This window comes from Alcanivorax limicola (assembly GCF_019931215.1).
Classification (GTDB): domain Bacteria; phylum Pseudomonadota; class Gammaproteobacteria; order Pseudomonadales; family Alcanivoracaceae; genus Isoalcanivorax; species Isoalcanivorax limicola.
This window is the reverse complement of record NZ_JAIOUB010000004.1, coordinates 1-57671: the sequence shown is the minus strand read 5'-3', so window position 1 is coordinate 57671 and position 57671 is coordinate 1. Positions and strand designations below refer to the sequence as shown.

Sequence of the window (57671 nt, the reverse complement as noted above, 5' to 3'; positions counted from 1 at the left end):
CATAGTTGGCCGGGTAGAACATGGGCGTTGCCATGAACCGGTCAACCACGATGGCGTTGCTGTCCTTGTCGATCTCGTACTTGATCGGTGAGGCGTTGGCGGGAATCTCGATGACGACGTTGATGTCGCCCGGAAGGTCCTTGCCGGCGGGAATCTTTGCGAAATCCATGATAGCTGTGGCCCGATGCAGTTACTGATGGCGCAGGATTATAGCAACCCTGCGCCATATGTGGCCACCCGACCTTTTGGGGGGCTCTGTTGTGTCAGTCCCTGCCGCCAGGCGTCAGCGCTCCCGCTGGCCCGGCGCGGCGGCACCGCTACCGGCGCGGGCTTCATGCCGTGCCGTCTGGGCGGCCAGCTGCTCGGACACCTTGTTCACCGACCCGGCGAAGCGCGCCAGCAGGTTGTACAGGACCGGGATGATGAACAGTGTCAGCACGGAGGCAAACAGCAGCCCCCCGAGAATCACCATGCCGATTGCCGCGCGGCTTTCGGCACCCGCGCCGGTGGCCAGCACCAGCGGCACGGCGCCGAAGATAGTGGAGATGGTGGTCATCAACACCGGGCGGAAGCGCAGGGTGGCGCCCTCGATGATGGCATCACGCACGTTCAGGCCGCTGTCGCGCATCTGATTGGCGAACTCCACGATCAGAATACCGTTCTTGGCCATCAGCCCCAGCAACATGATCATGCCGATCTGGCTGTAGGTGTTGAGGGTGATGCCCGACATATACAGCGCCAGCAGTGCGCCGGTAATGGCGAGCGGCACGGACAGCATGATGATCATCGGGTGGATCCAGCTCTCGAACTGCGCCGCCAGGACCAGGAAGACAATCAGGAAAGCGAGGCCGAAGGTGATGTAAATGGCACTGGATGCCTCGACGAACTCCCGGCTCACGCCACGGTAGCTGACCCGTGCCTCTGCGGGCAGATGCTCTGCGGCCTCGGCGTTCAGATAGCGCAGGGCAGAGCCCATGTCATAGCCTTCGGCCAGCGTGGCGCTCAGGGTAATGGCCGGCAGCCGGTCCACCCGGCGCAGCTCCGGCGGTGCGCCGAATTCGCGCAGCTCCGCCAGTGCATTCAGCGGCACCAGATCGCCGGCGCCGGTGCGCAGGAAGTAATTCTGCAGATTGTCAGGGGTAGCACGCTTGCCATCTTCGGCCTGGAGAATGACGTCGTATTCGCGCCCCCGGTCGAGATAGCGCGTCACGACGCGGGAGGCGAGCATGGATTGCATGGTGTTGCCGATATCTTCGGCGGTGATATTCAGATCCGCCGCCCGCGCCCGATTCATGTCGACACCCAGCTGCGGCTGCGTCACTTCAAAATTGATATCCGGGTTGATCAGGCTGGGGTTCTGACGGGCCCGCTCAAGCAGAATGTTGGCCCACTCCTGCACGGACGCATAGTCCGGCCCGCCGATGACGAATTGCAGGGATGCGTTAAAGCCGCTTTGACCCAGCCCCGGCGGATTGATGGCGAAAGAACGCAACCCCGGTACGGAACGCAACAGGGGCGCGACCTCGGCAACGATTTCCTGCTGCGTGCGATCGCGCTCGCTCCAGTGTTTGAGCCGCACGATGGTAAAGCCGCGTTCGACCTGACCGCGAAAGCCGACAATGGACAGCACGCGCTCGGCTTCGCCGCTTTCCACCAGGGGCTCCAGCAGCGCCTGGATCTTGCGGGTGTGGTGTTCGGTGTAATCAATGCTGGCGCCTTCCGGGGCCACGCTGTTGATGATGAAGACCCCGCGATCTTCAGTGGGGGCCAGCTCCTGGGGCAGCTGCGGAAAGATGGCCGCAGCCAGCATGATGGCGGCGATGCCCACGGCCAGCACCACCAGCGGTGCATTCAGCGACGTCAGCAGCAGCGAGCGATAACCACGGTTCATACGCTCGAACATGCGCTCGCTCCACTCCCACAGGCGCGAGTGTTTGCCCTCGTCATCCCGTGCCGGGTGCAGCCATTTCGAGCACAGCATCGGTGCCAGACTCAGGGCCACGAAACTGGAGACGATCACTGCTGCGGCCAGCGTGAAACCGAATTCGGTAAACAGCCTGCCGATATTGCCGCCCATGAAAGACAAGGGCACAAACACGGCCACCAGCGTCAGCGTGGTGGCGATAACAGCGAAAGCCACCTGGCGGGCACCGCGGTAGGCCGCCACCAGAGGCGGCTCGCCATCATCAATACGACGCTGGATGTTTTCCAGCATGACGATGGCGTCATCTACCACCAGGCCAATGGCCAGAATCAGCGCCAGCAAGGTCAGTACGTTGATGGAAAAATCGAATACGCCCAGTGCCATGAAGGCGCCGATGATCGACACCGGAATGGTCACGGCCGGAATAAGGGTGGCGCGCACCGAGCGCAGGAACACGAAAATCACCAGAATCACCAGCGTCATGGCGATGCTGAGGGTGATGATCACCTCGCGGATCGAGGCACGAATGAAGATGGATTCGTCGTAATTGACCGCCAGGGAAATCCCCGCTGGCAGATTCGGGCGGATATGCGCCAGCTCTGCCTGCACCAGGTCAGAGATTTCCACGACGTTGGATTTCGATTGCCGGATGATACCCAGCCCGATGGCCTGCTGCCCGTTGGTGCTGAGGCGGCTGCGATCATCCTCTACGCCGCGTTCGACCCGGGCAACTTCGCCAATACGGATGGGGAAGTCGCCCTGCCGGCGAATCACGATGCCGGCGAAGGCGTCCGGATCATTGAGGCGGTTGTCCGCACGCACGGAAAACTCCCGGCTGCTGGATTCCACCCGCCCGGCGGGCAATTCGATGTTGTTGGCACGCAGCGCGTTTTCCACATCGGCAACAGTGACCTGCCGACTGGCCATGCGTTCCGGGTCCAGCCAGATGCGCATGGCGTAGCGGCGCTCGCCGCCGATCAGGACTTCAGCCACGCCGGTGAGCACGGACAGCCGGTCGGCCAGATTGCGCTCGGCAAAATCCGTCAACTGGTCCGGCGTCATGCGGTCACTGGCCATGGTGACCCACATCATCGGCCGGGCGTCGGAGTTGGCCTTGGCCACAATCGGTGGGTCGGCTTCATCGGGCAGGCGATCGAGAATGCTGGCGATGGCGTCGCGTACGTCGTTGGCGGCGTTGTCGACGTCGCGACCGCTTTCGAATTCGATGGTGGTGCGGCTGGAGCCCAGGCGGCTGCGGGACTCCATCGAGCGAATGCCGTCCACGGCGCTGATGGCGCCCTCGATGAGCTGGGTGATTTGTGTGTCGATGACTTCCGGGGCGGCACCGATATAGCTGGTGGCAATGGAGACTTCCGGTGGATCGATATCGGGGTATTCACGTACTGGCAACTGCAGTGCTGCGGCGATGCCGAACACCACGATCAACAGGCTCATGACCGTGGCGAATACCGGGCGCTTGATGGAGACATCGGAAAGAATCATATCAACCTTCCGCGCGTTGGCCGTCACGCACGGTGACTCGTGCCTCCGGGTCGTCCAGCAACTCGACGCGATCACCGGCGCTCAGGCGCGTTTGACCGGTAATTACCACCTGGTCGTCAATCTCAAGACCACTGAGCACTTCTGCCTCGCCGGGAAGCCGCACGCCCAGGCGCAGGGTGCGCCGTTCTACCTCGTTATCACCCACCACCACGAACACGTACTGCTCGTTGCCCTGGGTCAGCAGCGCTTCTTCGGGCACCAGCAGTGTCTCGCGCTCACGAAAACGCAGTGACACGCTCATGAACTGGCCCGGGCGCAGGCGTCCCTCATTGTTCTCGATGGCGGCTCTGATCTGCAGGCTGCGGCTGATCGGGTCTACGCGGGTGCCCAGCTCGGTGACTTCGCCGGTGAAAGTCTGCCCGAGAAAGGCGTCGCTGCGGGCCATGACCTGCTGGCCCGCCTCCAGCTGGCTGATGAAACGTTCTGGCACCGAGAACACCAGCTCGATCGGCGAGACGCTGTCGAGGGTGCTGATCCGGTCCCCGGCACGCAAGAAGGCGCCCTGGCTGATCTCGCGGATGCCGATGACGCCGTCAAAAGGTGCGGTGATGGTGTGATTTTCCAGCACAGTACGGGCGGATTGCACGCGCGCTTCCGCGACCTGCACGGCGGATTCCAGTTCATCCACGTCGGCGCGGGAGATGCTCTGGCCGCTTTGCAGACGGCTGGCGCGATCAAATTTGGTCCGGGCATCCCGCAGCTGAGCCTGGGCGACGCGCAGCTCTGCCTGGGCCTGACGATCATCCAGTGTCACCAGCACCTGGCCGGCCTCGACCTGCTGCCCTTCACTGAAGTGCAGGCGCAGGACCCGCGCATCCACTTCGCTGGTGACGATGATTTCGTCCCTGGCGGCGGTGGTGGCGACCGCGTTGACGCGATCCTCGACATGGCCCAGGCGCGGGCTGGCGACATTTACGGGAGTCTGCCGGGCACCCTGGCGTTGCTCCGGAGGGCTGTCGCCCTGGCCAAGCAGGTACCAGCCAATGCCGCCGCACAGCAACACCGACAGGGCAATGCCCGCTTGCTTCTTCATGTGTTTCTCCACCAGGAAAGGTCGTCAGGAAATACAGTATCAACGCATCATGATCGTGATATTAACGCATGGGAGTGTGAATGCGGGGGTGTGACCTGCGTCCCGCAGCGTGGGTTCCTCATTGTTTGCATGATTGGACGGGCATACATGACGGCTTTGAATTGAGGATCGCGCCGCCGGTATATCGCCTTCAGTTATAACAAGATGCCTTTTTATTCTTTTGCCTTTGCCTGCCAGCCGGGTACCTTGCGCCTTTCATCCAATAGTCATCCTCAATAGTCACCCTGCGCAGGGAGCCCCCATTGATTGCCGAATCGCTCCAGCCCCTGGTTGTCGGCCTCATCCTGTTGGGCCTGTTTGCCGCCTTTGTGCGCGAATGGTTCAAGCCGGACGTGGCCGTGATGATCGCCGTGGCGTTGCTGCTGGGCCTGGGGCTGCTCAGCAGCGGTCAGGTGCTCAGCGTCTTCAGCAACAGCGCGCCGATCACCATCGCCTGCCTGTTCATCATCAGCGCGGCCTTGCAGAAGACCGGTTGCGTTGATCGGCTGGGTGACTGGCTTGGTGTGATGGCGGGCAAGAGCGAGGCCAGCCTGCTGCTGGCGCTGATGCTGGTCGGGGTGCTGGTGTCTCCCTTCATCAACAACACGCCGGTGGTGATGGTGTTGATGCCCGCCGTGATTGCTCTGGCCAGCAAGCACAATATTGCCCCGTCGCGGCTGCTGATTCCGCTGTCCTACGCGACCATTCTCGGTGGTCTGATCACCATGGTCGGGACCTCCACCAATATTCTGGTGGACGGTGTGGCCCGGGATATGGGGCTGGCGCCGTTCGGCATGTTCGAGATCACGGCCCCGGCGATTGTCATGGCGCTGCTCGGCTGTGTGATGATCTTCTTCCTGGCGCCGAAACTGCTGCCCTCCCGGGAGACCCTGGCCCAGCAGTTCACCGGCAGTGGTGATCGCACCTTCATGTCAGAGCTGTTCGTGCCAGAAGGGTCACGCCTGGCCGGCCGCACATTGAAGGAAGCGCGGCTGAGCAACGGCACCATCGCGGTGCTCAAGCTGTTTCGCGGTGACGAGGCGCTGACCTCGCCGCCATCGGGCACGCGCCTGCAGGTTGGTGACAAGGTGGTGGTGCACAGCCAGAGTGCTGACATGGTCGAGCTGCGCGGCACCGATCTGATCAGTCTGCAGGCGGGCGCGGCGATACCCGAGAACAAGGATCTGGAGACATTGCGTCGCCAGGATGCCGTGATCGTCGAGGCGATCGTCGGGCCCACCTCACGCTATGTTCAGCGGCCGATTCGCGACCTGGATCTGGCGGCCCGGTATGGCATTCATATCATCGCCGTGCACCGCCAGGATGCCAGTATCGGCGAGATTGTGGACGATTTTCAGCTGCAGTTCGGTGATGTGCTGCTGGTGGAGGGCACCCGCACCCAGATCAAGCGCTTCTGCGAAAACGGCGACCTGTTTGCCATCACGGATGGCAAGGCGCCCACCAACCGCCAGAGCAAGGCGCCGATTGCCATGGCCACGATTATCGGTGTGATGGTGCTGGCGGCATTCAAGGTGATGCCGATCGAAGGGCTGGCGCTGATCGGTGCTGCCATCGTGGTCGCCACCGGCTGCGTGCGCTCGGAAGAGGCCTACAAGGCCATCGAATGGCCGATCATCATCCTCATCTTCGGCATGCTGGCGGTGAGTATCGCCATGCGGGAATCCGGGCTGGCGGACATGCTGGCCGGGCTGCTGGTCGGCTGGGGCGGCGGGCTGTCGCCCTGGATGATGCTGGCCATCGTTATTCTGCTCACCTCCATCGCCACGGAAATGATCAGCAACAACGCAGTGGCCGTACTGTTCACCCCGGTGGTGATTGCGGTGGCCCAGCAGCTGGGTGTGGACCCGCGCCCGTTTGTAGTGGGGGTGATGTTTGCCGCCAGTGCCAGCTTCGCTACGCCTATCGGCTACCAGACCAATACGCTGGTCTACAGCGCCGGGAATTACCGCTTTACGGACTTCGCCCGCCTGGGCATTCCCATGAATCTGCTGGTCTGGCTCAGTGCCTGTGTGCTCATTCCGCTGTTCTGGCCCCTGAATCCGGTATAACGTGCCGCCCCCGTGATCGGTTACCATGGGCCAGGAGACGGATTGCTCGGGGAGCACGGGGATGACCAGATTACTGCTTTGCATCATGCTGCTGTCAGTAGGGCTGGCCCAGGTCCATGCCCATGCCAGTGGCATCTACCGCTGGGTGGATGAGCAGGGGAATGTGCATTTCTCCGACGAGCCCGGCGGCGGCAATGCGGAAGTCATTACCGTTGAGCCGCAGACGCTGCCGTTTGTGCCTGCCCCTGCGCGCTCCCCGCGCAGCACGTCTGCGACCGCCGGGGCGCCACTGATCATGTACAGCGCAGAGTGGTGCGGCTATTGCACCCGTGCGCGCAATTATTTTCGCAGCAACAACATTCCGTTCATCGAAAAGGATATCGAGAAATCCGACCAGGCCCGCCGCGAACACAAGCAGGCCGGTGGCAGGGGCGTGCCGTTGCTGGTGCGCGGCGATGCAAAGCTGAACGGCTTTTCCGAACAACGTTTTGAACAATGGTTCAGGTCTAACTGATGACAGATAATTCCGAGCAGGACAGCACTGATAACAGCACTGATATTGGTGCCGGTACAGGTGCTGGTACTAGGGTCGATGAAAGCATTGATAAAAGCGTCCGCAGTAGTGTGGAAACCGGCGACGCCGGCACGGCCGCTGAGGCCGATGCGCCGGATTTTGTAGCGCTGAAGGTGCATGAACGGCTGCTGAAAGCGATTGAGGCGGAGGGTTTTTCTGCGCCCACACCGGTACAGCAGATGGCTATTCCGCCCGCGCTGGCAGGGCATGATCTGCGTGTGACCGCACAGACCGGCAGCGGCAAGACCGCTGCTTTTGTATTGCCCATGTTGCAACAACTGATTGAAAACCCGGATTATCAGGCCGGCACCCGGGCATTGATTCTGCTGCCGACCCGTGAGCTGGCGCGGCAGACACTGAGCCAGGTGGAAAAGCTGGCGCGCTTCACCTTCATCAAGGCAGAGCTGGTCACCGGCGGCGAAGACTTCAAGGTCCAGGCGGCGAAGATCCGCAAGAACCCGGATATCCTGATCGGTACCCCGGGGCGGTTTATCGAACACCTCACCGCCAACAATCTGGATTTCAGCGAGCTCATGTTGCTGGTGCTGGATGAGGCGGATCGCATGCTCGACATGGGCCTGAACGAAGATGTATTGCGTCTCGCTGCGCTGTGCAATCCCGCGCGCCAGACCCTGCTGTTCTCGGCAACCCCCGGACCGAGTTCCATGGCGGATGTGGTGGCGGCGGTGCTGCGCGACCCGAAAGAAATTCGCGTTAACCGGGTCCAGGATCTGAACGAAAAGACCCGCCAGCAGATCATCACCGTGGACGACATCGCCCACCGCGAACGCCTGACGCAATGGTTGCTGGCGAACGAAACCTACGACAAGGCCATCGTCTTCACCAACACCCGTGAGCAAGCGGATCGGCTGGGTGGCTATTTGCGCAACCCGTCCATGAAGCTTTATGTATTGCACGGTGAGAAAGACCAGAAAGAACGCAAACAGGCGCTGGATCGCCTGCGCAATGGTGATATCCACGTGCTGGTGGCCACCGATGTGGCGGCGCGTGGGCTGGATATCTCCGGCCTCGACCTGGTGATCAATTTCGACATGCCACGCAGTGGCGATGAGTATCTGCACCGCATCGGCCGCACCGGCCGCTTTGGCAGCGAAGGGCTGGCCATATCGCTGGTGGCAGCGCATGAGTGGAATCTCATGTCCAGCATCGAACGCTACCTGCGCCAGCAGTTCGAGCAGCGCATCGTCGCGGCACACCCGGGCAATTACAAAGGCCCGAAAAAACTCAAATCCTCAGGCAAGGCGGCGGGCAGCAAAAAGAAAAAGCTGAAGAAGAAAGCGGCGGCCGCCAAAAAAGCACCGGCAAAGAAAGCGGCAGGCAAAAAGCCCGCAGCGCCGGATCTCAAAGGCGGCTTTGCCACACCGAAACGCAAACCCACCGCCTGACAGAGGAGGGCCCTGATGCGAGCACAACGCAGCCTGGCCATCCTCTCCTGGGCGGCGCTCACGGTCGCGCTGCTCAGCGCCTGTGTCGCGGCCCCGGCCCACGATGATGCGGAATTCGACGCAGACGTTGCCGCATCACATGATGATCGCACGGCGCCGCATGACGGCTATCATGACGCTTATGTCGTGCGCCATCGCTTGCACACCGGCCTGGCGCTGTCCGCCGACCTATTGGCGGATACGCCGCTGGCCTTTGTGCTGGACCTCCCCGAACCGGCGGACTATTACGAGATTGGCCTGGGGGACGAGGTCTACTACCAATTACCGCGTGCGGGCACCTCGCGACTGCGCCGCAATGCCCTGGCCGCCCGCGCCATGCTGCTGCCTACTCGCGCAGTGATGCAGGTCATGCCATTGAGTGCCCACCCGGCAGAATTGCCGCACACCGATATTGCGCCGTTGGCGCTGACCTCGGCCCAGCTGGCATCGCTTGTGGATGCGATGGTGGCAACCTTTGCGGATACGGATGTTGAAGCGGCGTGGGCAGGGGAGCGGCCGCGACAATGGTTCTTCAACAGCCATCGCCGCTTCTGGTTGCGCTACACCTGTAACAGCTGGACCGCGAACGCGCTGACGGAGGCTGAACAAGCCAGTTGGGTTGTCGCGCCGATTCGCGCGAGTGCGGTGATGCGTCCGTTCAATGCGGAGTGATGCGCTCGCAGACAGTGGCCGATCGCTGACACAAACCATGCGGTTTGGCTGACATATCTTTCAGTGATGGCTGATACCGGCGGGGGTGGCGCCCATGGGATGCTTATCCCGTCGGTGTGGTGCCGGAGCGATGGCTCCCCGGTTAACAATCCGGTGCTGCACCGACATCCCTCCTAAGCCCCTGTTTACCTTCCTCTGCCGCCGGGCGGGGGAAGGTTTTTTTCGTTCATCGCGGATTAGCTGGAATGTTTGCCGGCAAGGATCACTTGCGTGCCACTCTGAAAGCGGGACGTTTCCCAGTGGGTTGGTCACCCTCCATCGAGTACGCGTTGAGCCGGGGTATGCCCTTCCGGGACCGCTCAAGCCGTCCCTGGTCGCTCGCGCTTTGGCCATCCCTGGCCAAAGAGGTCCCTCCAGGGCATACCCCGGCTCAACGCTGGCAGAAGAATTAACGCACGGTGGTTACATCGACTTTCTGGAGGAACAAAACCGTCAGTTGGCATGCAGCTTGTTAGCTGGGCTGCGCGTGACGGCCCTCGGGGGGCGGGAAAGGTTTTCAGGACTGTTTGAGGCAGGATGCCGAAACCAAGCCCCCAGGGATGGGTTTACGGCGTGTCCTGAAAACCTTTCCCGCCCCCCGAGGGCCACAACCACCAAACCAAAGCAGAATGGAACATACCGCACAGTAGAAGCCGAGTCCGGCGGATCTCAGATCTCGAACGTGCCTTTCAGCTTTTTCGGTACCGGCGTCAGCTTCAGGCGCGCATGGACCGGCATGCCATTCTTGAACGGCATTGGCGCTTCGCCCTGAATCAGCGGCAACAGATAGTCGCGGGCGGCCGCCGTAATGCCGAAGCCGTCGCGGCTGATGAAATTACGCGGCATTTTTTTCTCGACATTGGCGACCTTGGCCAGCGGCGCTTTTTCGACAGCCCAGCTGTATTTCTTGCCCTTGCCGCGAATGATGGCCGGCATCACAGCGTTATCGCCGGCCTCGGCCATTTCCACCGCTGCCCGACCTACGGCATAGGCCTGCTCCAGGTCTACGGCAGAGGCCATATGGCGCGCCGCGCGTTGCAGGTAATCCGGCACCGCCCAGTGATACTTGTGGCCAAGTTCGGCTTTCACCATCTGCGCCAGCACCGGCGCGACACCGCCGAGTTGCTTGTGGCCGAATGCATCGGTGGAGCCGGCATCCGCCAGAAACGTCCCGTCCTGGTAACGGGCGCCTTCGGACACAGCGATGACGCAGTAGCCGTATTTCTTTACCGTCTGCTGCACTTTCTTGAGGAATTTTTCCCGGTTAAAAGCGATCTCGGGGAACAGGATGATATGCGGTGCATCACCGTCCTGCTCCTGGGCCAGGCCTGCGGCAGCGGCGATCCAGCCGGCGTGGCGGCCCATGACTTCCATGACGAACACCTTGGTGGAGGTGGCGCACATGGACTGCACATCCAGCGCGGCCTCGCGGATCGAGACGGCGGTGTACTTGGCGACGGAGCCGAAGCCCGGCGAGCAGTCGGTGATCGGCAGATCGTTGTCCACGGTCTTGGGCACGTGGATTGCCTGAATGGGGTAGCCCAGGGTTTCTGACAATTGGGATACTTTCAGGCAGGTGTCTGCGGAGTCGCCGCCGCCGTTATAGAAGAAGTAGCCGATGTTGTGCGCCTTGAAAACCTCGATCAGGCGTTCGTACTGGCGCCGGGAGGTTTCCAGATCCTTCAGCTTGTAGCGGCAGGAGCCAAAGGCGCCGCCGGGGGTGTGGCGCAGGGCGGCGATGGTCGCTTTCGTTTCCTTGCTGGTGTCGATGAGGTCTTCGGTCAGGGCGCCGATAATGCCGTTACGGCCGGCGTAGACCTTGCCGATCACCTTGCTGTCGCGGGCGGCTTCGATGACGCCGGCGGCGGAGGCATTGATGACGGCGGTGACGCCACCGGACTGGGCGTAGAAAGCATTCTTGCGGGCCATGCGTGTCTCCGTGCTGCTGTTACCGCGGGGGGGCGGGGCTGATCTGAGGGCGCCATGATAATGATCCGGGAGCCGTGCGGCCAGCGCGACAGCGCTGCGGGCCTCTGCGACAATGTCCCATCATGCCGCACAGGTGGTGTTTCACGTTTCACTGGCAAGGTATGCATGAACGCAATCTGGTCTTTGTATTTCCGCGCCAGCACGTTGCGCAGCGGTCCGGAGGATATGCCGTATTCGCTGCCCTTGCTGCGCACGACGCTGGTGCTCTGGCTGTTGCTGCAAGGCCTGGGGGCGGTGCTGCAAGCGCGCTTCAGTGTGCCCCAGAGCCTGATGGCCCAGGTCTGGCTGCTGGCCGTGTTGCTGGGCGCCACCTGGTTGATGCTGGCTTTCAAGGGGCTCTCTGCCAGAGTCGTACAGACCTTCACGGCCCTGTTGGGCGTGGAGCTGGTGATTGGCGTGCTGGCCCTGCCGCTGGTGATTGCCGCCCGGCCGTTGGGGGATGAGGCGCTGCCGTTGTGGCTGCAGGTGCCTTATCTGGTGCTGCTGTGCTGGAATCTGGGCGCGCGCGGCTACATCCTGCATCGTGCCCTGCAAATTGGCCCTTTTCTGGCCATGGCGCTGGTGCTGACCTTGCTGATGGTGAGTTTTGCCTTGTTGGCGATGTTGATGCCTGAACTGGCGGCGAGTGCGGCCTGACCGCATTCTCTCGACACTACTTTATTCTGCAACACGGAACACGATAACCATGCATATCCACATTCTCGGTATTTGCGGCACGTTCATGGGCTCGCTGGCGCAACTGGCGCGGGCCCAGGGGCACCGGGTGACCGGTTCGGACGAGAACGTCTATCCACCCATGAGTGATCAGCTTGCGGCCGCAGGGATCGAGGTCACCAGCGGCTATGACCCGGCACAGCTGCGGCCGGCGCCGGATCTGGTGGTGATCGGCAATGCCATGAGCCGGGGCAACCCGGCGGTGGAATATGTGCTGGATACCGGGCTGCCCTATGTGTCTGGTCCGCAGTGGCTGGCGGAATCGGTGCTGCAAGGGCGCTGGGTGGTGGCGGTGTCCGGCACCCACGGCAAGACCACCACGGCCAGTATGGTGGCCTGGATTCTCGATCACTGTGATCTGGCGCCGGGCTTTCTGATTGGCGGCGTGCCGGATAATTTCGGTGTGTCTGCACGTCTGGGGGAGGCGCCTTTTTTTGTCGTGGAAGCGGATGAATATGACACCGCGTTTTTCGACAAGCGCTCGAAGTTCGTGCATTACCGCCCGCGTACGCTGGTGATGAACAATCTTGAGTATGACCACGCCGATATCTTCCCGGATCTGGCCGCCATCGAAACCCAGTTTCATCACCTGATGCGCACCGTGCCGGCGCAAGGCCGGGTGATTCTGCCGACCGGCGAAGTCGCGCTGGAGCGTGTGCTGGAGCGCGGTTGCTGGAGCGAGGTGCAGCGCTTTGGTGAGGGCTCTGCGGTCACCGTGCAACTGGAAAAAGCGGATGCCTCGCTTTTCCGGGTGACGCTGGCCGAGGAAAACGGGCAGTCAGTGACGGCCACCGTCAACTGGTCGCTCACGGGCCTGCACAATATGCGCAATGGCGTCGCCGCGCTGCTGGCGGCACGCCATTGCGGCGTGACGCTGACCGATGGCGCTGCGGCGCTGAGTGAGTTTGCGGGCGTCAAACGTCGCATGGAGCTGGTGGGCGAAGTGGCCGGGGTGCGGGTCTATGATGATTTTGCGCACCATCCCACCGCCATTGCCCTGACCCTCGACGGCCTGCGCAAACAGGTGGGCCGGGAGCGTGTGATTGCCGTGATCGAACCGCGTTCCAATACCATGCGCCTGGGCACGCACCGGGATCGTCTGGCGGATTGCATTCAGGCGGCGGATGAAGTGATCTGGTATCAACCGCCGGGCATGGACTGGTCGCTGGATGCGGTGGTCAGTGCCAGCCAGGTGCCGTCACGCACGGCGGACAATATCGAGGCGCTGGTCGCCGCGCTGGCACAGCAGGCCGCACCGGTGCATATCGTCATGATGAGTAACGGCGGCTTCGGCGGCATTCATCGCAAACTGGTCGCCGCACTGGCGACAGCGCAGGGCGTGGCGTCCGCATAACAGCCATCCACAAAAACAGAAAAGGGAAACGAATCATGACCGCAGCTTTTATTGCAGGGTTCCACTATCTCGGCATCATGCTTCTGACCGCCACGCTGCTGGTGGAGTGGTTGGCACTGCGTACGACGATAACCCGCGAGGTGCTGGACCGGCTGGTACGCATCGATATTCTTTATGGTATTTCGGCCGTGGTGATTCTCGTTACCGGCTTTTTGCGTATCACCACGGCCTACGGCAAAGGGCCGGTGTTCTACATGCACAGCATGGCCTTCCACACCAAGGTGGGATTGTTCATTCTGATCGGGTTGATCTCGATTGTGCCGACAATACGTTTTCTGCGCTGGCGCAAGGCAGCACAGGCGAACGGCAGCCTGCCTGATGCGGCAGCCGTCAACGGTACCCGCAAGCTGGTCCTGGTGGAGCTGCATATCCTGTTCCTGCTGCCGTTTCTCGCCGCCATCATGGCGCGTGGCATAATGTGACGGTGATTGAGGCCAGCACCGAGGCCAGTACCTAGGCCAGCACCGAGGCCAGTACCTAGGAGAGCCCCATGGCATACAGCACCCGCGTTACTCTGGCATTTACCGGCGCCTCCGGGGCGCAATACGGGTTGCGCCTGCTGCAATGCCTGCTCGCTGCGAATGCGGAAGTCTTTGTCATCGTGTCCAAGGCGGCGCGGGTCGTCATCGGCACCGAAACCGATCTGCGATTGCCGGCAGGAACGGGCGCAACAGAAGAGGCGTTGCGTGGCTATCTGTTCAAAGATCTGCGCAAAGACGATCCGCAGGGCGGCGGTCAGCCGGAAAAGCGTGGTCGCCTGGTGGTTTGCGGCCTGGAGCAATGGACGGCGCCTGTCGCCTCCGGCTCCGGTGCACCGGCCAGTATGGTGGTCTGCCCTTGCTCCACCGGTACGCTGTCGGCTATCGCAACGGGTGCCAGTAACAACCTGATCGAGCGTGCTGCGGATGTGGCCATCAAGGAAGGGCGTAAGCTGATCCTTGTGCCGCGTGAATCCCCCTTCTCCGCTATTCACCTTGAAAACATGCTCAAGCTGTCGCGCCTTGGCGTGGTCATCATGCCCGCTGCCCCGGGCTTTTATCACCAGCCGCAAAGCGTGGATGATCTGGTGGATTTCATTGTGGCCCGTTTGCTGGACCAGCTGGGTGTCGAGCAGACGCTGGTGCCCCGCTGGGGTGAGCACGGGGGCTGACGCCCCGCGTGTCAGAAGCGGTAGCTGCCGCCCAGCGAGAGACCTGACGGACTGCCGCCGGGCACTGTGGCCAGCTCGCTGCCTCCGCCTGTGGTGCGCCCTTGCGCATAGGGGCGCAGGGTCGCTGCGTCCCCATTATCCATCCAGGCGTAGCTGACGTAGAACAGCATGTTCCGCGCCAGGGTGTAGTCCACGCCTGCGGCATACAGGTCGGCGCGCAGGTCTTCATCGTCGGCGTCCAGCCGGTAGAACTGCATTTTCAGTGCCCAGCGTTCATCGAGGGCGTAGCGCGCACCGCCGCCATAGGCCTTGTCATCCGGGTTATCGGCATGCTGGTACAACGCGGCCAGCCGCAGCGAGCCGATATCCTGCCAGCCTGCCACACGGGTCGCCTTGCGCCGATAGAGGTCGCCGGTGAGCAGGCCATCACCGTCCGTGTCGACGTATTGCTGCTGCTCATGCGCCAGCGCCAGCAGCGTGTGCTCGCCTTGCCAGGTGAGCGACGCGCTCCATGCGTGGGTATCCGAGGTGCTGGTGCCATCACCGTCCAGCCGGGTTGCATAGTGGCCTTCGCCGGTCATGCCACGCCAGGCGGGGGTCCGGTAGGCAATGCCATTGCGGAATCGCTCATCCCAGCCGATCGGCCCCTGGCCGCCGGGGCCTGCAATCCTGTTGCGCAGTATGTTCCTGGCATCGCCCACCTGATCCGAAAAGAAATCCACCTGGCTGCGCAGGCGCTTCAGCGGGGTGTTGAACTTGCCGAAGCGCAGCAGCCCCCAGTCCCCGCGCGCGCCCACAAAGGTGTCGCGATCAATCCAGTCGTTGCCCTGATTGTCGATGCGCAGGGTGGTCTCCGCCTGCCACAGCACGGTCAGCTCATGCGTCTCGAAATAGTGATTGCCGCGAAAGCCGATACGGCTGCTGTTGCTCGACAGATTCAGGGATTCGCCGTTGCCGTCGGTATCCAGAAAATCCACCGAGGCATTCATGCGGCCATAGATTTCCACCGGCTGGGCGGCGGCGAGCAGGGGCAAGGCCAGCAGGGGCAGGGCAAGCCAGGGAGGCAGTGGGGTGTGGCGCATTGGGAGATCCTTGCGATGTCATTCTTGTCGAGGTGCTAACAATAAGGTGATGTGACCGGAAAATGAAAGCCTGTAAGGCCTCCTCCGCAGCATGCCTGTCGGTCAGTAGCTTCCAGCAACAGCTGACTGGTAGCATTCGACGCATTGGTTGCTGCGACATCACTGTGTTTCAATGCGTTGTCGCAACTGTACCCGCCTGTACCGAGGATCAATCGTGATTGACACCGAACAAACGGAGCCCCGCCTGAAGACCGTTACTCATCGAGAGGCGTTCTATGTCTGGTTGCGCATCGGGCTGTTAAGCTTTGGCGGGCCTGCCGGCCAGATTGCGCTGATGCAGCGTATCCTGATCGATGAAAAGGGCTGGATCAGTGAAAAACGTTTCCTGCATGCGCTGAATTACTGCATGTTGCTGCCGGGCCCGGAGGCCATCCAGTTAGCGATATATACAGGCTGGTTGCTGCACCGCACCGTCGGCGGTTTGATGGCCGGGTTGCTGTTCCTGCTGCCAGGCGTTGTGGTGTTGATGGGGTTGAGCCTGCTGTACGCGTTGGCTGGCAACCTTGACTGGGTGACGGCCCTGTTCTTCGGTCTCAAGGCGGCGGTGCTGGCGATTGTGATCAGTGCCGTGATTCGCCTGGCACGGCGCGCGCTGGGTACAACGGCGCGCTATCTGATGGCCATGGCAGCATTTATTGCGCTGTTTGTGCTGGCGGCGCCTTTCCCGCTCGTGGTAGCGAGCGCTGCACTGATCGGCCTGGTCGGTGGTTGGCGAGGCTGGCAGAGCTTCGAGCCGCCGTTGCACGATGTTGACGACGGCGGGGCGGACGATCGGCACCTTCACGGAGAACGCCCTTCTCGCTGGCATGCACCGCGCACCCTGGCAATCTGGTTACCGCTGTGGCTCGTGCCTGTGTTGGTACTGGCCCTGATGCTCGGACCAGATGACGTGTTCACGCAGATCGGTATTTTCTTCAGCCAGCTGGCGGTGGTGACCTTCGGTGGTGCCTACGCCGTGCTCAGTTACATGGCGCAGCAGGCCGTTGAACATCACGGCTGGCTGTCAGCTGGTGAAATGCTTGATGGACTGGGGTTGGCGGAGACCACCCCCGGCCCATTGATTATGGTGGTGCAATTCGTCGGTTTCCTTGGCGCCTTGCGGGACAGCGGCCTTGACCCGATTCTCGGCGGTATTCTGGGCGGTTTGCTGGCGACCTGGGTGACCTTTGTGCCATGTTTCCTGTGGATTTTTCTTGGCGCGCCTTATGTTGAGGGTTTGCGCCATCGCCCGGTTATCAATGGTGCGCTTGCCGCGATCACTGCGGCGGTGGTCGGCGTGATACTCAATCTGGCCCTGTGGTTCGGCACCCATGTGCTGTTCTCGGAGGTGGAGCGCTGGCGCTATGGATTACTGGATATGCCCCTGCCTGTCTGGCACACCGTCGAACCCCTGGCATTGCTGCTGGTGGTTTTTGCGCTGGTATGCCAGTTCATATTCCGGCTCGGTCTGTTTTCGATGCTGGGGCTATGCGCGGGCGCAGGCTTGCTGATGGGGATGCTGCCCCTCTAATCCCGACATTGCCCGACTCATGTGTCGGGCTTTTCGGACGTGCGAGACAGATGCGCAGTAACCCCCCGCATGAAAGAAATCATTTCAGCGGTGTGTGGACGAAAATCCGGGTCGACGCTGGTTTTGACAATCACCACGCCCGGGTTTTCGGCGACCCAGATGGTTTGCCCCCAGACGCCGTTGAAGAAGTATTCGCCATCGGGTTCGGTGGGCGTCCACAGATGATAGCCGTACCCCCGCTCGGCATAACCGTGGCCGGATGCCATCCAGGGTTCAGGCCGTCGCGTCGCGCTGAAGACCCAGCCCTCTGGGAGTATCTGCTGATAATTCCACACGCCCTGCTGCAGATGCAGTTGTCCCAGTTTGGCGTAATCCCGCAACGTCACGTTCAGGCAACAGAACGCCAGTTCGATGCCATGCTGATCCAGGTTCCAGAGGGCGTCGTCCTCCATGCCCAGCGGTTGCCATAGCTGCTCGCTGGCGTAGGCCGACACGCTGCTGCCCACGGCTTCCGCCAGCACCCAGGCCAGTATCTGGGTGTTCGGGCTGATGTAATGAAAGCGCTCCCCTGACGGTTGTGCCGCAGGGTGGCTGGCGACCACGTCGCGGGCCGACGCGCCCAGCAGGAATACACGGTAGAACAGCAGATTTATATCGGACGTGTGCTTGTGGTAGGTCTCGTCAAAATCGATGCCGCTGGCCATCATCAGCAGGTGCTGGATGCTGACATCGCCGTAGGCTTTCCCCTTCAATGCGGGGACATAGTCGCTGACCTTGTCATCCAGTGAGCCGATATGACCGTCTTCGTGCGCTATGGCCACCAGCGTACTGACAACAGTCTTGGCCATGGACCAGGACGTCAGGCGCGAGGTGGGTTCGGTCCCCTGAAAATATTGTTCCAGCTGCACCTCACCGTCCTGAAGCACCATCAGCCCGGTGGTCTCCGTACGTGTCAGAAACTCACCGACGTCAATGTCTTCGCCGTTGTGACGGAACGTCTGCGGTAAATCGCCGGGCGTGGCGGCGCGGGGCAGTGGCGTGGGCGTGTCGCTGGCGGGCAGGATCACGTAGGGAAAAACATTTTCCATGGCGCGAAAATTGTCCAGCCGGTATTCCGGATGAAACAGCCGCGTCATGACGCTCGGGGAATAGGGCGACCAGGGACGGAACCACCACAGCAGTACAGCAACGAGGGCGGCGATGAGGGCAAGCAGGAGCAGGGTGCGTTTGCGCATGGGGAGACCGTTGTTTTTCTTGAGGAGTCTCGAGTCTGCCAGTGCTGCGGGAGAATGCCAACGCGCGAGTTTTATGCAATGGCCTTATTCAATAACGTAATCAATGGGCACGCTCAAGCCGCTGGCGAGCCGATCGACAATGGAGGCGGGGGGTTCCGGGAGACGAAGACGCCGTAGCATGCGTTCGGCAGCCATATCCAGGATGCGGCTGCCTGAGCTGTCGATGACCGCCAGATCTTCCACCCGGCCTCTCTCATTGATCGCGAAATGGACCGTCACGACGCCCTCCTGGCCGCGCAGGCGTGCCTGGGCGGGATACTCCCTGTGGCGCTCGATGGCTTCCTGGATGGCTCGTCGGTAGCGATTGTACTCATTGTCGTTGTCGCCCACGGCATCAGCGCCGGGACCGACAGGGCCTGCGCGGCCCTGATCGGCGGCCTCGGAGGCGGGTGTATCCGTGCTCGCTTCGGCGGCCACATCATCCATGGCATCGGTGGTCGTGTCCGGTTCGACGGCGACGGGGGGCTCCGGTTCAGGCTCGGGGACTGGCTCAGGCTCGGGCTCGGGCTCGGGCTCCGGTTCGGGTTCGGGTTCGGGTTCGGGTTCCGGCTCCGGCTCCGGCAGTGGTTCCGGCTCGGGAGCTTGTTCTGCTTCGCTTGCCTCGGTCGCTTCCTCCGGCGTTGCCTGGGCCAGCGACAGGGTCACGGCGGAAGCGCTGGGCGCTCCCGGTTGACCGCTGGCCAGGGTGTCCGGTTGCCGCACCAGCAACACGGCAGCGTGCAGCGCCAGCGATACCAGCACCCATACCCACAACGAGCTCGCCCTCATGGTGCGCTCCGGGTGACCAGTCGCACCTCCTCGACGCCAGCCTGCTGCAATACAGTGAGCAGTGGGCGCATGGTATCCAGGCGTGTTCCGGCGTCGGTCAGCAATCGGACGGAGGCGGGGGCGTCGGCCTCGCGCGCTTCCGCGCTGGCGGCCAGCAGTGCTGGCAATACTTCCAGTGTCAGCGGCTCGCCCTGACGGGACAGATTCCCGGCCTGATCCAGCGTCAACAACAACTCGTCTGCTTCCTGCTCCAGCGGCACGCTGCTTTCAGGGGGCTCCACGTCAATGCGATTTGGCGCCACCTGGCCGGCGACCATGAAGAATACGAGTAGCAGGAACACCACATTGATCAACGGCAGCGCCGGTTCGAGTGCCGGGCGGCGCGGTGGCGTGGGGGTCAGAAGCGTGTCGCGCGCAGACAGGTTCATCGCATCAGCTCCAGCCGGGCGTCCTGTAGCCCGGCGTCCTGCAGCACGTCCACCACCTGCAGCATGGCCTGCACCGAGGCGTCGTCAGCGGCGGTGACACGGGTGGGTTGCCGGTTGTCCGTGGTCAGCGCCCGTCGCAGGGCGGCGAGATCCATGGACTCGTCGTTGAGCTGCACCCGATCTTCGCCCAGCACCTTGATATGACGGATCTCGCTATCGCTGGCCACCGGGGTGGTGGCGGTGCTGCTGACTTGCAGCGGCAGATCCTGCCAGGCGCCGAACCGGGTCGCGAGCATAAAGAACACCAGCAGGATGAACACCACATCAATCAGAGGTGTCAGGCCGATGGTCGGCGTGCGGTGGCTGTGTTCGTTGATATGCATCAGGCGTATCAGTAAGCGTGGGCGGGGTCAGCTTCCGTGGCCTGCTTGGCCTCTGCCGCCGAGGTCAGGTTGCCATTGAGCGCCACACGCAAACGCGCCAGGCGGTCTTCCATGGTGTGTCGGCTCTGTTCGATGGTGCGGTCGCACCAGTGGAACGCGGCCAGTGCCGGGATGGCAACCACCAGACCGGCGGCGGTGGTCAGCAAGGCCTCCCAGATGCCGCCGGACAGCAGTGCCGGATCAACCTGTGAGCCCGCCATTTCCAGCTGTTGAAAGGCGCTGATCATACCGAACACCGTACCCAGCAGACCGATGAGTGGCGCCAGGGTGCCGACCACTTCCAGCAGTCGCAGGCCGCCGCGCAGGCTTTCCAGCTCCGCCCGTGCCTGGCGCAGCACCTCCTCTTGCCACTGGCTGGCGGAGACGCCCGGCCGGGCCAGTGCCAGTGCACCGCCAATCACCTTGTCGCCCGGTGTGGCGGCATCGGCCAGTGCCGCGTCCGCGGCCTGACGATCACCGCGTACCAGCGCCGCGAGTGCGGTATCCGCGCAGGGCGTGGCGAGGGGCCGGGTGCGCAGAAACTGCACTACTTTGCTCAGCAGCACCGCAAGCGACACCACCGACAACACTGCCAGCAGCCACATGGCCGGGCCGCCGGCCACGAACCAGGCGGGCAGGGCAGAGTTTTCGAGTGCGGATGCAGGCATGAGGCGCTCCAGGGAGATAATGAGTGGCCGTGAAATCGCGCACAGGGTAGCGCTGGCATGCTGTTAATGCAAGTCATTATCATTTGGGCGGAGAGCGATTGGTCAGTCCGTGCGTTCAAGAATCAGGTTGAAGGGTGACCAGAATTCCTGCTTGAACTCATCCAGCAACTTGATGCGGGAAGCATCCAGCCGCAGGAAGTGGCGTGTGCTGCCGGGGCGGTCAGGGTCGAGTTGATAGACGATGGCATCCGGGTCTGTTTCGGTGCCACGGTGTTGCGCCCAGGGGCCGCTGGTCTGGCGAGGAACGGATTGGGCGTCCTGATCCTCAAGACGTACTTCCGTGGTGCGATAGGCCTGGACGTCATGGTCCAGTGTCAGGGTGACTTTCAGGCCTTCACAGTCCGGACAGGGCAGTATGCCCTGGTAGGTTTCCTCATTGGCGGGCTTTACCGCAGGGGCTGCGGTGTCAGAAGCGCCAGGGCGCTCGGGCGGGCTATCGGCAGGTGGTGTGCTGGCACAGCCCGTCAGCAAGGCAAGCAATAGCAGGCAGGTATTCGGCGTCCCGTTTCTTCTCACGTTGCAGCTCCCCACAAGCTGGCTGGCCCGCCAATGTGCAATCTGGCGGGCCTGAAGTTGCCGGGGCTGTGATGGCAGGTCAGCCGCGTGGCTGACTGGCCGCCTCGGCGCGTACACGCAGCGCATGATTCATCTTGCTGAACCCGGCGCGGGTATCACGATTCAGCTTGCGGCGCATGAAAGGCACCAGCAGGCCGGAGAAGGTTTCGCTGTGGCTGAGACGTACGGTGCCATCTTCCAGCGGCGAGATGACGAAGGTGTGCACGCCATCGAACAGGCCGGGAATCAGAAAACGGCCACGCCAGGCCAGTACCTGTGCGTGCTTCACCCGCAGTACCTGCGGCCGGAAGGTCATGCTGCGGCCCGGCCGGGTGGCGATACTGATGCTCAGACGCTGCCCGGCCTTGGGCACGCCACTGGCGTTGATGATGAACGGGTTCCACTCACTGTAGTGCGAAAAGTTGGTGAGGATGGCCCAGATTCGCTCGGGGCTGGCATTGATGTCGATGGTGGTATCCAGCGTAAACACGACGGCGTCCCTGCTTGGTATGCATGATGTGAGCCTCATGGTAACGGATGCAGCGGCGTCCGTCCGCCCCGGATGTGCGCGCGGAACCAATTTGTCGGGGACGGCGGCACCATGGGGCCGCCGCAATGTCTCGTCGCTATGAACCTTGATGATCTCGTCGAAAGGGCTCAAGCAACTGTTCCCTGTAAGTAGCGGGGTAGTCTGGTCGCCCGCGCACGCCGATTTCCTGGCTGGAGCGCGGTGCGGTGCCAGGAGCGTAGTGGAAAGTGCCCATTACATGGTCGTAGAGCGTGGTGAGCAAACCATAGTTCACATCGCCGTTGGCGCCGTTGCTGTGATGGAAGCGATGGATCTCGGCATTGGCAAACAGGTATTTGAGGCCACCGGTGCGGATGTCCGCATTGCTGTGTTGGCCCAGTAATGCAAGAGAGACCAGAAACGGCAAAGTCAGGGCGACCTCAAGGGGAATGCCCAGAAGCAGCAATGGCAAAACACCACTGAGCATTTCCACCCCTTGATGAAGCGGGTGTTTCATCAGCCCATTGAAGCCGTACAGCCGCTGGATACTGTGGTGCACGGCATGGAAGCGCCACAGCCCGTAAAACCGGTGACTGGCATGATGCGCGGCGGCAATACCCAGATCCAGAATCAGAACAGCCATCACCACCTGGGCCCAGAAGGCCCAATGATCTGGCCAGATGCCCGGCGTTACCGCCAGCCAGGCGAACGCGGGAAGCAACCACACTGACGCTCGATTCAAGCTCAGGTTTACCAGGGCGTGAGCCCAATCTCGTCCGATGTCCCGGCGAGGGCGATTCCAGTCCGGTTGATAGGGTATCCAGCGCTCCGTCAGGAAGCTGAACAGGATAGCTCCGGCCAGCAGAGCCAGAAGCGCCGGTAAGCCTGCACCTGCCTCTACCAGCACGATGGCGCCAGCACCAAAGCCCAACACCAGAGTCGGCCAGGTGATCCACTGCAAAAGTCTCTTGGCAACCATGGTTCATTCCCCTCCATACTATGTGATTTGCGACGGGGCATCTTGTCAAAGGCAAGGAGTGGGCAATTGAATAAACCGGCAGATCCCAGATTCCAGTTGTTTTTCTGGCGCCATCGATTGTTGCTGCTGGGCCCTGCCTTTGATACCGATTGCCATGCTCATCACGCGGCCCAGTTGGGTGTTGGTCTGATGGCCCCGGTCAGAGTAAGGCGCGGGCAGGCAGCGTGGCAGCAGGCGTCCGGGTTTTATGTGCCGCCGGATGTGGTGCATCAGTTTGATGGCGCGGGCACACCTTGTGTGATGCTTTATCTGGACCCTGAAAGCGTCGATTGCCAGCGTGCCTGCCAGCGATGGGGAGAGCAGGGCGTGCGGACGCTGGACAACGGCCCGAACATCCCTGAAAGCTGGAAAGCGCTGATACTTGGCGGTGCGGAAGTTTCCGAGTCATTGGCTGAGGAGCTGGTTGCTTATCTGCTGGAGCCGCATGAACCGGAGGAGGCTGATCTGAATGCCAGCCAGCCCCGGCAGGTGGACCCGCGGCTCCGGCACATTCTGGTGTGGTTGGATAGCCACCTGGCGGAGGCCGTTCGGCTAAGGGACGCGGCAGCAGCGGGCGGTGTCTCTGAAAGCTGGTTGAGCCACCAGTTTTCCCGAACTTTTGGCCTGCCCTTGAGGCGTTATGTGTTGTGGCGTCGTTTGCGGCGGGCAACCGAATTGGCCCTGGCGGGCCTTAGCCTGACCGAGGCCGCCCATGCAGCGGGATTCTCCGATTCGGCACATCTGACCAGAACGTTCCGGGAAAACTTTGGCGTTACACCCAGTTTCCTGGTGGGGCATCCCGATCCGCCAAGAGTCGTCTTTGTTGACCAGTGACTTTATTGATCAGCGACTTTATTGATCAGTGACTTGGCCCGCGCGTTAATAAAAAGAGAGCGTCAGCCCGGTGTAGAGCATGCGATCAGGTCCGGGTTCAAAATACTGGCCGTTGTTGGCGTTCACACGAATATTGCTGAAATAGTCGCGGTTAAAGATATTGTTCACGCCGGCGTGGATATCCAGTGTCTGACCGAAAGGCTGCCAGCGGCGACCGATGCGTGCGTTGGCGACGGCATAACTGGCGGCGCGGGCGTCGCTGTTGCGCAGGTTGGCGTTGTTGGTAAACACGTCGCTGGCAAAGCGGGTGTCGATAATGACGAAATGCCCCATCTCATGGCGCCAGGCACTCTCCAGAAACACGCTGTGCTGCGGCAGCCCGGGCAATCGGTTGCCGCTGAAATCATTGCCGTTGCGATCCTCGAAACGCTGGAACCGGTAACTGGCCCAGGTCCAGGCAGCGGTGAGCGTCAGCCGGTCGGTGGTGGCGTGCGTCAGGCCCAGCTCCAGGCCATGACGTTCTGTGCGCGCTGCGTTTTCATAAAACGTACGGCCATTGTCTTCGTAGGGCGTGATTTCATCACGCACGCGAATGGCAAACAGCGCGATGTCATAGCGCAGTGTCGGATGCAGGGTGCCTCGCGCACCGGCTTCCGCGCTGCGGGTTTTTTGCGGCGTCACCGTGGTGTTGAACCCCCCGCTGCCGTCGGGGTTGGCGAACTCGGTGAAGGTCGGTGTTTCGAAGGCCGTGCCGGCGTTGGCGAACAGTTGATGGTCCGGGTGTGCGCGCCATAGCAGGCCGGCACTGTAGCTGCCTTCGTTGAAGGTGCGTGCCCCCGAGTCGTTACCCCGGCGGTCATCAATGGCCAGACGCACGCGGTCGGCACGGGCGCCGAGGGTCAGGGTCAGCGCATCGCCCAGGGCGGTGTCTGTTTGCAGAAAGACACCGGCGGCCGTGGCGCGCTGGAACGCATCGCCGGAGATGCCGGTAATGGCGCCCGCCGGGTTTACTGTGCGGCGCAGGCGCTCGTCTTCCTGGCGTTCTGTTTCGACCCCGATGATATAGCGCTGGGGCAGACCCAGTGTGTTGAAGTAGCCGGTGTAGTCGATGCCGGCGCCGTAGAAATTCCGCTCATAGCTGACCAGGCTGGAGCCGGGGAACGGCAATTGCTGAACAAACTCTCTGCGGGTAAAAAAAGTGCGTGCATTGAGTGTGCCGCCGGCGGCGTCGTCATCGCTATACAGCAAACCGATACGCTGTTGCCGGACCTGTTGGCCCGCGTTGAGGTTGATGGCATTGGCGGTGGCCTGGCGACGGTCCGCGCGCACCTGGGCACGGGTGAGGCCGCCGGGGTCCTGTGCGTCATCCGTGTTCAGGGCAGTCAACACCAGATCAAGGCGACGCTCGGGTGTCAGATCCAGACCGATGCGCGCATTCATGCGTTGCTGCTGCACGGCACTCTGTTCGCGATAGCCCTCGTAGTCCAGGTCAGTCACGCTGACATGGTGGCTGAATTCCCGTTCATTGCCGCTGAGCTGGGCATTGATCTTGCGATAGCCGTTTTCGCCATACTCCCCGCGCAGCAGGATGCGGGTCTGGTCAATGTCACGACCGTCACGACTGTCACGACCGTCACGGCTGGTGATATCGATAATGCCGCCGCTGGCATTGCCATACAGCACCGAGGAGGGGCCGCGAATCACGGTGATGTCTGCGGCCGAATCCAGATCCAGTGCGTCGACTTGGGACTGACCGTCCGGCAGGGTTTCCGGGATGCCGTCGATACGAATGCGCAGGCCGCGAATACCGAACGGCGCGCGGGCGCCAAAGCCCCGTGCAGAGATGCGCTGGCCCTGGGCAAAGTTGTCGCTGTTCTGGAAATAGAGCCCGGGCACGCGGGAGAGTGACTCCGCCAGTTGCAGTTGCTGGCGACCATCGGCGATATCCTCTCGTCCCACGTGTGAGACGGCTGCCGGTGTCTCCTCCAGCGCGCGGGACAGGCGCGTCGTATCAATCAACACAGGGTCCAGGCGCGCGCCCCCACTCTCGGCATCGGCAGCAAATGCCAGGGCGCTGCACGTCAGCCCGGTGAGTGCCAGTCCTTTCAATGCCAGTCCTTTCAATGCCAGTCCTTTCAAAGATAGCCCGGTAATTGCCAGCGCCGTGCGTGAAAAAATCCGGTGGAGGAGTGCCATGCAAGCTGCCTGCTGTGTCGGGGTGGAATACGGCGACGTGACTACTCTACTTTACCGCGCAGCGCTTTGGTGTCGCTGCGTCGGCGCTTGCCCTCAAGGCGCCTTTTTTTTGCGCCCATGCCGGGGCGCGTCGGTATGCGCGGTTTGGCCACGACGGTGGTGCTGCGGATCAACTCCGCCAGGCGTCGCAGGGCGTCATCGCGGTTTTTCAGCTGGCTGCGAAACTGCTGTGCCTTGATGACGATGACGCCGTCATCGGTGATGCGCTGATCGCGCAGTGCCAGCAGCCGTTCCCGGGTTTCCTCCGGCAACGACGATGCGTGGATATCGAAACGCAGATGCACGGCGCTGGATACCTTGTTCACGTTCTGGCCGCCAGCGCCCTGTGCACGGATCGCGTCAATTACGATTTCCGAATCAGGGATGCTCAGATTGGCTGTGATGTACAACATGAATGACATGTTCCGGGAAGCTGACAGGAGTGCAGATTACGCAATCACGGGCCGCAATGGCAATTTCACGATCTTTCCTCAATCCTCGTGCCACTGTGAAGAGGTTGAAAAATGCTGCCGCAGCGCGCGTCCAAGCTGATGATTACACAGCATAAAAATAATCATGCGGTTTTACATATCGTGCACATTCCGGCCTTCATTTATCGAGAGAGGCCGGCGCGGCAGGGTGTGGGCCGCGCAGTGTGTTGCCTTGTTCTCGGCCGCTGCTGGAGACTGGACGTCACGTCACGCCGGAGGCAGGCACCATGAACGGATCAGAGAAGGCGTCTTCACCCACCGGGCTGCAGCCTATGCTGTGGTGCGCCCTGTTGTGGGCGTTGCTGGCAGCAAGCATGGCCCCGGGCCACGTGCGCGCCCAGACCCAGGCGCCTGTGTTCAGTGACGCAGACATCGACCAGATGCTTGCTCCGATTGCGCTGTACCCGGATGTGCTGCTCAGCCAGATACTGATTGCGGCGACCTATCCGCTGGAGGTGGTCGAGGCGGCCCGGTGGTCCGCCAGCAATGCCAGGCGCGGCGGCACGGATGCGGTGCGGGCAGCGGCCAGCCAGGGTTGGGACCCGAGCGTGCAGGCGCTGGTGGCGTTCCCGGATCTGTTGCAGCGCATGGACGAGGATCTCGACTGGACCCGGCGACTCGGTGATGCCTGGTTGATGCAGGAAGCGGATGTCAGCGACAGAATCCAGCATCTCCGGCAACGGGCAGATGCGGCGGGTCACCTGCGGACCACAGAGCAGATCCGGACCCGGCGCGACAATAACGTGATCATTATCGAGCAGGCCAATCCGCAGGTGGTTTATGTGCCTTACTACCAGCCTGCGGTGGTGTATGGCAGCTGGTGGCACGCCAGCCATCCGCCGGTTTACTGGGCCCCGCCCCGCGGGTATCACAGCGGCGCGGTGTTTTATTTTGGACCCGGCATCCGGCTTTACTCCGGATTTTTCTACAGCCGTTTTGACTGGCCGCGGCGGCAGATCGTGGTCGTCAGTCGGCGGTCATCGGCGCATGGCGGCTACGTCCGCTGGCGGCATGATCCCCGTCATCGCCGTGGTGTGACCTATCGCTCGCCACAATTGAATCGTGATTTTTCTCGTCATGGCGCATCCATTGATGCCAATCGGCGGCCTGTCTGGCAACGAGAGACCGCGCACAACAGACCCCAGGGCGAGCGTGGCGCCGAGCGTGGAGCAAGGCACACAGAGCGTCGTCCGCGCGCCGACGCTGACGCGCGCGACCGTGCTCCAGCCAGGCAGATGCGGCCACCGACGACAAGGCCACCTGCCTCCACGCGGGCGCCGTCCTCACGCCCGCCGTCCGCGCAGGAGCGTCAACGTGCGCGCGGAGATCGCGAGCGATCGCCGCAAGGCAGTCAACAGCGCGGGCAGCGGCGAGAGCAGCAGCGAGAACAGCAACGTGAGCAGCAACGTGAGCATCCGCGCCAACAGCAACGCCAGCGTATGCAGGCGCCTAATTCGCCATCTCGGCCGGATGGCTGGCAGCCCCGAGGACGCAGCGCCCGAGAGTAATTCAGGGCAGGCGCCGGCGCAGCGTGCCTTCATCCGCACCGGCGCCGCCGAAATGAATATCGTCCACCAGGAAGCCTTCCCGCGTCAGACGCAGGACGACCAGTTCGCGCCATTGGCTGCTATCACCGCGCATGCCGACCTCCACACCTACCCGGTCGCGATCAATCGGCACTCTGCGCAGTACCGTAAACTGTCGCGCCGGGACGAAATTGCGCATGAACAGGGCGCCCTCGGCCAGCGGTACGGGTCTTTCCGGATAGTCCGCCACATAGCGCTCACGGGCGTCGAACGTGGCGTACAGCAGGGATTCCAGCTCAGGGGTAATGAAGGGGCTCAGCACGTCCAGTGCGATCTCGCCGGGCAGGCCCTCCGGCTGCAACGTCAGATAGCGGCCGTAGAACTGGCAGACGACGAATTCAGGAGAGCGGGCGTCCCGGCAGGCGGGATCAGGCTGTTCTTCGTGCAGTGGTTCGGTCACGCAGGCGCTGAGCAAGACCGTGGCTGCAAACCACAGGGCTGCTCGCATGGCGGAACCTGGCGCGGATGTCATCATGCGGGCAAGTATACCTTGCTCCCGGTTTCAGTGGGCCATGGCGTCCAGTCTGGGGCTGGGTCGATCTGTGGCGCGGCGGCGCAGGGGAGCAATGTGCAGTATGACCTGCTGCCAGACATCTTCAGGTTGCAGTTGCGCCATGCACGGGGCTGCAGCACTGCTCTGGCGGGCCAGCAGCCGACAATGGCGCTGTTGGCAGGGCACACAAGGCAAGGGTGCTTGCATGTGACGCGCATGCGGGCCGTGCAACCCGGTGTGGTCTACCGAGTTTGGGCCGAACAGCCCGACGACCGGTGTATTCAGCGCGGCCGCCAGGTGAGTAAAGCCGGTGGCCGTGCCGACCACGGCCCGGGCCGCCGCGAGTTTTGCGGCAACTTCGGTGATGCTGTGACGGCGCGGGGCCACATGGATCGCGGCCTGTTGCCCGCTGGTCTGGCTGATGCGCCGCGCCCGGGCCTCCTCTTCCGCATTGCCCCAGAGCAATTCCACGGTGTAGCCAGCGGCGACCGCCAGGCGCGTCAGCGCGACCCAATGCTGCTCTGCCCACAGTCTGCTCTGCCATGTAGAGCCCGGGATCAGCACGATCTGGGGCTTGCCGGGGGCCGGGGTGAAATGATCGCGGATGCCGAAATCCAGGCTGATCGGTAATGTGTAGTCCAGCGTCTGGGCGAACAGTTGGCGTGTGCGTGCGATAGCGTGCTGCGTCGGCCCTACGGGGTGACGGATGTCGGTCAGCCAGGCAGCCAGGGTCTGCCGTGTGGCGCGCTGGTCAAAACCATGGTGCTCGGCAGCATCGGCCTGGCGAGCGATCAGGGCGCTTTTCAGCAGCCCCTGCGCATCGATAACCAGGTCGTAAGATTGTTGGCGCAGGTTCGCCCGCCAGCCCCGGAACGCGCGCCAGGACGCGTAGTCGCGGTGGCAGAGCCAGTCGTTCAGGGTGACCGGGATGATGCGTTCGGCAGCCGGGTGCCAGGCCGCTGCCTCAGCCAGGTCGGCCTCCACCACCCAATCCAGACGGACATCCGGCCGGACACGCTGAAGGTCCGACAGGGCCGGGAAGGTGTGAAAGATGTCGCTGAGGGACGACATTCTGATCAGCAGTACACGCATGGTCACATCAGGCTCAGGTCAGGCATGCACACAGCAGGCACCGGGCAGATGCTGTGTCATCGGTACCCGATGGTATGCGGGGCCTGTGTAAGCGTTCAATGTGAGTTCTGTTATGTGGAGGGCAGCACGTTATACATCTTCTGTTGCAGACGTGTAATGCGCCACCCCGGGCCCTTGGGTATGATTCGGGGCTTGTGAGACTGACTTCCGCGACCTGGAGCGTTATGCGCCGATTGTTTCCTGTGCTGCCAGACATTGCAGCCGTTACCCGCCGCCCATTGCACACGCTGGCACGCTGTCTGGCGGCGTGCGCATTGCTGGCCAGTACGCCGACGCTGGCCAGCTCGCCAGTCGATATGCCGCAGTTGCAACTGGCGTCCGCCGCCGCCGCTGTGGGGCGCCCGGGCGTCGACGCGCCGCTGTTCCAGAAACATGCGGACCAGGTGGTGCCCATTGCCTCAATCACCAAACTGATGACGGCGATGGTGGTGCTGGATTCCGGCGCCAGCCTCAGTGAATGGCTGGAAATACTGGAACGGGACACGCCGGCCCCGGCCAACGCCTACTCCCGCATTCGCATCGGCTCAGAAGCCCAGCGCCAGGACCTGCTGCATATTGCGCTGATGTCCTCGGAGAATCTGGCTGCGCACGTGCTGGCGCGGCACCATCCCGGCGGCAAGGATGCCTTCGTCGCTGCCATGAATGACAAGGCCCGGGCCCTGGGCATGCACCAGACGCGGTTTGTCGATGCCACGGGCCTGTCCAGTGACAATGTGTCCACGGCCGCAGATCTCCTGAAGATGGTGCTGGCGGCCCATGAGTATGAGGCGATTCGTCAGTTTTCCAGTGCCGGGCGTCATGATGTGCGATTCCGCAAGCCGCGTTACAGCCTGGCCTACGGGAATACCAATGCGCTGGTGCATGCTGAAAGCTGGGGGGTGGCACTGAGCAAGACAGGATATCTGAGCGCCGCGGGCCGTTGCCTGGTGATGGTGGCTGACGTAGAGGGCGAGCCGGTTGCCATGGTGCTACTGGATTCGCTGGGCACCCGTACCCCGCGTGGCGATGCCGGCCGGGTGCGTCGCTGGATGACCACCGGGGATAGCGGCAGCGTGGCGGCTGCCGCGTTGGCCTATGAGCAGGAGCGTACCGCGCAGTTCGGCGCGGGGCCGCAACTGGCTGAAGGCCGCAATACGCCGGCGGCTACGGATCGGGCCGGCTATTAACGACAGCGATTGAACGCAGCGTCAGCGTGCAGGGTGTGGCAGGCCCACATCAATGCCCTGATGCTGCAGGTCCGCATGGTAAGAACTGCGCACCATCGGGCCTGACGCCACTGACGTGAATCCCAGTTTTTCTGCTTCTTTCGCGTACTCGCGGAATTCATCCGGGTGGACATAACGATCCACCGGCGCATGGTGCTTGCTCGGCTGCAGGTACTGGCCGATGGTCAGCATGTCGATGTCGTGGCCGCGCAGGTCATGCAGGGTTTCGATCACCTGTTCGAAGGTTTCCCCCAGGCCGACCATGATGCCGGATTTGGTCGGCACAGACGGGTTGCGGCGGCCGAATTCCTGCAGCAGTTTCAGCGACTGATCGTAGCGGGCGCCGGGCCGGATATGCTTGTACAGGTGCGGCACGGTTTCGATGTTGTGGTTGAAGACATCCGGTGGCGTGGCGCTGAAGATGTCGATCGCCTGTTCCATGCAACCGCGGAAATCCGGTGTCAGCACTTCGATGCGCGTGGCCGGGGTCATGTCTCGAACGCGCTGGATGCAGTCCGCGAAATGCGCGGCGCCGCCATCCTTCAGATCGTCACGGTCCACCGAGGTGACGACCACATATTTCAGACCCATATCCCGCACGCTTTCCGCCAGATGCTGCGGCTCGTCCTGATCCAGCGCATTGGGGCGGCCGAAGCCGACATCGCAGAAGGCGCAGCGGCGGGTGCAGATGTCCCCCATGATCATGAAGGTGGCGGTGCCGGAGCCGAAACACTCGGGCAGGTTGGGGCAGGCGGCTTCCTCGCAGACGGTGTGCAGCTTCTGCTTGCGCAGCATGTCCTTGACCTGCTGGATGCGGCCGCTTGACGGCACCCGCACACGAATCCAGTCCGGTTTGCGCTCGCGGGCTGGCGCAGCGACTTCGTTGACCACAGGAATGGTGCGCACCTTGCGCTCGCCACGCAGCTTTTCCCCGGGGGCCACTTTCTTGCGTTCGGGGCGGGGTGCGGGGTGCGTCATGGGAGCTCCTGAGCGGTGATGTCGTGCGGCGGCGGGCCGGGTTCGGGCGCTAGTGTAGCAGCTGGCGAGGCAGCCGGCAGTGCCGTCAACGCGTGTCCGGGCAATGTCAGCGCCAGTGTCTTTGCCAGGGCGTGCAGCAGGGCATCCTCTGTTGCGGCCTGTGCATGGGGCGCTGCCAGCTGAGCCAGGCTGGTCATCGGCTGGCCCGCGTAGCCGCAGGGGTTGATGCGCTGATAGGGCGTCATGTCCATATCCCGGTTCAGCGATAGCCCGTGGTAGCTGCGGCCGTGGCGAATACGCAGCCCCAGGGAGGCGATCTTGGCGCCGTCCACATAGACCCCCGGCGCTTCCGGTTTGCTGGCTGCCGCCAGGCCGAGATCCGCGAGCATGGCAACAATGGCATTCTCGATCCCGGTGACCAGCGCGCGGGCACCGATGCCCATGCGGTGCAGGTCCAGCATCAGATAGATCACCGTCTGGCCGGGGCCGTGGTAGGTCACCTGGCCGCCGCGGTCGCATTGCACCACAGGGATGTCACCGGCTCCGAGAATGTGTTCCGGTTTGCCAGCCTGGCCCAGGGTAAAGACGGGTGGATGCTCCACCACCCACAACTCGTCCGGCGAGTCGGGGGTGCGGGTATCGGTGAGGGCTTTCATCGCCTGCCAGCACGGCAAGTAGTCCGTTTCGGCAAGGCGGCGAACACGCAGCGCAGGTAATGTCATGGCGGCATTATCGCGCGTGTCCGCCGGCAAGGAAAGCTGATCCGCCGCGCGTTGCCGCGCGGCGAGGCTCAGAAAAAGCCGCCGCAGGATTCGCTGTTGGGGTATTTCGCCTCGTTGCGTTCCACCACCTGATTGATCCAGCGCGTCACCAGGTCCACGCCTTCGGCGTGCGCGACGCTGCGGGCGATGGGCGGCATGCGTGCGTCGGCACGGTCTTCGTTCTCCATGCGGAAGGTGAGGATCGAATCGTGGGCTTTTGCCGGCACGATATCGAAACGGCGCCCGCCGGAGCCGTCACCGGCCGCTGTGGGGCGTTTGCAGATGCCGTAAGCACCGTCCACGCGGCGCTGGACGTCGAGGAACAGGCCGGTGTTGGAGGCACTGCCCGCCGGGTTGTGGCAGTGGGCGCAGTTGCTCTCCAGGTAGGCCCGGGCACGATGCTCGATATCCGCGGGTGAGTTGGCGGCCTGGCCGCTATCGCCCGGCAGGTTGAAAATCCCGACCCGTTCGACATTGGTGGCGATCTGTTGCCCGTTCAATGTCAGTGCCGGGGCTTCCGCCAGCATGCCCTGGTCAATCCAGTGCGCCAGCTGGTTGCGCGGGCCCAGATCGGTGTAATCGAACGGCGTGTTGAGGTAGCGCACCTTCGGGCCTATGGGCGCAGAACCACGCTCGCGATCATCATTGGCGTGGCAGGTAATGCACTGATTGGCATGGGGGATGCTGTAGCTGTCAGTGCTGCCCACATAGGGCGTGCCCACATGCGGATCATTGTAGCGCCAGCTGACGGCCGCACGACCGCCGCCCAGCGCCAGGCGCGCCTGCCGCTCGCCATCCTCGCCGGTTTCCCAGATATACGGCAGACCCTGCCAGTTGAAGGAGCCGTCAGCGTTGGCGCGTTTGATCAGCAAGCGCGTTTCCACCACCGCTTCGTTGTTGCCATCCGGGAAGGAGAAGGTCTTGCTGATCACGGTGCCGACCGGGAACAGCAGTGTTTCGTTGATGCCGTCGTCGCTGTCGCGCCAGCGCGCGCTGGTGCCCGGCGGCAGGAATACCGTGCGGTACTTCACCGAGTAATCGGAGAACAGCGGCGTGGTCAGATCGTAAGGCAGTGTGCGCTCGCCCCGGGGCGTGCTGCGCGGATCGGTGGCATCACTGAACAGATTGTAGTGCGCCAGATCCGGGCAGTTGAAGGCCAGCGCCGGCCAGTTGATGGTGTCTGCCTCGCCTGCTTCACAGACCGCCAGGATTTCTGCTTCTGAGGGCGGCTGCTCACTGCCTGCCACGGGGGTATAGGGGGCGAGGGTGACCGGGGGCAGACTCGCCAGCGTGCTGCCGAGCGTGGCCGCGCACTGGTGCGGCGTCATGTCGTTGTCGCGCAACTTGGTGGGGTCGAGATCCAGGCCGTGGAAATTGAGGAAGTGCGCCGGGGAGACCAGCTGGCCGATGGGTTGCAGCAGGCCGCTTATCGGGCCCAGCAGATCCCCCAGTGCTTCGACCAGCGGACCGGACACAAACTCGTTGTCCTCGATGCAGAGCCAGAAATCCGGTTTCAGGCGCTGGCCTTCCTGATCGAACTTGAACGCATTGTGACGACATTCAGGATTGGGATCGGCGGAGCTGAATTGCGGCTTGCCGAATTCATCGGCCTCCACCGGCTCGCCGTCTGCGTTGACGGGGTAAGGGCAGTCCGCATCCAGGTCATCATAGAGGCCGTCCCAGACGATGTGTGCGCCGAGGCCCAGATTTTTCAGCCGCACCAGTGTGGGCAGCAGGAATTCCACTTCGCCATCGCTGAGCCCTTGCAGATTTTCCAGGGTCAGTTCCAGCGGCGGGTTATAGCCGGCGTTCTTCAGCACGTTGTTGCGAATCTGAATGCCTTCCGGATACAGATCCATGCGCCGGTCGCCGTCGCCGCCCAGCAATTCATAGCTGGCGATGATGATATTGGCGGTTTGATGATCCTCGAAGACATTGTCGAAAATCTCGATGCGGTCGTACGACAGAATCAGTGCGCCAGTGCCTTTGGGTACCGCTCTCACAATGCCGCCTGCTGCGAAGTTGCTGAGGTTGTTGTTGCGCGACACGTTGTTGAACAACCGCGTGCCATCTCCGAACTGGGACAGGCCGGGCAGATCGAAAATCAGAAAACCGCCGGTGTTGCATTCCGCCAGATTGTCGTACTGATCTGCGCGGTTGGTGTTTTCAATTTCGAAGCCGGCGACATTGAACGCGGCACGGCTGTTGCGAATGATGACGTCGTTGGACTGGCCCACATAGATGCCGGCGTCGGACGCGCCGATGGCTTCCACGTTGTCCACCAGGATGTTGCGCGATTCCACCGGATAGATGGCATAGCGCCCGTTGGAGGAGGACACCACATAGTTGTCCGGGCAATCCCAGTGCAGGGAGGCGGGCACATTGCTGGCGGTAACCCGCAGATCGTTGCTGGACCAGAGCATGCGCAGGTCGATGAAGTTGACGAAATCCGAGCCCTTGACCTTGATGCCGTCGCCGGGGGTATCCACCACGGACATGTCACGCAACGTCACCCCCCGGGTGTTGGAGACCAGAATGCCTTCGGCGGTGTTGGCGTCGCGGAAATTGAGGACTGTGGCATCACGCCCGGCACCGCGGATGGTGACGTTCTCACCATGTTGCAGCACCAGACCGGTATCCATCTCGTAATAGCCCGGGGCAAACTCGATGTCGTCGCCGGGCCCGGCGGCAATGAAGGCTTCCAGCGCTCGCTGGGTGGCATCGTCACCGGGTGTGATCAGCCAGTGGCGCGGGGTATAGGGCGTCGACGTGCCGGGTTGCGGGCTGTCGCTGCCGCCTCCAGGCTGGCCGGGTGCCGGGCCGTTGACGCTGGAGCTACCACCGCAGGCGGTCAGCAGCAGGGCGGACAGAAGCAGAGCAGGCAGCAGGAGAATCGGCGTGCGCGAAAACACCGGCAGCAGTGAGAGGCGTGGCATTGTTGTTATCCCCGATAAATAGCGTTGCCAGCAGGCTATCCGGGGCATGAAGACGGGAACAGGCGTGTTTGGTTACCTGAGGTGGTACCTTCGTGTCAGAATGTGAAGGCGCCGTGATGAGGTGCAGAACACGCTATCTAGAATACGACTTTCACGTGGGGCGAAGCGTTCAGTGCGGCATAGATGGCGCTGACCTGATCGCGATGTTCCATGACGATCCGGGCATTGACCGACACATAGGTGCCCTTGCTGCTGGGGGTGAGGGCGATATCCTTCTCGGGATCAAAGGTGTCGCCCAGGTGCTCGCGCAGAATCTCGACCACAGCCTGTTGCAGCGGTGCGTCGGCACGCCCCATGACCTTGAGGGTCATGGGGTGCGGAAATTCCCACAGATGTTCGTTGATGCTCATACGTTGTCTGCCAGTGCGCGCTTGAATGCAGTATACAGCCCGGCCACCTGGCGCCATACCGGACCCGGCCGGCCCTCGCCTACGGTGGCGCCATCCAGGCTGATCACCGGTACGATCTCCCGGGTGGAGCTGGTCACCCAGATTTCGTCGGCGCTGCGCAGTGCGTCTTCGCTGATAGGTTGTTCGGCGCAGGCAATGCCGTGTTCCCGGCACAGTTCCAGAATCAGATCGCGGGTGATGCCACCCAGAATCAGCGGGCTTTTCGGCGACGTGATGACGGTGCCTGCGGTGACGATAAACAGATTGCTGGCCGAGCCTTCAGTGGCTTCGCCATCGCGCAGCAGGATGGCCTCTGCGGCGCCCTGGCTGACCGCCTGCTGACGCATCAGGATATTCGGCAGCAGCGATACGGACTTGATGTCGCAGCGCAACCAACGGCAATCGGGCAGGGTAATGGCCGCCACGCCCGGCGTGGTGTCCGGCGCGTCGGCGGGTGCCGGGGCCATCGGGCTGACCATGGCGAAGACGGTGGGCTCAGTGCCTGCGGGCGGGAAGGCGTGGTCGCGTTTGCTGGTGGCGCCACGTGTGACCTGCAGGTACAGGCTCAGATTGCCGCCGCCGTTGCGTTCGATCAGCTCGGCGATCAGCGCCGTCCAGCCGGCCTCATCCAATGGCGAGGGGAGCTGAATTTCCGCCAGGGAAAAGCGCAGCCGGGCGAGATGCTCGGCCAGCCGGAAGGCCTTGCCGGCATACACGGGAATGACTTCATAAACGCCATCGGCGAACAGAAAGCCCCGGTCCAGCGGCGAGATGCGCGCATCTTCCAGGGGCTGCCAGGTGCCGTTGAGATAGGCGAGGGTCATGGCGGCGGGTTCCTAGAACAGGCCAGTAAAGAACAGCACCAGGCTGTGCCAGAAGCGCTTGAAGATGCCGGCGCGTTCCACATCCGCCAGGGCAACCAGCGGCTGCTCCAGCAGCACCTCGTCATCCAGGCTGATGGTGACGGTGCCCAGTCGCTGACCCCGCTCGATGGGCGCGCGAATGTCGCTGCTGACCGTCATTTCTGCATTCAGACGCTCGTGGCTGCCACGGGGAATGGTCAGCACCATGTCCTCCGCCAGACCCAGTTCGATGTCGCTGGTCTTGCCCATCCACACGCGAGACGGGGTCAGCGCTTCGCCTGCATCGTAAGCGGCATAGGTTTCGAAGAAGCGGAAGCCGTAGTTCAGCAGCTTCTGCGTCTCGCGGGCCCGGGCCTGTTCGGAGGCGGTGCCCATGACCACGGAAATCAGGCGCATGCCGTCGCGCTCGGCCGATGCCACCAGGCAATAACCGGCGGCTTCCGTATGGCCGGTCTTGATGCCATCGACAGACGGGTCACGCCACAGCAGCAGGTTGCGGTTCTGCTGGGTGATATTGTTGTAGGTGAAGGATTTTTCCCGGTAAAGCACATAGTTTTCCGGGTAATCATTGATCAGGGAAAGCGCCAGCGTGGCCATGTCCCGGGCGCTGGTGTACATGTTCTCGTCCGGCCAGCCGGTGGCATTGGTGAAGTAACTGTTGGTCATGCCGAGGCGGCGAGCGTGTTGATTCATCAGATCGGCGAAAGCGCTCTCGCTGCCGGCAATGTGCTCGGCGATGGCGACGGCGGCATCATTGCCAGACTGGATGATGATGCCATTGATCAGATCCTCGACGCTGACCTGGGTGCCCTCGCGCACGAACATGCGCGAGCCGCCCATACGCCATGCCTTGACGCTGATATTGACCTTGTCATCCATCTTGATATTGCCGTGATGGATTTCGCGGGCCGCAATATAGTCGGTCATGATCTTGGTCAGGCTGGCAGGGGGCAACTGCTCATCGGCATTGTGCTCGACGATCACCTGGCCGCTGGCGGCATCCATCAGGATATAGCCGCTGGCTTCCACCTGCGGCGGTCTGGGCACCATCGAGGCGCTGGCCAACGCCGGCAACAGACAGGTGATCAGGAGCAGCAGCGCCCGCACGGGCAACAGTGGTCGGGCAGAAAGCAGGGCTGTGGAGGTCATGGTTCCTCGTTCCGTATGTGGTGCGGCGGCGGAAGGCCATCGCGGTTCCAGTGGTGCCGGGCAGTTTGTCGGGGGCCGTGTATCGGGGGCCAGTGTACCGGCAAGCTGCGGTCAAATCATGCGCTGTGCCGATGGCGCGCCGCTCAGGGCATGACCCGAACAGGCTCGCCATACCCGGCCTCGCTGACCAGCCTGTGGGCCTGCTCGCGATCGTTCTCGGTGGCAAACGGGCCAAGCCAGACGCGGTACACGGGATTGTCCTGGGCTCTGCCCGGACGGATGGCAACAGGGTAAGCGAATTGCCCTAACAGCCGATTGACCAGCCCCTGAGCGGTTTCGGGTTGACCAAACGCGCCGACCTGGAGATACAGCTCTGCGGGCGGCGGCGGGCTGTCGGCGGCGGCGCGGATGCCCTGTTGCCCGTTGCTGCTGCCCGTCCGTGTCGCTGAGGCGCTGCGGCTGGTGCTTTCCGGTGTGATCACCTCCACGCGTACCCGTCCGGTGCCGCGCTGCTCGATGCCCAGCTTGCTGGCGGCGGCCCAGGACAGATCGATTTCGCGGTCCGGGTGGAAGGGGCCGCGGTCATTGATGCGCACAATCACTGATTCGCCGTTTTCCAGGCTGGTGACCCGGGCGAAGGTGGGCAGCGGCAATGAGCGGTGAGCAGCGGTGAACTGATACATGTCATAGGGCTCACCGCTGGAGGTGCGGTGGCCGTGGAACTTGGTGCCATACCAGGAGGCGATGCCCTCAGCCGTATAGCCCTCGGCGCTGGGCAGCACATGATAGGTCTCGCCGAAAACCGTGTAGGGCGAGTGATTGCCATAGCGGCTGCGCGGCTCATGTCTGGGCTCAGGCTGAGGTATCGTGCTGATATCCGGACGTTTATCCGGCGCTGTGTCCTGATCCTGGCTGTAACGGTCGCTGCCGGGGGTGACCGGTGTGACGGGCGTGACCGGCGCCGTGTCGTCTGCGGGTGGAGTGACGCAACCCCCCAGCAATGCCAGAAGCACGGCAGTGGCCGGGAGGGAGAAACGACGCACATCGAAACGCATAACGGTGCTGACCTGTATCGGGAGCGGAATAGGGTACGTGAAGTACATAAAGCACATAGAGTACATCGTCCGGGAGTGGCGCGGAAATACTGCGCTGACAGCGCGCAGGGTCAGTCCGGCATCCGGTCGGCCAGTTCGCGGCTGAGTTGCATCACGGCCATGGCGTAAAGGTGGCTGTGGTTATAGCGCGTGATGACGTAGAAATTATGCGTGGTCAGCCAGAACTCCTGCCCCTGCTCTCCCTCCAGCTCCAGCGCCGCGACGCGGGTGTCGCCGGGCAGGTCGAAGCAGTAACGGTGGCCGTCGGCGCAGGACAATGCCGTGGCGCCGCGCTGGTTCGCATGCTCCAGTGTCAGCTCGCCAAGGCGGTACTCGGTGCCAAACAAGGTCGCATCGCGGTCCTCGGTCACCCGGGCACGTGCGGCAACGGGCAAGCCGGTCTGCCAGCGGTGCGCCTTGAAGTAGTTGGCCACACTGCCGATGGCATCAGCGACGCTGTCAATCAGATCAATCTTGCCATCCCCATCGAAATCCACCGCGTAGGCACGGTAGCTGGAAGAAATGAACTGCGGCATGCCCATGGCACCGGCGTAGGAACCGCGTACGGTGGCCGCATCAATGCCGGCTTCCTGCTCAAGCCGGAACAGGTGCGCCAGCTCGCGGCGGAAGAAATCGGCACGCGGTGGATAGTCGAAGCCCAGCGTGGCCAGTGCGTCGACGACACGCCAGTTGCCCTTGTTACGGCCATAGCTTGTTTCGACGCCGATGATGGCAACAATGATTTCCGCCGGCACACCGAATTTGTCTTCGGCGCGTTGCAGTAGCGCGCGATTTTCCTGCCAGAATGTCAGGCCCTGTTCGATGCGTGTGTCACGGATGAATATCTTGCGGTAGTCACCCCAAGTCAGCACACGCTCCGCCGGGCGGGCAATGGCTTCCAGAATCGGTTCCTGGCGTTCGGCGGTGGCGAGCACGTCACGGACACGCTCGGCATCCAGTCCTTCATCGGCCAGCTCGCGGATCAGTGCCTTGCCAGCTGCGCTGTTCGCGTAGTTGGATGCCTTGGCATCTTCCGCCATAGCTGGCGCAGACAGGCCGCCCAGTACCAGCAGGGGAGCAAGCAGCAGTGATCGTGTGAAGCCCTTCGAAGTCAGGCCCTTGGAAGCCAAGCCCTTGGAGAGAATGCCCATCAGAATTCCTTGTTGTCCTGTAATGCGTTGCCCGTCAATGATTGCTCAGCAGTTTCCGGTGCGTGTGGATCGACATGAGGATGCCGAAGCCCGCCAGCAGGGTCACGATGGAGGTGCCGCCATAGCTGATCAGTGGCAATGGTACCCCCACGACGGGCAACAGGCCGGAGACCATACCGATATTCACAAAGACATAGATAAAAAACGTCAATGCCAATGAAGACGCCAGAAGTCGGTTAAAAGTTTCCTGCGCTTGCCAACTGATGAACAATCCGCGACCGATGATTATGGTGTAGAGCGCCAACAGCAAGAGCACACCGATCAGGCCGCCCTCTTCAGCCAGCACGGCAAGAATGAAATCCGTGGAAGATTCAGGCAGAAAATCCAGTCGTGATTGCGTGCCGTTGAGCCAGCCCTTGCCGCTGATGCCGCCAGAGCCGATGGCGGTTTTTGACTGGATGATATTCCAGCCCGCGCCGAGCGGGTCTGCTTCCGGGTTGAAAAAGGTATCCACGCGTCGTCGCTGATACGGGTGCAGCACAAAGAAATACATCAGCGGCGCTGCCACGGCCAGCATGCTCATGGCCGCAATAATCAGCCGCCACGACAAACCGGCCACGAACAGCACCAGCAGCCCGGCGGTAGCCACCAGCAGAGACGTCCCCAGATCCGGCTGGCGGGCAATCAACAGCACCGGCACCAGGGTGATGATCATCACCAGCACGACGTCCCTGAAGCGTGCAGGCAGCGACCGCTCACTGAAATACCAGGCCACCATGGCCGGCACGGCCAGCTTCATCAATTCCGCAGGCTGGAAGCTGGCCACGCCGGGAATGGTCAGCCAGCGTTGCGCACCTTTGGCCTCCGTGCCAATGAACAGCACCAGCACCAGCAGGACCAGGCCGGCGGCATAGACCGCCGGGGCCCAGAACCGGTAAGTGCGTGGGGGAATCTGGGCCAGGATGAACAGCGCCATGAAGCCGCCGCCCAGGCGCACCGATTGACGGATCAGCAGATCGGGGTTGCTGTCCCCGGCGCTGTAGAGCACCAGCAGCCCCGCCAGGCACAGCACGATCAGTGCCGCCAGCAGCGGCGAATCCAGATGCAGGCGCCAGATCAGCCCGTCCTTGCCGGTAAAAGTGCGCCCGCTGGGCATCTGGCGCAGAAATTCATTGCTCATCGGTTGGTGCTCTCCGCTGATGCGTTTCCTGCCATCAGCGCCGGCACGGCACCGGGCACGGCAACAGGCGGCACTTCCAGTTCGCCCGCGCGGTTGAGCAGCCAGGCATCCATAACGGCCCGGGCCACCGGGCCGGCAGAAGAGCCGCCACTGCCACCGTTTTCCACCAGTACGGCGACGGCGATGGCCGGGTTATCTGCCGGGGCGAAACCCACGATGAGGGCATGGTCTCGCAGCCGTTCAGCAAGTTCCTCGGCGTTGTATTCCTGGTCTTTGCCTAACGAAAAGACCTGCGCGGTGCCGGTCTTGGCGGCGATACGGTATTTGGCGCCCTGGCCCATGGCCCGCGCGGTGCCTCGGGCGCCGTGGACCACATCCACCATGGCCCGGGTCATGCGCTCCCAGTGCTGGTGCTGCCCGACCAGGGTTGGCTCAGTACTGGCGGCGGGCGGTGTCAACTGCGCGACGCGTGGCACCAGCGGCTCACCCTGACGGGCGAATACGGCCGTGGACACTGCCAGCTGCAGCGGAGAGGTCAGCATATAGCCCTGCCCGATGCTCGCGTTGATGGTGTCGCCGTGATACCAGGGCTCACCTCGTACGGCGCGTTTCCAGGCGCGGGAGGGCATGATGCCTCGGGATTCCCCGGGGAGATCAATACCGGTGCGATCACCCAGCCCGAAGCGGATCATGAAATCGTGCATACGGTCGATGCCGAGCTTGAAACCCATGTCATAAAAATAGGTGTCACAGGATTCCACCACGGCCTTGTGCATATCCACCCAGCCATGCCCCTGGCGTCGCCAGTCACGAAACACCCGCTCCTGGCCTTCCAGCCGGTAGTAACCCGGGTCCCAGATGGTGCGTTGCCAGTCTGTCACTCCTGCATCGATGCCCGCCAGGCCAGCGATGGGCTTCAGCGTGGAGCCCGGCGGGTACTGGCCCTGCAGCGCCCGGTTGAACAACGGCCGGTCACCGTCATCCCGATAGCCGGAGTAGTCATGGTGGCTGATGCCGGTGACAAACAGATTCGGATCAAAGCCTGGCCGGCTGACAAAGGCGAGCACACCGCCGTCCCGGGGGTCGATGGCAATCACGGCACCCCGGCGCTCACCCAGTGCATCCCAGGCCGCCTGTTGTACCTTGATATCCAGGTGCAGGTGCACGTCTTCACCCGGCAGCGGCGGGATTTCCTCCAGCACTTTCAATATGCGTCCCCGGGCATTGGTCTCGACCTTGCGAAACCCGACCCGGCCATGCAGCAACCGCTCGTAATGCCGCTCCACGCCCAATCGCCCGTAATAGTGGGTGCCGCTGTAGTTGGCCTGCTCATCCGGCGTCATGCGTTCCAGATCTTCCGTATTGATCCGGTTGACGTAACCCAGCACATGGGAAAACAGCTCATCATAGGGGTAATGACGGATCGGGTCGGCATCAATGCGCACCCCCGGCAGCTCGTGCTGGGCGACGGCGATCCGCGCTATCTCCTCTTCCGTCAGACGCGCCCGCACCGGCACCGGCTCCCAGGGCCGCCGGGGACTGCGCAAACGCCGCCAGAAGCGATCAATATCCGCTTCCTCCAGTGTCACCATTTCTGCCAGGCGAGCCAGCGTGGCGGGAATATCCGGTACCTGCTCCGCGATCAGCGCCAGCGAGAAGTCAGGCTGGTTGTCCGCCAGCAATTCGCCACGGCGGTCATAGATCAGCCCCCGCGGCGGCGCCACCGCCTGGGTCTGCACCCGGTTCTTGTCCGACAGCGTGATATAGCGATCATGCTGAATCGCCTGCAACCAGATCATCCGCCCGGCCAGCACCAGCATCAGCATCAGCACAATCACCCCCGACCAGATCAGGCGCACGGCAAAGATCCGGCCCTCCCGGTGGTGGTCTTTGAACTGCATGGGTGAGCGCATTGCTGGGAAACCTCGGTTTCGGTAGGGCGTAGATCGGGGTAAACCAATCTGCGCAAAGGGTAAAGGGCGGGCCGGTAAGCGGCAAGCAGAGAAGCGGTGAAAGTACAGAAAGCGCTGTTACGGGCGCGTTATTCGCATTGCCGGTAATGCATCACCGATGATACGGATGCCCCGCCAGAATACTCCAGGCCCGATAAACCTGTTCAGCAAGCAGGATGCGCACCATCGGGTGCGGCAGGGTCAGGTCGGACAGGGACCATTGCATGTCGCAGCTGCCGGAGAGTGTCGGGCAGAGGCCGTCGGGGCCGCCGACGATGATGCTGAGGTCCTGGCCCAGGTCGCGCAGGCGGCCGAGTTCGTCGGCGAGTTTTGGCGTGGTGATCCGGCGGCCGGTCACTTCCAGTGCCACGGTGCGGGCGCCCGGGTGTTTGGCCAGGCGTTTGCGCAGGGTGTCGGCTTCCTGGCGTATCAGGGCGGGGGTGTCCTGGCCGCTGCGTTTGGGCAGGGGGATTTCCTCTACCTCGAAGCGGATATCACCGGCCAGGCGTTTGGCATATTCCTGTACGCCGGTGTCCACCCAGCCGGGCATGCGGGTGCCCAGGGCCAGCAGCCGTACGCGCAAGGCTATTCGCCTCGGGGCGTGTCGGTGCTGCCGTCGCTATCGTTGGCGGCTTTCGGTGCCCGATCCGGGTGCAGGTCCGGTTGCCGCCACAGGCGTTCCAGATCGTAGTATTCGCGAGTGGCGGGCAGCATGACGTGGACGATGACATCGCCCAGATCCACCAGTACCCATTCGGAATTCTGCTGGCCTTCCATGCCCACGGGCGGGTAGCCGGCGGCTTTGGCCTGCTCGGCGACATTGTCGGCCAGGGCCTTGACGTGGCGACTGGAAGTGCCGGTGGCGATCACCATGTTGTCCGCAATGCTGGTGAACTCGCGCACATCCAGGCTGGAGACATTGCGCGCCTTGAGTTCTTCAAGGGCGTTGATGATGGTGTCGAGTAAATCCGGAGTGCTGGCTGTCATGCGGTCCCTGGGGCGGTTGAGGAGGTCTTTAGGGCTATATACAGATGATGGCGGTGGATATATGCCTCGACATCTGCCGACAGTGCCGGGCAGTGGTCGCGTTTGGCAAGTACCTCATAGACGGTAGAGAGCAGAGAGGGCCAGAGCTGCTATTGCAATCGAGGTTAATGGTAATGGGCGAGGGGCGGAGCGACAAGGGCGACGATCAGGAGTCGCTGACCATAGAGTGTTTGTGATGACCTACTTGTTTCTGTGTCGGCGTGCTGTGCATCTCGCACTGGCAGAGCGTGGGCCGGTTGTTGGGGAATGATAAATTTGAGGCGTAGTTTGCGAATGGGTGCAGAAGGTATTGCCATTCTGGTGTTGCTTTGTTATTGATGTTGCTTGATGGTTGAAAAATTAAAAGTATGAATAGGGAGGGGGTAATGTGCTGTTGTGGACATTATCCGGGGGTAAGGGATGAGAAATTTTTATTTCGCTGTAATCTTCAACGTTATTCTGTTTTTCAGCGCCCAGGCATCCGGCACTGAATACACATACAAGCTGTGGAGTGTCAGCGTTAATATCTACGAGGGGTACGGAGCTCTATATACATTCAGCGTGCTGCGTCCGCCAGACAATCCCCCGCCATATTTCAATTGCTGGACCTCTGATGCTCTCGGTTGGTTTGCCGCCGTGGAAACTCACCCTTTAGATGCTGAGTCGCGAGCTATCGATTATTACGGTTTGGCCTTGGGCGCGCTATCACGAAACGCTGAGGTGACGTTTGATTTGGGGGAATGTCTGACCATACCTGATCTTGGTGTAAGTGTGATGATCGTGGAAGGTATATCGATTATAGATGAAGGATGATGTGATGAGATTAGTGGCGCTTTTTATACTGGCTATTGTTTCTTCCCCTTTGCATGCTCTGGTCACCATTGGAACGAAGGTCTCGTCAGTGGAGGTGTTGTTCGACAATGGAATGGCTGTTGTGACTTTGGGGGTTGATGCGTCGCTAGCATCTTACCCCTATACGGATGAATGTAGTCAAGGTGATAATATTCATAGAGTGATATTCAGCTTTTCGCTTGATGATTTTCAACCTGGTTGGCAGGCAGTTTATGCGACTGCGCTGTCGGCAATTTCTCAAGACGTTTATGCAGCAGTGACTGTTGGTGAATGCGAACTTAATGCACAAGGGAATTACTCAAGGAAATTCCAGGCAATTAGAATTTCTTCCGGCGCAAATTAACGGGTTCTGGCTATTGCATATACCGGAAGCGTGAATTTTGGGGTGTGTTATGATTTTTAGTATTGGCAGGGCATTCTTTCTTCTTATTTTGACTTTATCTTTTTCGATGGCTTACGCGGGGGGGATGGTTGTAAGTGCTGAAATATCCGAGGTGAGCATTTCAAGCGTGGATGGCGATGAAATAATAAAAATTAGAATTGATAGAGATGTGTCGTCATACTTTTCGGAGGGCTGCAGTCTCAGCGATCAGGATCAGATATTTTTGGTTCGATCATCATCAGTAGGAGAAAATGCCTGGAAGTTAATGTATTCAACTGCGATGGTCGCGCTTGCACGAAAGTTTGACACATTCCTCACTGTTGATGGCTGCATTCAGTATCAATCCGGGGGATATGTCAGGGAAGTTTTCGGGTTAAAAATATCCTCTATCTAATAACATATAAAGCAGGGAAATTGTTATGGCTGCTAGACTGGCTCTGGGGTTCTTTATTCTCATTTTTTATGGGGTGTCTTACGGGCAGGCCAGCCATAACTTTTACTATGGGGATGTAAATGGAGATGGGCGAAAAGATCTTCTTGTCGTCCCTGACAGACATGTATACCAAGAAATACTGGTGAGCCTTTCCCCTTTTATGGCTGTTACCCACCATAATGGCTACGAAAGTTTCGTTATTTGGGATGTTGCTGACGGTGGGGCTGGTATACAAGAAGTTGGTTTTAATCAGTATTCTCCAAAGGGCCTCATCAAAGCAGATATCCATATGGAAGATATCTCCGGCAACGGTCTGCTGGATGTGCTGGTGGTGTTTGGGAATGAAGATATAGCAGCAGTCTATATATATAATTTTTATGACGCTTACTCCAGAGGAGCGCGAAGGCTAGGTCTCTCGCCATTCCGTGATGGTTTGCCAGCTCATCACTATATTGAGCTGGTCGATAGAAATGGAAACGGAAGACTGGATATTATAGTAAAAAGCTACTCTACCGGCGTCGAGCATGAGCTGACGAATCATGGGAATACCAATTGGGTGATGTCCTCAGTTTCCACGCAGGATCCCCCTCATAGTCCGCAGCCTGACCCGGATGGAAATATTGTAGCTGCCTCAGCTGTCAACTTTTCGGTCAATATGGGGCAAGCGGAGTTCGCTATCCCGATTCTACTGCCTCAAGGCAGTGCCGGTGTGAAACCGGAGCTATCTGTTTCTTATGCCAGCTCCGCTGGATATGGCCCTGCGGGTATGGGAACTGCTATTACGGGGCTGTCCTACATCGAAAGATGCCCAATGACGTACGAAAGAGACGGCTTTGTGCGTGGGGTGACAGGCTCGAGCGAGGACCGTGCATGTTTGGACGGCAATCCCCTTGTGCTACAGTCAGGTAGTTATTGGGGTGACGGTTCTACTTACTATACCGAGTCAGAGACGTTTTCCCGGATTCACTATGTTTCGGGTCATTTTAGGGTTCATACAAAGAATGGTGATGTATATAGATATGGAGCTACTGCCCAAAACAGAATTTCGGGTTCGATTGGCAATGGGGCGGTGGCAAGATGGGCTCTCGAAACGGTAACTGACTCGCGGTTGTACGGATACCGAATAAGCTATGTATCGAACTCCGGCGCACTTTTTCCTGAAAAAATAGAATACACCATTAGTACTTTTCCTTATGGTTCTTTCCAGCCCATTGTTGAGGTTGCTTTTGAATATGACGAAGACAACTATGAGAAGTATAGCTCGTTGCATGGGGCTCGCTACAACTCCGCGCTGAGATTGAAGAGTATTTCAGTTTATGTTGATGGTCAGCTTTATAGGAAAAGTAATTTTTATTATGTAGTTAACCCTGTTACGGGACGGTCATTGATCAGCTCATTCCAGGAGTGCGTGGAAGGCGATCTATGCACAAAGTCTACGCAGTTTCATTGGAGTATGGGCGAGGGCCCCGACTTTTCCGTTGATAAGCTGGTTGGCTTTCCCAGAGCCCCGCATACTATGTGGGAAGCACTCGCCGGGGATCATACGGGGGGGGCAAACAGATGGATAGATATTGACGGGGACGGGAAAGATGACTATTGCCGGATAGCAACTTTGGATTACCCGGCTGAAACGGGGGGGTTGAGTGTTTCTTGTTTTTCAGAAATCGGTCAGAACGGGTTCTCTAATGAAATTGTCATTGCCAATAATTTAACTGGTGGGTTGAAGCCGCCTACAGTTTCAACTGTTGGGAATTATAACTGGAATGCTGACCCAGCATGGATTGATATAAATAATAATGGCCTTGCCGATTTTTGCTACTCTGGACCGGCAAACCCCTGGACTGCGGAGAACCCCGCAGCCGATGTCATAAAGTGCCACTTGAATAGTGGTGACGGCGCGGATAGATTTTCAAATGTCCTCACCGCTCAAGTGATGCGGCCCGCATCAATAGCCAAGATGCGCGGACGCTCATGGCAAGATTTCAATGGTAATGGGCTCTATGATTATTGCTTCGTGGACACTAGTAAGACTAAGGATTTAAGACTGATATGTTATGAGCAAAAAGATAACTTCACATTTTGGACTTTTTCTTCATGGCCTGCGCCTATTATTAACGTAAAAATAGGATATATCGGGTCGTGGAAAGATGTGAACGGTGATGGCCTTCCTGATTACTGTTGGGTAAAAGATGATGAGATTGAATGCCTTATAAATGATAGTGGTTCGGGCTTTAAAAGCTCAACATGGAAGAAAAGCGGGAGCAATCTGAAGCCAGGTGATGAGGCGGACTATGTTGAAGGCGAGGCGATGAGCTCCTTCTTCAGCTCCATGATGTTCGATTTCACTGGGAACGGCTATCCTGACTTCTGTCGAATATTTGTCGATAGTCAAAATAACACTGGCGGGTATAGGGCGGCATGCCTTGAGTCGACCGGAGATGGTTGGGGTGATGACATTGTCTCACCATATCATCAAGTATCAGCTACTCCCGCTGGACCTGGTATACAGCTTGCCCTTTCAACTTCCTTCGTTGATATAAATCAGAATGGGCATATTGACTGGTGTATTGAAAAGGATAAAAAGCTTACCTGTTTTCTTACAGATAGCTCGGGGTTCGGTAGTGAGCCCGTAATTTTTGATCTGCCACAGTATGGCGGAGCCGGATACTCCGGTTATAACAGGGCGTGGCCTGACATTTCGGCATCAGGCAATTCGAGCTACTGTGCTTTGTACTCAATTTGGGCGGGAAATACAGCATTTGCTTGCGCATCACCTTCATCGTCAGAGCCTGTTGACTATTTGATTCGCGTAGAAAATGGCTTTGGGCTGGCTTATGAAGTTTCTTATTCTGACACTTCGGATGATGAAGTGTATGAGTATGATCAGGGCCCGGGGCCTGATGGTCAAGTCTATGTAACTTCCGGGATGCGCCTTGTGCAAACGCTGAGCGTTTCAGATGGACTGGGTGGTTATAACCAACAGCATTACTTCTACCGAAATTTTGGGTATTTCCCCTACGGTATGGGTGGCTCGGGGTTCGAGTATATCAGAGTGACCGAGGCAGCAAGTGGTCGGCGATCAGAGGACTGGTACCACCTTGACCCGACAGGGCATAGAACTGGATTGGTATACAGGTCAGCGCTGAGTTATCCAATATCACCGGGCGGATATCAGTTGGTTTCCGAGGATGAGACGAACTGGAAAGTCCGTATCTATGGCGGCGGTCACTCCATAGATGCTACAAGAAGCAGTATATGGAACAAGGACTCCCAAATCTCCCTTCGCTACAGCGTACTGCCAGCTGAAGGGCTGGGTCGACATTATGAGCTTGATGGTGCCCTTATCAGTGAAACTGAGACGCTCAATAGCTACGATGAACTCGGTGAGCTACTAAGCCAAAGCATATATATTGAAGGTAATAATCAGGATTTCCATCGATCACTTGTGAATACTTGGAGCCACGACACAGGTAATCACTGGCAATTATCACGCTTGATGCGCGCTGAGACAACTCAATCGGGTACTTACATGGGGGAGCCGATTCCAGCTCAGACCCGAGTGGCCGCCTGGACCTATGGTGCCTTTCAGCAACTTGCCAGCGAAATCATTGAACCTGACAATCCCGAATTGCGGCGGGAGACTCACTATACCTACGACCTTCGCGGAATGACCACGCAAGTCACTGTGCTAAGCCCGAATGGTACGTCACGGACAACACAGTACAGCTATGATTCTCGCGGCCGTTTCATGACCCAGGAAACCAACACACTTGGGCACACCACAGATTACGGGTATGACGAGCTTTTAGGAGTCCGGACGGTTGCTGCGGATGCGAATGGGTTGATCATGACATGGGAATACGATCCGCTCGGGCGCCTTATTCGCACGCGGATGCCTGATGGTAATCAGGCGCTGTCTTCGGTGTCCTTATGTGACGCCAACTGTCCCGAACATGCTGTCTATTACAATACCAGTCATACTGTGACCTCTACCGGTGATACATTGGCGCCGCCGGTTACACGATACCTTGATCTGCTGGGGCGAGAAGTCGAAGCGAGAACCCTTGGTTTCAACGGGGAAAGTATCATTATGACGCAGATCGAGTATGGTGTAGATGGTCATATCAAGCGGCAATCCGAGCCGCGGAAGCCCGGCGAGCCCGTGAGATGGAATACGGTGCTTCAGCGAGATGTGATGGGTCGGGTTCTGTCGGAACAGTCGAGCTCGGGGCTGATTATGTCCTACAGCTATGCCGGGCTGACCAACAGCCAGACTGCCAGTTGGGTAGATCCAGTGGACGCCCAGCTTCACGAGCGCACCCAGACTACGACGGAGGACGTGACCGGCAATACCCGCACCATCACCGACAACGCGAGCCGGCAGATCACCTTTACCTACGACGCCTTCGACAACCAACTAGCCGTGACCACCCAGGACATGGTGCTGCAAACTACCTACGACGACATGGGCCGGCGTCTGGCCTTCAGCGACCCCAGTACCGGCACTTGGCGCTACGGCTATGACGGCTTCGATCAGGTAGTGCTGCAGGAAAGCGGCAACGGGCGGCGGATCTGCACCGCTTACGATGTGCTGGGCCGCAAAGTCGCGCGCGTGGATGATTACGCCGCAGGCCTGAACTGGGAGGCCGCCCTGGCCGCCGCGAAAGCGGGTTGTGACGGTAGTACATTCGATGCCACCTGGGCCTACGACGACCCCTCAAAAGGCATCGGCCGCCTGGCCAGCACGTCTACGTCCGAAGGTTACGAACAGTGGCTGTTTTACGATGCCCTGGGCCGAGTGCATGGTTCCCTGACGGCGTTCGATGGGCACCAGCTGGTGGCCGAGCGTGAGTATGATGATTCAGGCAGAGTCAGTCTGGAGAGGCTGCCCACCCAGGGTGAAGATCCCCTGGAAATCCGCCGTGAGTACAATGCGCAAGGTTTCCTGTCAGAGGTTGGCGTGCCCGGCTCACAGGTCTTCTACTGGCGGGCCCTGGAGGCCGACGCGCGAGGTGCCGTAACCGAAGAGCATCTCAGCAACGGCGCCATCCGCCGCCAGCATGCCTATGACGCCGCCACCGGCATCCTCAGCCAGGTGCGCTCAAAGAAAATGATCTCTACCGGCTGGGATATCCAGAGCGAGAGCTACACCTTCAATGCCGCAGGCTCGATGCGCTCGCGCCAGGAAACCCTACCGCTCATCAACCAGCACATCAGTGAATACTTTGAATACGATAATGTGGACCGCATGGTCGAGGCCAGCATCGAGAATCTGAATCAGCCCTCGCAGTCCTATGCCCAGCTGGTTCAGTATGCCTCTGGTGGCAATATTGAGAGCCGTTCGGACGTAGGGAATTATCAGTACGGCGAATCTTGTACTGTCGGTGGCGACACCTACCAGCCCGGCCCCCATGCTGTCACCTCAGTAAGCGGCACCGTAAATCGCAGCTATTGCTACGACGAAGGCGGCCAGATGATCCAGGGCAACGGCAACACCATTGCCTACAACGCCTTCGGCAAGCCGACCGAGATTGATGGTACGAGCGCCAGCGGCAGCTTTATCTACGGCATCAATCGTGAACTGCTCAAGCAGACCCACGAGATTGATGGCGCCACGATAGAGCAATGGAGTTTCGGTGCTTACGAAATCACCACCACGCAGGGCGGGCCGAACGCAGGCACACGCGAGCGCTACCAGCTCGCAGGCGGCCTGATCTTGTCCTTCGAGGACATGGACTATGCCGGTGCCGTTGAGTCCTACACCTTTGCTGACGTACTGGGCTCGATCACCGCCGTGACCGATGCCCTTGGCGGCGTCACAGAGCGCCACCGCTACGATCCCTGGGGCCGCCCGCGTGAGCCCATGAACTGGTTGGCGATGACCGATGGCAACTGGTACGACACCCAGCGCTACACCCAGGCCACCAGCAAAGGCTTCACCGGCCATGAAATGCTTGATCATGTGGGCATCATCCACATGGGCGGGCGGATATTTGATCCGGCAGTGGGGCGCTTCCTGAGCGCCGACCCGGTGGTGAAGGGCATGGGCAGCACCGATGCCTATAACCGCTACAGCTACGTCGGCAATAACCCGATGAGCTACACCGACCCGAGCGGGTATTTCAGTCTTGGATTGGGGGTTGGTGGCCGCATCAAACGTGAACTCAGCCGGGTGGACAGCCGTTATCGCAACGAGATTCGAGGGGTCGTAACGGGCGGTCTAGAGCCAATGGTCCGTTATGGTGGGCGTGAATTGGCGAGGTTTGTACAGCGCAACAAGTATGGCGGGCAAATACTGGGGCTGGTGACGATAGCCGGATGCTCAGTCGCGTCAGGAGGTACCGCCACCCCAGGTTGTGTCGCAGCCGTGCAAGGCGTCACGACCAGTTCCATGGCCTATGGAAGGGGCCAATCCATCGAACATGCCTTGCGAGCCGGAACTCAGGCAGCAGCGATAGGCTATGCCAATGCTTGGGTCTCAGGGTTCGGGATTGTCGGTGGAGCCGTAGCGCATGGCGCCATTGCGGGATTTACAGGAGGGGACTTCTCGGCAGCATTCAAGGGTAGCCTGACCGGCTCGATACTGGGCAGCACGGTGAGCGGATGGTCCAACGGCAATGTTGCTGCGGAAACTGCATTGTCGGCTATGGTGGGTGGAACGGCAGCACATGTGACCGGAGACAAGTTCGCAAATGGGGCCGTGACGGCAGCCTTTGCTTATACATTTGGCCAGGCTATGGCGCATCATGAGCGCGGGAATCGATTGCCCGAACATGTGATTGACGAGTTGGAGCCATATTTTTCTGACGGTTCAGGTTTTGATCTTAATGACATTAGGGTGCATGAGGGGATTCCTTTTTACGTGCAGGGAAATCCAGATGCCTATACTGACGGTAACGATATCTATTTCTCTCCTGGGAAATATGATCCGATATCTATTTCAGGTATTGCACTCATTGGACATGAAGCGTTGCATGCAAAGCAGTATTCCGACCATGGCTCAGCAAGATTCAGGGCGCGGTACCTTTCTGAGTACTTCTCGGGGCGGGTGCGAGGGAGAAGCCCTTATGAGGCTTACAGATCTATTTCTTATGAGCGAGATGCGTTTGAATTGCAAGACAGAATTGAATCTGATTTGTTTAGGAGGCGAAGATGAACTTATATAATAATCATTATTTTTTTATTTTTATTGTATTGTTGTCTTCTGATGCTTTTGGTGATTTTGATTTTAATAGTAAGTTCAGAGAAATGAGTAGTTCTGAGAGGCGAGAATTCATCATTGGTCTCCCTATTGATGAGCAAGTGGGTTGCTATATACAAGGGCTAATGGCTGTAAGGCCACCTGATTTAAGTTTGGCAGATGCAGTGGCCAGCAATGGTGAGAAGATTATTGTTTTTCTTGAGGATAGGCTTCGTGCTGAGCGGAGCGATGTTATTAAGCTCCATTTAATAGATGTATTTTATAGAATGGAACGAGATGGATTTTACATGGTTTCTGAAGACGCTGCAGTAATGTCCTTGCTGAGCGAGCAAGTATCGATAATTGAAGATTCATATTGGAGGGGGCTGGCTCAAAGGAAGTTGGAATTGATTAAGGGGAGTGGCGCTAGATAAGAATCCAGGGGCGCCACTATACGCAACCGATTGAAGGGGCGAATAATATTGGTGTTCAAGGTGGTCCGGTGCGTGCCCCTTGCTTTGCTTGCGAGAGCGGGCCTGTATCGAAGGTTCTGAATCAGATCCCGGGTGTTAATGCTGTGGCAGGCGTTCACGACCAAATGCAGGTATCGTTGGGGGATGGCATGATGAGAGATGTATTGAATGCACTTGGAACGCCTCCGGCAGCGGCCTTCACCTATACTTCAATAGCGGCACAGCCATTGCAGTATCTGGACAATACACAGCTGCTTCATATGTCTATGGCGTCTAGCCATGAGAGAAGTGAGAGTAGGGATGAATTTACTAATATGGCAATTGGTTTAAGGAGGTAGCTGTGTCGAAGGCATCGGTATTTATGGTGTTGGTTTTCCTATCCTCCTGTGTGTATTTAACGTTGTGGAATAGAGTAATGGTAATCCCCTCGAAAAGTGAGGGTACTCAAAAGTAGAATTTTCTCGTAACCTATGATGAAGAAGATTCTGCATGAAGAAGTCACGTTTTTCGGACGGCCAGATCCTAGCGATCCTCAAGCAAGCCGAGTCCGGTGTGCCGGTGCCGGTGCCGGTGCCGGTGCTGTGCTGTGCCGTGAGCACGGCATGAGCAGCGCCAGCTTCTACAAATGGCGCGCCAAATACGGCGAGATGGACGCCTCCCTGATGGCACGCCTGAAAGAGCTGGAGGGTGAGAACCGGCGGCTGAAGAAGATGTATGCCGAGGAGCGCCTGAAGTCCGAGCTGCGCAAAGAAGCCCTCGAAAAAAAGTGGTGAGGCCTCCCCTGCGGCGCACGCTGGCGAGGGAGGCCGTGGCCGAACGCGGCGTCAGTGTTCGACTGGCCTGCGAGACCTATGGCATCAGCGAGACCTGCTATCGGTACCTGCCACTGCGGAGCGACGAGAACTCTGAGATTGCCGGCTGGCTGATCCGGCTGACCGCTAATCAGCGTAACCGGGGGTTCGGGCTGTGCTTCCTGTTCCTGCGCAACGTCAAGGGCTACCGCTGGAATCACAAACGGGTTTACCGCATCTACCGGGAGCTGGAGCTGAACCTGCGGATCAAGCCGAAGAAGCACATAGTCCGGGAGAAGCCGGAACCGCTGGCAGAGCCCTTGGCGATCAATGAATGCTGGTCGATGGACTTCATGCACGACCAGCTTGAGGACGGTCGCAGCTATCGCCTGTTCACCGTGCTGGATGACTTCAGCCGTGAAGGACTGGCCATTGAGGTGGATCTATCACTGCCCTCGGAGCGGGTTATCCGCGCACTGGATCAGATCATCGAGTGGCGGGGCCAACCCAGGGCGCTGCGATTCGACAACGGCCCGGAGTACATCAATGGCGCCTTGTCAGCCAGGGCGCGGAAGCGCGACATCCGGCTTGAATACATCCAGCCGGGAAAACCGCAACAGAACGCCTATATCGAGTGCTACAACCGGACAGTACGGTATGACTGGCTCGCACGGTGGCTGTTTGAATCCATTGAACAGGTTCATGGCCCTGGGAGGCATTACCCCCAAACAGAAATGGCCATGGTGGCCTGACTCTACTTCTGGGCGCCGTGGGGGGGGGGGGCTACCCTGACGGCGTTCGATGGGCATCAGCTGGTGGCCGAACGCGAGTATGATGCCGTAGACCGGGTCAGTCAGGCGTTGCTGCCCGCTACGCGAGTCGGAGGCTACGTGTAGATGGGGCGCTTGTTGCCTTGTAGTTGTTGTTTAGTGTATTTTGTAGTTAATGGGTCTGTGTTTTTTGTGTAATTATATATAAATCAATTGCTTAAATGGTGTCTATGTAGTTGTGTGCATTCATGACGTGGATTTCCCCTTGAGGCTGGTGAGTCCTGATTTTGACTCGCCGCTGACAGATACATTGATGGAGCTGAACCACCTCCGCAAGCTGAAACTGGGTGGTACAACCGCCCCATGGATATTTTTCCAGCTCAAGAATATTTTCCATATTCTGGAGAGTATTGGCTCGGCGCGTATCGAGGGAAATCGGACGACTATCTCGGAGTACATTGAGCAAAAAATTGAACATGGGGAGCGCTCTAACGAAAGGTTCTCTGAGATTGCCAATGTTGAGAAGGCGATGACCTTTATTGAAGAGCAAATCGATGAAGGTACTGAGATAACCCATGTCTTTATTCGTGAGCTGCATAATCTTGTTGTTGATGAGTTGAACGACGAAGGGGATAGAACGCCGGGGGCTTACCGAGCGTGGAACGTCCAGATACAGAATGCGGCGCATATTCCTCCCGAGGTGCACTCTGTTCAGCCTTATATGGACGAATTGATCGGGTTTATCAATCGGGATGATCCATCGAAGTATGATCTGCTGAAGACGGCCTTAGCACATCATCGCTTTGCCTGGATCCACCCTTTTGGTAATGGTAATGGCAGGGTTGTGAGATTGCTGACGTATTCGTTGCTGATCAAGTACGGCTTTAACGTCAAGAGTGGGAAGATTCTTAATCCGACCGCAGTGTTTTGTAATGATCGGGATGTTTACTACGAGCGTCTTGCGGAGGCGGATCTTGGCACAGATGCAGCGTTGCTTAATTGGTGTGACTATGTGTTAAGCGGAGTGCTGGGGGAGGTCACCAAGCTTAACAAACTGTTGGATTTTGACTTCTTGCTGGAAAGGATTTTGCTCCCAACTTTGCTAAAGAGCGAAGAGCGGCGACATATTACCAAGGCGGAATCAAGAATCCTGCAGGCGGGTGTACGAAAACAGAGCTTCAAGGCCGGGGATATTAACAAGTCGTTCGATGGCCTGGATGCTCGGCAAAGAACCCACAAGATCGCCACGATGAAGGAGGCCGGGCTGATAAGTCCCTTGAGGTCGGGCGGCCGTACTTACCATGTCAGTTTCATGAATAACCTCTTGATGAGAAGCCTGATTCAGGTGCTGGAAAGCGAAGATTTCATTCCGCCTATTGATCGCTAAACGCCATGGCCAGTTACAAGTTTCATGTCGTTCAATTGTCAGCTTTAGATCGGCCAATTGTCAGGTTCGTGCCGACCAGCAACCCTCACCCCCGATGGTACGGATGCCCCGCCAAAATACTCCATGCCCGATAAACCTGTTCAGCGAGCAGAATCCGCACCATCGGGTGCGGCAGGGTCAGGTCGGACAGGGACCATTGCATGTCGCAGCTGCCGGAGAGTGTCGGGCAGAGGCCGTCGGGGCCGCCGACGATGATGCTGAGGTCCTGGCCCAGGTCGCGCAGGCGGCCGAGTTCGTCGGCGAGTTTTGGCGTGGTGATCCGGCGGCCGGTCACTTCCAGTGCCACGGTGCGGGCGCCCGGGTGTTTGGCCAGGCGTTTGCGCAGGGTGTCGGCTTCCTGGCGTATCAGGGCGGGGGTGTCCTGGCCGCTGCGTTTGGGCAGGGGGATTTCCTCTACCTCGAAGCGGATATCACCGGCCAGGCGTTTGGCATATTCCTGTACGCCGGTGTCCACCCAGCCGGGCATGCGGGTGCCCAGGGCCAGCAGCCGTACGCGCAAGGCTATTCGCCTCGGGGCGTGTCGGTGCTGCCGTCGCTATCGTTGGCGGCTTTCGGTGCCCGATCCGGGTGCAGGTCCGGTTGCCGCCACAGGCGTTCCAGATCGTAGTATTCGCGAGTGGCGGGCAGCATGACGTGGACGATGACATCGCCCAGATCCACCAGTACCCATTCGGAATTCTGCTGGCCTTCCATGCCCACGGGCGGGTAGCCGGCGGCTTTGGCCTGCTCGGCGACATTGTCGGCCAGGGCCTTGACGTGGCGACTGGAAGTGCCGGTGGCGATCACCATGTTGTCCGCAATGCTGGTGA

49 protein-coding genes and 1 pseudogene (1 of these 50 running past the window's edge) are annotated in these 57671 nt (G+C 60.2%); 19 read left to right on the top strand and 31 right to left on the bottom strand.

Going from position 1 to position 57671, the window contains the following annotated elements; all coding sequences use genetic code 11:
* The 3 genes from ppa to K8B33_RS13080 form a co-directional block, all read right to left on the bottom strand.
* Positions 1-169, bottom strand: partial view of an inorganic diphosphatase gene (ppa, locus tag K8B33_RS13090; RefSeq protein ID WP_223427277.1) — the beginning only. Its footprint begins 365 nt before the window's first position; only the first 169 of its 534 coding nucleotides appear in the window; the start codon lies at positions 167-169; its stop codon lies beyond the left edge, outside the window.
* Between the two features lie 114 nt (positions 170-283).
* The gene (locus K8B33_RS13085) at positions 284-3427 is read right to left on the bottom strand and encodes an efflux RND transporter permease subunit (protein ID WP_223427276.1); all 3144 of its coding nucleotides are present in this window, start codon (positions 3425-3427) and stop codon (positions 284-286) included.
* A gap of 1 nt (position 3428) precedes the next feature.
* On the bottom strand, positions 3429-4520 hold the full coding sequence (locus tag K8B33_RS13080) for an efflux RND transporter periplasmic adaptor subunit (protein ID WP_223427275.1): 1092 nt from the start codon (positions 4518-4520) through the stop codon (positions 3429-3431).
* Between the two features lie 302 nt (positions 4521-4822).
* Here K8B33_RS13080 and K8B33_RS13075 point away from each other — a divergent pair, with 302 nt between their 5' ends.
* From K8B33_RS13075 to K8B33_RS13060, 4 genes are all read left to right on the top strand, one after another.
* A complete protein-coding gene (locus K8B33_RS13075; protein WP_223427274.1) occupies positions 4823-6628 on the top strand; it encodes an SLC13 family permease in 1806 nt (601 codons plus the stop codon).
* 61 nt (positions 6629-6689) lie between these two features.
* Positions 6690-7142: a glutaredoxin family protein gene (locus K8B33_RS13070; protein ID WP_223427271.1), complete on the top strand. Its 453-nt coding sequence runs from the start codon at positions 6690-6692 to the stop codon at positions 7140-7142.
* The gene (locus K8B33_RS13065; protein ID WP_223427269.1) at positions 7142-8608 is read left to right on the top strand and encodes a DEAD/DEAH box helicase; all 1467 of its coding nucleotides are present in this window, start codon (positions 7142-7144) and stop codon (positions 8606-8608) included. Before K8B33_RS13070 ends, K8B33_RS13065 begins: the two co-directional genes overlap by 1 nt.
* Before the next feature lie 15 nt (positions 8609-8623).
* Positions 8624-9319 (top strand): DUF2459 domain-containing protein, encoded by a 696-nt coding sequence (locus K8B33_RS13060; RefSeq protein WP_223427268.1) that lies wholly within the window; start codon positions 8624-8626, stop codon positions 9317-9319.
* Positions 9320-10027: 708 nt separating this feature from the next.
* Here the strand turns inward: K8B33_RS13060 and K8B33_RS13055 are convergent.
* Positions 10028-11287, bottom strand: coding sequence for a 6-phosphofructokinase (locus K8B33_RS13055; protein WP_223427265.1), 1260 nt, complete (start codon positions 11285-11287; stop codon positions 10028-10030).
* Between the two features lie 165 nt (positions 11288-11452).
* Here K8B33_RS13055 and K8B33_RS13050 point away from each other — a divergent pair, with 165 nt between their 5' ends.
* The 4 genes from K8B33_RS13050 (at position 11453) to K8B33_RS13035 (ending at position 14625) form a co-directional block, all read left to right on the top strand.
* Positions 11453-11983: a hypothetical protein gene (locus K8B33_RS13050; protein ID WP_223427263.1), complete on the top strand. Its 531-nt coding sequence runs from the start codon at positions 11453-11455 to the stop codon at positions 11981-11983.
* A gap of 49 nt (positions 11984-12032) precedes the next feature.
* Positions 12033-13415, top strand: a complete 1383-nt coding sequence (mpl, locus tag K8B33_RS13045; RefSeq protein WP_223427261.1) for a UDP-N-acetylmuramate:L-alanyl-gamma-D-glutamyl-meso-diaminopimelate ligase — start codon at positions 12033-12035, stop codon at positions 13413-13415.
* A 35-nt stretch (positions 13416-13450) separates the two neighbouring features.
* Positions 13451-13897: a DUF2214 family protein gene (locus K8B33_RS13040; protein WP_223427259.1), complete on the top strand. Its 447-nt coding sequence runs from the start codon at positions 13451-13453 to the stop codon at positions 13895-13897.
* Between the two features lie 68 nt (positions 13898-13965).
* On the top strand, positions 13966-14625 hold the full coding sequence (locus tag K8B33_RS13035; RefSeq protein WP_223427258.1) for a flavin prenyltransferase UbiX: 660 nt from the start codon (positions 13966-13968) through the stop codon (positions 14623-14625).
* An 11-nt stretch (positions 14626-14636) separates the two neighbouring features.
* On the opposite strand, the gene K8B33_RS13030 is transcribed toward K8B33_RS13035, so the two are convergent.
* Positions 14637-15707: a porin gene (locus K8B33_RS13030; protein ID WP_223427257.1), complete on the bottom strand. Its 1071-nt coding sequence runs from the start codon at positions 15705-15707 to the stop codon at positions 14637-14639.
* A 214-nt stretch (positions 15708-15921) separates the two neighbouring features.
* Here K8B33_RS13030 and chrA point away from each other — a divergent pair, with 214 nt between their 5' ends.
* Positions 15922-17277: a chromate efflux transporter gene (gene chrA, locus K8B33_RS13025; protein WP_223427256.1), complete on the top strand. Its 1356-nt coding sequence runs from the start codon at positions 15922-15924 to the stop codon at positions 17275-17277.
* 17 nt (positions 17278-17294) lie between these two features.
* On the opposite strand, the gene K8B33_RS13020 is transcribed toward chrA, so the two are convergent.
* The 8 genes from K8B33_RS13020 to K8B33_RS12985 form a co-directional block, all read right to left on the bottom strand.
* Positions 17295-18512, bottom strand: coding sequence for a serine hydrolase domain-containing protein (locus tag K8B33_RS13020; protein ID WP_223427255.1), 1218 nt, complete (start codon positions 18510-18512; stop codon positions 17295-17297).
* An 84-nt stretch (positions 18513-18596) separates the two neighbouring features.
* Positions 18597-19340 (bottom strand): energy transducer TonB, encoded by a 744-nt coding sequence (locus K8B33_RS13015; protein ID WP_223427254.1) that lies wholly within the window; start codon positions 19338-19340, stop codon positions 18597-18599.
* Positions 19337-19768, bottom strand: coding sequence for an ExbD/TolR family protein (locus K8B33_RS13010; RefSeq protein ID WP_223427252.1), 432 nt, complete (start codon positions 19766-19768; stop codon positions 19337-19339). Before K8B33_RS13010 ends, K8B33_RS13015 begins: the two co-directional genes overlap by 4 nt.
* On the bottom strand, positions 19765-20151 hold the full coding sequence (locus K8B33_RS13005) for an ExbD/TolR family protein (protein WP_223427250.1): 387 nt from the start codon (positions 20149-20151) through the stop codon (positions 19765-19767). The genes K8B33_RS13010 and K8B33_RS13005 overlap by 4 nt, the downstream gene beginning before the upstream one ends.
* 8 nt (positions 20152-20159) lie before the next feature.
* On the bottom strand, positions 20160-20858 hold the full coding sequence (locus K8B33_RS13000) for a MotA/TolQ/ExbB proton channel family protein (protein WP_223427248.1): 699 nt from the start codon (positions 20856-20858) through the stop codon (positions 20160-20162).
* A 102-nt stretch (positions 20859-20960) separates the two neighbouring features.
* Complete coding sequence (locus K8B33_RS12995; protein ID WP_223427245.1) at positions 20961-21434, bottom strand: copper resistance protein NlpE N-terminal domain-containing protein; 474 nt, start codon at positions 21432-21434, stop codon at positions 20961-20963.
* Positions 21435-21513: 79 nt separating this feature from the next.
* On the bottom strand, positions 21514-21963 hold the full coding sequence (locus K8B33_RS12990; RefSeq protein WP_223427243.1) for an SRPBCC family protein: 450 nt from the start codon (positions 21961-21963) through the stop codon (positions 21514-21516).
* 136 nt (positions 21964-22099) lie between these two features.
* A complete protein-coding gene (locus K8B33_RS12985) occupies positions 22100-22960 on the bottom strand; it encodes a sterol desaturase family protein (protein ID WP_223427241.1) in 861 nt (286 codons plus the stop codon).
* A 66-nt stretch (positions 22961-23026) separates the two neighbouring features.
* Between K8B33_RS12985 and K8B33_RS12980 the strand changes: the two genes are divergently transcribed.
* Positions 23027-23833 (top strand): helix-turn-helix transcriptional regulator, encoded by an 807-nt coding sequence (locus K8B33_RS12980; protein ID WP_223427231.1) that lies wholly within the window; start codon positions 23027-23029, stop codon positions 23831-23833.
* 45 nt (positions 23834-23878) lie between these two features.
* Here the strand turns inward: K8B33_RS12980 and K8B33_RS12975 are convergent, their stop codons facing one another.
* The gene (locus tag K8B33_RS12975; protein ID WP_223427229.1) at positions 23879-26029 is read right to left on the bottom strand and encodes a TonB-dependent receptor family protein; all 2151 of its coding nucleotides are present in this window, start codon (positions 26027-26029) and stop codon (positions 23879-23881) included.
* 41 nt (positions 26030-26070) lie between these two features.
* Entirely contained in the window at positions 26071-26481 is a 411-nt protein-coding gene (arfB, locus tag K8B33_RS12970) for an alternative ribosome rescue aminoacyl-tRNA hydrolase ArfB (protein ID WP_223427227.1), read from the bottom strand.
* Positions 26482-26786: 305 nt separating this feature from the next.
* Between arfB and K8B33_RS12965 the strand changes: the two genes are divergently transcribed.
* A complete protein-coding gene (locus tag K8B33_RS12965) occupies positions 26787-28067 on the top strand; it encodes a DUF3300 domain-containing protein (protein WP_223427224.1) in 1281 nt (426 codons plus the stop codon).
* A 1-nt stretch (position 28068) separates the two neighbouring features.
* Here the strand turns inward: K8B33_RS12965 and K8B33_RS12960 are convergent, their stop codons facing one another.
* Together K8B33_RS12960 and waaC are read right to left on the bottom strand one after the other, a co-directional pair.
* The gene (locus tag K8B33_RS12960; RefSeq protein WP_223427222.1) at positions 28069-28593 is read right to left on the bottom strand and encodes a hypothetical protein; all 525 of its coding nucleotides are present in this window, start codon (positions 28591-28593) and stop codon (positions 28069-28071) included.
* Positions 28594-28647: 54 nt separating this feature from the next.
* A complete protein-coding gene (gene waaC / locus K8B33_RS12955; RefSeq protein ID WP_223427220.1) occupies positions 28648-29730 on the bottom strand; it encodes a lipopolysaccharide heptosyltransferase I in 1083 nt (360 codons plus the stop codon).
* Between the two features lie 224 nt (positions 29731-29954).
* Between waaC and pbpG the strand changes: the two genes are divergently transcribed.
* On the top strand, positions 29955-30956 hold the full coding sequence (gene pbpG, locus K8B33_RS12950; RefSeq protein ID WP_223427217.1) for a D-alanyl-D-alanine endopeptidase: 1002 nt from the start codon (positions 29955-29957) through the stop codon (positions 30954-30956).
* A gap of 21 nt (positions 30957-30977) precedes the next feature.
* On the opposite strand, the gene lipA is transcribed toward pbpG, so the two are convergent.
* The 12 genes from lipA to rsfS (K8B33_RS12890) form a co-directional block, all read right to left on the bottom strand.
* Entirely contained in the window at positions 30978-31973 is a 996-nt protein-coding gene (gene lipA, locus K8B33_RS12945) for a lipoyl synthase (protein WP_223427215.1), read from the bottom strand.
* On the bottom strand, positions 31970-32695 hold the full coding sequence (gene lipB, locus K8B33_RS12940; protein WP_223428005.1) for a lipoyl(octanoyl) transferase LipB: 726 nt from the start codon (positions 32693-32695) through the stop codon (positions 31970-31972). Before lipB ends, lipA begins: the two co-directional genes overlap by 4 nt.
* Before the next feature lie 68 nt (positions 32696-32763).
* Complete coding sequence (locus K8B33_RS12935; RefSeq protein ID WP_223427213.1) at positions 32764-35670, bottom strand: parallel beta-helix domain-containing protein; 2907 nt, start codon at positions 35668-35670, stop codon at positions 32764-32766.
* Positions 35671-35807: 137 nt separating this feature from the next.
* Complete coding sequence (locus tag K8B33_RS12930; protein ID WP_223427211.1) at positions 35808-36080, bottom strand: YbeD family protein; 273 nt, start codon at positions 36078-36080, stop codon at positions 35808-35810.
* Positions 36077-36943 carry a D-amino acid aminotransferase gene (locus K8B33_RS12925; RefSeq protein ID WP_223427209.1) on the bottom strand — a complete coding sequence of 289 codons (867 nt, stop codon included), beginning with the start codon at positions 36941-36943 and terminating at the stop codon, positions 36077-36079. The genes K8B33_RS12930 and K8B33_RS12925 overlap by 4 nt, the downstream gene beginning before the upstream one ends.
* A 12-nt stretch (positions 36944-36955) precedes the next feature.
* Complete coding sequence (locus K8B33_RS12920) at positions 36956-38131, bottom strand: D-alanyl-D-alanine carboxypeptidase family protein (protein ID WP_223427206.1); 1176 nt, start codon at positions 38129-38131, stop codon at positions 36956-36958.
* A 143-nt stretch (positions 38132-38274) separates the two neighbouring features.
* Entirely contained in the window at positions 38275-39186 is a 912-nt protein-coding gene (locus tag K8B33_RS12915) for a septal ring lytic transglycosylase RlpA family protein (RefSeq protein ID WP_223427204.1), read from the bottom strand.
* 110 nt (positions 39187-39296) lie between these two features.
* Positions 39297-40376, bottom strand: a complete 1080-nt coding sequence (gene mltB / locus K8B33_RS12910) for a lytic murein transglycosylase B (protein ID WP_223427202.1) — start codon at positions 40374-40376, stop codon at positions 39297-39299.
* A 34-nt stretch (positions 40377-40410) separates the two neighbouring features.
* Positions 40411-41556, bottom strand: a complete 1146-nt coding sequence (gene rodA, locus K8B33_RS12905) for a rod shape-determining protein RodA (RefSeq protein WP_223427200.1) — start codon at positions 41554-41556, stop codon at positions 40411-40413.
* A complete protein-coding gene (mrdA, locus tag K8B33_RS12900) occupies positions 41553-43457 on the bottom strand; it encodes a penicillin-binding protein 2 (protein WP_223427198.1) in 1905 nt (634 codons plus the stop codon). The genes rodA and mrdA overlap by 4 nt, the downstream gene beginning before the upstream one ends.
* A 163-nt stretch (positions 43458-43620) precedes the next feature.
* Entirely contained in the window at positions 43621-44091 is a 471-nt protein-coding gene (gene rlmH / locus K8B33_RS12895) for a 23S rRNA (pseudouridine(1915)-N(3))-methyltransferase RlmH (protein WP_223427196.1), read from the bottom strand.
* Between the two features lie 2 nt (positions 44092-44093).
* Complete coding sequence (gene rsfS, locus K8B33_RS12890) at positions 44094-44495, bottom strand: ribosome silencing factor (RefSeq protein ID WP_223427194.1); 402 nt, start codon at positions 44493-44495, stop codon at positions 44094-44096.
* Between the two features lie 459 nt (positions 44496-44954).
* On the opposite strand from rsfS (K8B33_RS12890), the gene K8B33_RS12885 reads away from it, so the two are divergent.
* From K8B33_RS12885 to K8B33_RS12855, 7 genes and pseudogenes are all read left to right on the top strand, one after another.
* Positions 44955-45347, top strand: a complete 393-nt coding sequence (locus K8B33_RS12885; RefSeq protein ID WP_223427184.1) for a hypothetical protein — start codon at positions 44955-44957, stop codon at positions 45345-45347.
* On the top strand, positions 45337-45729 hold the full coding sequence (locus tag K8B33_RS12880) for a hypothetical protein (protein WP_223427182.1): 393 nt from the start codon (positions 45337-45339) through the stop codon (positions 45727-45729). Before K8B33_RS12885 ends, K8B33_RS12880 begins: the two co-directional genes overlap by 11 nt.
* Positions 45730-45778: 49 nt before the next feature.
* Entirely contained in the window at positions 45779-46162 is a 384-nt protein-coding gene (locus K8B33_RS12875) for a hypothetical protein (RefSeq protein ID WP_223427179.1), read from the top strand.
* A 25-nt stretch (positions 46163-46187) separates the two neighbouring features.
* Positions 46188-53357: an RHS repeat-associated core domain-containing protein gene (locus tag K8B33_RS12870; protein ID WP_223427177.1), complete on the top strand. Its 7170-nt coding sequence runs from the start codon at positions 46188-46190 to the stop codon at positions 53355-53357.
* Positions 53354-53815 (top strand): hypothetical protein, encoded by a 462-nt coding sequence (locus K8B33_RS12865; RefSeq protein WP_223427174.1) that lies wholly within the window; start codon positions 53354-53356, stop codon positions 53813-53815. The genes K8B33_RS12870 and K8B33_RS12865 overlap by 4 nt, the downstream gene beginning before the upstream one ends.
* A 528-nt stretch (positions 53816-54343) precedes the next feature.
* Positions 54344-55346 (top strand): annotated as a pseudogene (locus K8B33_RS12860) (IS3 family transposase); the annotation flags it as partial.
* Between the two features lie 322 nt (positions 55347-55668).
* Entirely contained in the window at positions 55669-56802 is a 1134-nt protein-coding gene (locus K8B33_RS12855; protein ID WP_223427171.1) for a Fic family protein, read from the top strand.
* Positions 56803-56887: 85 nt separating this feature from the next.
* Here K8B33_RS12855 and rlmH (K8B33_RS12850) read toward each other — a convergent pair whose 3' ends face one another.
* Both rlmH (K8B33_RS12850) and rsfS (K8B33_RS12845) read right to left on the bottom strand, forming a co-directional pair.
* On the bottom strand, positions 56888-57361 hold the full coding sequence (gene rlmH / locus K8B33_RS12850) for a 23S rRNA (pseudouridine(1915)-N(3))-methyltransferase RlmH (protein WP_223427169.1): 474 nt from the start codon (positions 57359-57361) through the stop codon (positions 56888-56890).
* A 2-nt stretch (positions 57362-57363) separates the two neighbouring features.
* On the bottom strand, positions 57364-57671 hold a 308-nt coding region (gene rsfS, locus K8B33_RS12845), incomplete at its 5' end, for a ribosome silencing factor (protein WP_223427168.1).

What these genes read in the sequence shown, in the direction of transcription:
- waaC (WP_223427220.1), bottom strand. Translation starts at nt 29,730, where the DNA reads ATGCGTGTACTGCTGATCAGAATGTCGTCCCTCAGCGACATCTTTCAC.
- K8B33_RS13070 (WP_223427271.1), top strand. Translation starts at nt 6,690, where the DNA reads ATGACCAGATTACTGCTTTGCATCATGCTGCTGTCAGTAGGGCTGGCC.
- K8B33_RS13055 (WP_223427265.1), bottom strand. Translation starts at nt 11,287, where the DNA reads ATGGCCCGCAAGAATGCTTTCTACGCCCAGTCCGGTGGCGTCACCGCC.
- lipB (WP_223428005.1), bottom strand. Translation starts at nt 32,695, where the DNA reads ATGACATTACCTGCGCTGCGTGTTCGCCGCCTTGCCGAAACGGACTAC.
- K8B33_RS12885 (WP_223427184.1), top strand. Translation starts at nt 44,955, where the DNA reads ATGAGAAATTTTTATTTCGCTGTAATCTTCAACGTTATTCTGTTTTTC.
- K8B33_RS13020 (WP_223427255.1), bottom strand. Translation starts at nt 18,512, where the DNA reads ATGCGCAAACGCACCCTGCTCCTGCTTGCCCTCATCGCCGCCCTCGTT.
- K8B33_RS12960 (WP_223427222.1), bottom strand. Translation starts at nt 28,593, where the DNA reads ATGCGAGCAGCCCTGTGGTTTGCAGCCACGGTCTTGCTCAGCGCCTGC.
- lipA (WP_223427215.1), bottom strand. Translation starts at nt 31,973, where the DNA reads ATGACGCACCCCGCACCCCGCCCCGAACGCAAGAAAGTGGCCCCCGGG.
- K8B33_RS13010 (WP_223427252.1), bottom strand. Translation starts at nt 19,768, where the DNA reads ATGAACCTGTCTGCGCGCGACACGCTTCTGACCCCCACGCCACCGCGC.
- K8B33_RS12930 (WP_223427211.1), bottom strand. Translation starts at nt 36,080, where the DNA reads ATGAGCATCAACGAACATCTGTGGGAATTTCCGCACCCCATGACCCTC.
- K8B33_RS12880 (WP_223427182.1), top strand. Translation starts at nt 45,337, where the DNA reads ATGAAGGATGATGTGATGAGATTAGTGGCGCTTTTTATACTGGCTATT.
- K8B33_RS13060 (WP_223427268.1), top strand. Translation starts at nt 8,624, where the DNA reads ATGCGAGCACAACGCAGCCTGGCCATCCTCTCCTGGGCGGCGCTCACG.
- K8B33_RS12870 (WP_223427177.1), top strand. Translation starts at nt 46,188, where the DNA reads ATGGCTGCTAGACTGGCTCTGGGGTTCTTTATTCTCATTTTTTATGGG.
- mltB (WP_223427202.1), bottom strand. Translation starts at nt 40,376, where the DNA reads ATGGGCATTCTCTCCAAGGGCTTGGCTTCCAAGGGCCTGACTTCGAAG.
- K8B33_RS12875 (WP_223427179.1), top strand. Translation starts at nt 45,779, where the DNA reads ATGATTTTTAGTATTGGCAGGGCATTCTTTCTTCTTATTTTGACTTTA.
- mrdA (WP_223427198.1), bottom strand. Translation starts at nt 43,457, where the DNA reads ATGCAGTTCAAAGACCACCACCGGGAGGGCCGGATCTTTGCCGTGCGC.
- K8B33_RS13015 (WP_223427254.1), bottom strand. Translation starts at nt 19,340, where the DNA reads ATGAGGGCGAGCTCGTTGTGGGTATGGGTGCTGGTATCGCTGGCGCTG.
- rodA (WP_223427200.1), bottom strand. Translation starts at nt 41,556, where the DNA reads ATGAGCAATGAATTTCTGCGCCAGATGCCCAGCGGGCGCACTTTTACC.
- K8B33_RS13000 (WP_223427248.1), bottom strand. Translation starts at nt 20,858, where the DNA reads ATGCCTGCATCCGCACTCGAAAACTCTGCCCTGCCCGCCTGGTTCGTG.
- rsfS (WP_223427194.1), bottom strand. Translation starts at nt 44,495, where the DNA reads ATGACAGCCAGCACTCCGGATTTACTCGACACCATCATCAACGCCCTT.
- K8B33_RS13050 (WP_223427263.1), top strand. Translation starts at nt 11,453, where the DNA reads ATGAACGCAATCTGGTCTTTGTATTTCCGCGCCAGCACGTTGCGCAGC.
- K8B33_RS13080 (WP_223427275.1), bottom strand. Translation starts at nt 4,520, where the DNA reads ATGAAGAAGCAAGCGGGCATTGCCCTGTCGGTGTTGCTGTGCGGCGGC.
- K8B33_RS12920 (WP_223427206.1), bottom strand. Translation starts at nt 38,131, where the DNA reads ATGACCTCCACAGCCCTGCTTTCTGCCCGACCACTGTTGCCCGTGCGG.
- K8B33_RS13005 (WP_223427250.1), bottom strand. Translation starts at nt 20,151, where the DNA reads ATGCATATCAACGAACACAGCCACCGCACGCCGACCATCGGCCTGACA.
- pbpG (WP_223427217.1), top strand. Translation starts at nt 29,955, where the DNA reads ATGCGCCGATTGTTTCCTGTGCTGCCAGACATTGCAGCCGTTACCCGC.
- arfB (WP_223427227.1), bottom strand. Translation starts at nt 26,481, where the DNA reads ATGTTGTACATCACAGCCAATCTGAGCATCCCTGATTCGGAAATCGTA.
- mpl (WP_223427261.1), top strand. Translation starts at nt 12,033, where the DNA reads ATGCATATCCACATTCTCGGTATTTGCGGCACGTTCATGGGCTCGCTG.
- K8B33_RS13065 (WP_223427269.1), top strand. Translation starts at nt 7,142, where the DNA reads ATGACAGATAATTCCGAGCAGGACAGCACTGATAACAGCACTGATATT.
- K8B33_RS13040 (WP_223427259.1), top strand. Translation starts at nt 13,451, where the DNA reads ATGACCGCAGCTTTTATTGCAGGGTTCCACTATCTCGGCATCATGCTT.
- K8B33_RS12965 (WP_223427224.1), top strand. Translation starts at nt 26,787, where the DNA reads ATGAACGGATCAGAGAAGGCGTCTTCACCCACCGGGCTGCAGCCTATG.
- K8B33_RS12985 (WP_223427241.1), bottom strand. Translation starts at nt 22,960, where the DNA reads ATGGTTGCCAAGAGACTTTTGCAGTGGATCACCTGGCCGACTCTGGTG.
- K8B33_RS12935 (WP_223427213.1), bottom strand. Translation starts at nt 35,670, where the DNA reads ATGCCACGCCTCTCACTGCTGCCGGTGTTTTCGCGCACGCCGATTCTC.
- K8B33_RS13030 (WP_223427257.1), bottom strand. Translation starts at nt 15,707, where the DNA reads ATGCGCCACACCCCACTGCCTCCCTGGCTTGCCCTGCCCCTGCTGGCC.
- K8B33_RS12925 (WP_223427209.1), bottom strand. Translation starts at nt 36,943, where the DNA reads ATGACCCTCGCCTATCTCAACGGCACCTGGCAGCCCCTGGAAGATGCG.
- K8B33_RS13085 (WP_223427276.1), bottom strand. Translation starts at nt 3,427, where the DNA reads ATGATTCTTTCCGATGTCTCCATCAAGCGCCCGGTATTCGCCACGGTC.
- K8B33_RS12865 (WP_223427174.1), top strand. Translation starts at nt 53,354, where the DNA reads ATGAACTTATATAATAATCATTATTTTTTTATTTTTATTGTATTGTTG.
- K8B33_RS13035 (WP_223427258.1), top strand. Translation starts at nt 13,966, where the DNA reads ATGGCATACAGCACCCGCGTTACTCTGGCATTTACCGGCGCCTCCGGG.
- K8B33_RS12975 (WP_223427229.1), bottom strand. Translation starts at nt 26,029, where the DNA reads ATGGCACTCCTCCACCGGATTTTTTCACGCACGGCGCTGGCAATTACC.
- K8B33_RS12915 (WP_223427204.1), bottom strand. Translation starts at nt 39,186, where the DNA reads ATGCGTTTCGATGTGCGTCGTTTCTCCCTCCCGGCCACTGCCGTGCTT.